General features: G+C 63.6%; 47 protein-coding genes and 2 tRNA genes (1 of these 49 running past the window's edge). 18 read left to right on the forward strand and 31 right to left on the reverse strand.

Going from position 1 to position 57,671, the window contains the following annotated elements; genetic code table 11:
• Both QUV11_RS09765 and QUV11_RS09770 read left to right on the forward strand, forming a co-directional pair.
• The coding region (locus QUV11_RS09765) for a hypothetical protein (protein ID WP_300882125.1) at positions 1-271 on the forward strand (271 nt) is incomplete at its 5' end.
• 318 nt (positions 272-589) lie between these two features.
• Complete coding sequence (locus tag QUV11_RS09770; protein WP_300882128.1) at positions 590-2,728, forward strand: hypothetical protein; 2,139 nt, start codon at positions 590-592, stop codon at positions 2,726-2,728.
• A 589-nt stretch (positions 2,729-3,317) separates the two neighbouring features.
• Here the strand turns inward: QUV11_RS09770 and QUV11_RS09775 are convergent.
• From QUV11_RS09775 to QUV11_RS09795, 5 genes are all read right to left on the reverse strand, one after another.
• Positions 3,318-3,393, reverse strand: a tRNA-Lys gene (locus QUV11_RS09775).
• A gap of 177 nt (positions 3,394-3,570) precedes the next feature.
• Entirely contained in the window at positions 3,571-5,493 is a 1,923-nt protein-coding gene (gene mrdA / locus QUV11_RS09780; RefSeq protein ID WP_300882130.1) for a penicillin-binding protein 2, read from the reverse strand.
• Positions 5,494-5,506: 13 nt separating this feature from the next.
• Positions 5,507-6,022: a rod shape-determining protein MreD gene (gene mreD / locus QUV11_RS09785; protein ID WP_300882132.1), complete on the reverse strand. Its 516-nt coding sequence runs from the start codon at positions 6,020-6,022 to the stop codon at positions 5,507-5,509.
• Positions 6,019-7,014, reverse strand: coding sequence for a rod shape-determining protein MreC (gene mreC / locus QUV11_RS09790; RefSeq protein WP_300882134.1), 996 nt, complete (start codon positions 7,012-7,014; stop codon positions 6,019-6,021). Before mreC ends, mreD begins: the two co-directional genes overlap by 4 nt.
• Positions 7,015-7,027: 13 nt before the next feature.
• Complete coding sequence (locus QUV11_RS09795) at positions 7,028-8,071, reverse strand: rod shape-determining protein (protein ID WP_289619131.1); 1,044 nt, start codon at positions 8,069-8,071, stop codon at positions 7,028-7,030.
• 164 nt (positions 8,072-8,235) lie between these two features.
• Here QUV11_RS09795 and mutL point away from each other — a divergent pair, with 164 nt between their 5' ends.
• The gene (mutL, locus tag QUV11_RS09800; protein ID WP_300882136.1) at positions 8,236-10,044 is read left to right on the forward strand and encodes a DNA mismatch repair endonuclease MutL; all 1,809 of its coding nucleotides are present in this window, start codon (positions 8,236-8,238) and stop codon (positions 10,042-10,044) included.
• A gap of 214 nt (positions 10,045-10,258) precedes the next feature.
• A complete protein-coding gene (locus QUV11_RS09805; RefSeq protein ID WP_300882138.1) occupies positions 10,259-10,771 on the forward strand; it encodes a hypothetical protein in 513 nt (170 codons plus the stop codon).
• Between the two features lie 12 nt (positions 10,772-10,783).
• Here QUV11_RS09805 and QUV11_RS09810 read toward each other — a convergent pair whose 3' ends face one another.
• The 10 genes from QUV11_RS09810 to QUV11_RS09855 all read right to left on the reverse strand — a co-directional run bounded on the left by QUV11_RS09810 (position 10,784) and on the right by QUV11_RS09855 (position 21,287).
• Entirely contained in the window at positions 10,784-11,248 is a 465-nt protein-coding gene (locus tag QUV11_RS09810; protein WP_300882139.1) for a MaoC family dehydratase, read from the reverse strand.
• Between the two features lie 41 nt (positions 11,249-11,289).
• On the reverse strand, positions 11,290-12,531 hold the full coding sequence (locus QUV11_RS09815; protein WP_300882141.1) for an ectonucleotide pyrophosphatase/phosphodiesterase: 1,242 nt from the start codon (positions 12,529-12,531) through the stop codon (positions 11,290-11,292).
• Complete coding sequence (locus QUV11_RS09820; RefSeq protein WP_300882143.1) at positions 12,528-14,084, reverse strand: alkaline phosphatase D family protein; 1,557 nt, start codon at positions 14,082-14,084, stop codon at positions 12,528-12,530. Before QUV11_RS09820 ends, QUV11_RS09815 begins: the two co-directional genes overlap by 4 nt.
• Before the next feature lie 101 nt (positions 14,085-14,185).
• Entirely contained in the window at positions 14,186-15,286 is a 1,101-nt protein-coding gene (gene ychF, locus QUV11_RS09825) for a redox-regulated ATPase YchF (protein WP_300882145.1), read from the reverse strand.
• Between the two features lie 3 nt (positions 15,287-15,289).
• Positions 15,290-15,727, reverse strand: coding sequence for a DUF1330 domain-containing protein (locus tag QUV11_RS09830; RefSeq protein WP_300882148.1), 438 nt, complete (start codon positions 15,725-15,727; stop codon positions 15,290-15,292).
• The gene (locus tag QUV11_RS09835) at positions 15,724-16,512 is read right to left on the reverse strand and encodes a hypothetical protein (protein ID WP_300882150.1); all 789 of its coding nucleotides are present in this window, start codon (positions 16,510-16,512) and stop codon (positions 15,724-15,726) included. The genes QUV11_RS09830 and QUV11_RS09835 overlap by 4 nt, the downstream gene beginning before the upstream one ends.
• A gap of 56 nt (positions 16,513-16,568) precedes the next feature.
• Positions 16,569-17,138 carry an aminoacyl-tRNA hydrolase gene (gene pth, locus QUV11_RS09840; protein WP_300882152.1) on the reverse strand — a complete coding sequence of 190 codons (570 nt, stop codon included), beginning with the start codon at positions 17,136-17,138 and terminating at the stop codon, positions 16,569-16,571.
• Positions 17,139-17,248: 110 nt separating this feature from the next.
• Positions 17,249-17,863, reverse strand: coding sequence for a 50S ribosomal protein L25/general stress protein Ctc (locus tag QUV11_RS09845; RefSeq protein WP_300882154.1), 615 nt, complete (start codon positions 17,861-17,863; stop codon positions 17,249-17,251).
• A gap of 140 nt (positions 17,864-18,003) precedes the next feature.
• On the reverse strand, positions 18,004-18,909 hold the full coding sequence (locus QUV11_RS09850) for a TraB/GumN family protein (protein ID WP_300882155.1): 906 nt from the start codon (positions 18,907-18,909) through the stop codon (positions 18,004-18,006).
• A 41-nt stretch (positions 18,910-18,950) separates the two neighbouring features.
• Positions 18,951-21,287, reverse strand: a complete 2,337-nt coding sequence (locus tag QUV11_RS09855; protein WP_300882157.1) for a patatin-like protein — start codon at positions 21,285-21,287, stop codon at positions 18,951-18,953.
• A 130-nt stretch (positions 21,288-21,417) separates the two neighbouring features.
• Here QUV11_RS09855 and radA point away from each other — a divergent pair, with 130 nt between their 5' ends.
• From radA to QUV11_RS09890, 7 genes are all read left to right on the forward strand, one after another.
• A complete protein-coding gene (radA, locus tag QUV11_RS09860; RefSeq protein ID WP_300882159.1) occupies positions 21,418-22,803 on the forward strand; it encodes a DNA repair protein RadA in 1,386 nt (461 codons plus the stop codon).
• A gap of 11 nt (positions 22,804-22,814) precedes the next feature.
• Positions 22,815-23,318 carry a CvpA family protein gene (locus QUV11_RS09865; RefSeq protein ID WP_300882161.1) on the forward strand — a complete coding sequence of 168 codons (504 nt, stop codon included), beginning with the start codon at positions 22,815-22,817 and terminating at the stop codon, positions 23,316-23,318.
• A gap of 33 nt (positions 23,319-23,351) precedes the next feature.
• Positions 23,352-23,792 (forward strand): iron-sulfur cluster assembly scaffold protein, encoded by a 441-nt coding sequence (locus QUV11_RS09870; RefSeq protein WP_300882163.1) that lies wholly within the window; start codon positions 23,352-23,354, stop codon positions 23,790-23,792.
• A gap of 5 nt (positions 23,793-23,797) precedes the next feature.
• Entirely contained in the window at positions 23,798-25,564 is a 1,767-nt protein-coding gene (locus QUV11_RS09875) for a monovalent cation:proton antiporter-2 (CPA2) family protein (RefSeq protein WP_300882165.1), read from the forward strand.
• Positions 25,565-25,657: 93 nt separating this feature from the next.
• On the forward strand, positions 25,658-25,936 hold the full coding sequence (locus QUV11_RS09880) for a hypothetical protein (protein WP_300882167.1): 279 nt from the start codon (positions 25,658-25,660) through the stop codon (positions 25,934-25,936).
• 158 nt (positions 25,937-26,094) lie between these two features.
• On the forward strand, positions 26,095-28,818 hold the full coding sequence (gene secA, locus QUV11_RS09885; RefSeq protein ID WP_300882169.1) for a preprotein translocase subunit SecA: 2,724 nt from the start codon (positions 26,095-26,097) through the stop codon (positions 28,816-28,818).
• A 252-nt stretch (positions 28,819-29,070) separates the two neighbouring features.
• Positions 29,071-30,948: a hypothetical protein gene (locus tag QUV11_RS09890; RefSeq protein ID WP_300882171.1), complete on the forward strand. Its 1,878-nt coding sequence runs from the start codon at positions 29,071-29,073 to the stop codon at positions 30,946-30,948.
• Positions 30,949-31,142: 194 nt separating this feature from the next.
• Here QUV11_RS09890 and QUV11_RS09895 read toward each other — a convergent pair.
• A tRNA-Asn gene (locus QUV11_RS09895) sits at positions 31,143-31,217 on the reverse strand.
• A 93-nt stretch (positions 31,218-31,310) separates the two neighbouring features.
• Positions 31,311-32,099, reverse strand: coding sequence for an NAD kinase (locus QUV11_RS09900; RefSeq protein WP_300882173.1), 789 nt, complete (start codon positions 32,097-32,099; stop codon positions 31,311-31,313).
• 231 nt (positions 32,100-32,330) lie between these two features.
• On the opposite strand from QUV11_RS09900, the gene QUV11_RS09905 reads away from it, so the two are divergent.
• Complete coding sequence (locus tag QUV11_RS09905) at positions 32,331-33,854, forward strand: GGDEF domain-containing phosphodiesterase (RefSeq protein ID WP_300882175.1); 1,524 nt, start codon at positions 32,331-32,333, stop codon at positions 33,852-33,854.
• 134 nt (positions 33,855-33,988) lie between these two features.
• Here the strand turns inward: QUV11_RS09905 and mfd are convergent, their stop codons facing one another.
• Positions 33,989-37,486, reverse strand: a complete 3,498-nt coding sequence (gene mfd, locus QUV11_RS09910; protein WP_300882177.1) for a transcription-repair coupling factor — start codon at positions 37,484-37,486, stop codon at positions 33,989-33,991.
• 26 nt (positions 37,487-37,512) lie between these two features.
• Positions 37,513-37,779 carry a succinate dehydrogenase assembly factor 2 gene (locus QUV11_RS09915; protein ID WP_300882179.1) on the reverse strand — a complete coding sequence of 89 codons (267 nt, stop codon included), beginning with the start codon at positions 37,777-37,779 and terminating at the stop codon, positions 37,513-37,515.
• A 98-nt stretch (positions 37,780-37,877) separates the two neighbouring features.
• Between QUV11_RS09915 and recG the strand changes: the two genes are divergently transcribed.
• A complete protein-coding gene (gene recG / locus QUV11_RS09920; protein WP_300882181.1) occupies positions 37,878-39,935 on the forward strand; it encodes an ATP-dependent DNA helicase RecG in 2,058 nt (685 codons plus the stop codon).
• 157 nt (positions 39,936-40,092) lie between these two features.
• On the opposite strand, the gene QUV11_RS09925 is transcribed toward recG, so the two are convergent.
• The 4 genes from QUV11_RS09925 to QUV11_RS09940 form a co-directional block, all read right to left on the reverse strand.
• Entirely contained in the window at positions 40,093-40,431 is a 339-nt protein-coding gene (locus QUV11_RS09925; protein ID WP_300882183.1) for a PilZ domain-containing protein, read from the reverse strand.
• A 107-nt stretch (positions 40,432-40,538) separates the two neighbouring features.
• The gene (tyrS, locus tag QUV11_RS09930; RefSeq protein ID WP_300882185.1) at positions 40,539-41,762 is read right to left on the reverse strand and encodes a tyrosine--tRNA ligase; all 1,224 of its coding nucleotides are present in this window, start codon (positions 41,760-41,762) and stop codon (positions 40,539-40,541) included.
• Between the two features lie 48 nt (positions 41,763-41,810).
• Positions 41,811-42,791, reverse strand: a complete 981-nt coding sequence (dmeF, locus tag QUV11_RS09935; RefSeq protein ID WP_300882187.1) for a CDF family Co(II)/Ni(II) efflux transporter DmeF — start codon at positions 42,789-42,791, stop codon at positions 41,811-41,813.
• Between the two features lie 106 nt (positions 42,792-42,897).
• Positions 42,898-43,803, reverse strand: a complete 906-nt coding sequence (locus tag QUV11_RS09940; protein WP_300882189.1) for a hypothetical protein — start codon at positions 43,801-43,803, stop codon at positions 42,898-42,900.
• Between the two features lie 73 nt (positions 43,804-43,876).
• Here QUV11_RS09940 and QUV11_RS09945 point away from each other — a divergent pair, with 73 nt between their 5' ends.
• Positions 43,877-45,034 carry an endonuclease/exonuclease/phosphatase family protein gene (locus QUV11_RS09945; protein ID WP_300882190.1) on the forward strand — a complete coding sequence of 386 codons (1,158 nt, stop codon included), beginning with the start codon at positions 43,877-43,879 and terminating at the stop codon, positions 45,032-45,034.
• Between the two features lie 3 nt (positions 45,035-45,037).
• On the opposite strand, the gene QUV11_RS09950 is transcribed toward QUV11_RS09945, so the two are convergent.
• The 4 genes from QUV11_RS09950 to QUV11_RS09965 all read right to left on the reverse strand — a co-directional run bounded on the left by QUV11_RS09950 (position 45,038) and on the right by QUV11_RS09965 (position 48,769).
• Positions 45,038-45,850 carry a DUF1295 domain-containing protein gene (locus QUV11_RS09950; protein ID WP_367279852.1) on the reverse strand — a complete coding sequence of 271 codons (813 nt, stop codon included), beginning with the start codon at positions 45,848-45,850 and terminating at the stop codon, positions 45,038-45,040.
• A complete protein-coding gene (locus QUV11_RS09955) occupies positions 45,847-46,485 on the reverse strand; it encodes a lysophospholipid acyltransferase family protein (RefSeq protein ID WP_300882192.1) in 639 nt (212 codons plus the stop codon). Before QUV11_RS09955 ends, QUV11_RS09950 begins: the two co-directional genes overlap by 4 nt.
• A 115-nt stretch (positions 46,486-46,600) precedes the next feature.
• A complete protein-coding gene (locus tag QUV11_RS09960; RefSeq protein ID WP_367279855.1) occupies positions 46,601-46,945 on the reverse strand; it encodes a DUF167 family protein in 345 nt (114 codons plus the stop codon).
• Between the two features lie 6 nt (positions 46,946-46,951).
• A complete protein-coding gene (locus QUV11_RS09965) occupies positions 46,952-48,769 on the reverse strand; it encodes a DUF885 family protein (RefSeq protein ID WP_300882194.1) in 1,818 nt (605 codons plus the stop codon).
• 285 nt (positions 48,770-49,054) lie between these two features.
• Between QUV11_RS09965 and QUV11_RS09970 the strand changes: the two genes are divergently transcribed.
• The gene (locus QUV11_RS09970) at positions 49,055-49,462 is read left to right on the forward strand and encodes a response regulator (protein ID WP_300882196.1); all 408 of its coding nucleotides are present in this window, start codon (positions 49,055-49,057) and stop codon (positions 49,460-49,462) included.
• Between the two features lie 38 nt (positions 49,463-49,500).
• On the opposite strand, the gene QUV11_RS09975 is transcribed toward QUV11_RS09970, so the two are convergent.
• Both QUV11_RS09975 and QUV11_RS09980 read right to left on the reverse strand, forming a co-directional pair.
• Positions 49,501-50,604: a sensor histidine kinase gene (locus QUV11_RS09975; RefSeq protein ID WP_367279853.1), complete on the reverse strand. Its 1,104-nt coding sequence runs from the start codon at positions 50,602-50,604 to the stop codon at positions 49,501-49,503.
• 52 nt (positions 50,605-50,656) lie between these two features.
• Complete coding sequence (locus QUV11_RS09980; protein WP_300882198.1) at positions 50,657-51,394, reverse strand: Crp/Fnr family transcriptional regulator; 738 nt, start codon at positions 51,392-51,394, stop codon at positions 50,657-50,659.
• Between the two features lie 352 nt (positions 51,395-51,746).
• Here QUV11_RS09980 and QUV11_RS09985 point away from each other — a divergent pair, with 352 nt between their 5' ends.
• Complete coding sequence (locus QUV11_RS09985) at positions 51,747-53,432, forward strand: class I adenylate-forming enzyme family protein (protein ID WP_300882300.1); 1,686 nt, start codon at positions 51,747-51,749, stop codon at positions 53,430-53,432.
• 83 nt (positions 53,433-53,515) lie between these two features.
• Here the strand turns inward: QUV11_RS09985 and QUV11_RS09990 are convergent, their stop codons facing one another.
• The gene (locus QUV11_RS09990) at positions 53,516-54,301 is read right to left on the reverse strand and encodes a SapC family protein (protein ID WP_300882201.1); all 786 of its coding nucleotides are present in this window, start codon (positions 54,299-54,301) and stop codon (positions 53,516-53,518) included.
• Positions 54,302-54,391: 90 nt separating this feature from the next.
• Positions 54,392-55,825, reverse strand: coding sequence for an FAD-binding oxidoreductase (locus QUV11_RS09995; RefSeq protein WP_300882203.1), 1,434 nt, complete (start codon positions 55,823-55,825; stop codon positions 54,392-54,394).
• A gap of 209 nt (positions 55,826-56,034) precedes the next feature.
• Here QUV11_RS09995 and QUV11_RS10000 point away from each other — a divergent pair, with 209 nt between their 5' ends.
• The gene (locus QUV11_RS10000) at positions 56,035-56,565 is read left to right on the forward strand and encodes a hypothetical protein (RefSeq protein ID WP_300882205.1); all 531 of its coding nucleotides are present in this window, start codon (positions 56,035-56,037) and stop codon (positions 56,563-56,565) included.
• 133 nt (positions 56,566-56,698) lie between these two features.
• On the forward strand, positions 56,699-57,671 hold the 5' portion of the coding sequence (locus tag QUV11_RS10005) for a DEAD/DEAH box helicase (RefSeq protein WP_300882207.1). It continues 509 nt past the right edge of the window; the window shows 973 of its 1,482 coding nt (coding positions 1-973); its start codon is at positions 56,699-56,701; its stop codon lies beyond the right edge, outside the window.

A 57,671-nucleotide genomic window follows, 5' to 3' on the forward strand; every position in this document is an offset into this window, starting at 1 on the left:
TAACGGCTCCATCTACTCAAGAGTTGGAGCCTCCGACAATCCCGGTGCGGTTCAGTTCCCTAGTGGAGGGGCAATCGCACATATCGGAGTTTGGATCACTCACATCCTTGGTCATAGCCTTCTTCATCTCTCAATCGAAGAACTCATTAAAATCGGGAGAAAGCCTATGAAAAAGATCACTGAATACATCAAAGCTGTCGGTCGTTACACCCATTCGAGACTGCACGGGCTTCTGCCCACTCTCATCGTAGCAGCGATTGTAACCATCTAAAGGCCCGCCCCACCGGCGGGCCTTTTGGTTTCTTCGGGCAGTTGGTCGATGCTGCCACCCTATCGGCCACCGATCCTTCGTTCACGCTCTGTGACGCGAGCAATCTGGGCTATGGGCAGGTATGAACATCGAAGTATATCAGCTGAGGGGAAGGGCGCCCTGTGCGGCGCGTATCGCAATCGAGCAGCGCCGACTCCGGCAGGCCATGACATGGGAGCAGCGCCGCGTTGTTCGCGAAGTCGAGCAGATGACGCGTGAACGGGGTAAACACGAAGTCGGCGGCCCGGCGACAGCCGAACCGGAAGGATAAGCGCTGGCATGGCTCCCCTGCATTCACTCCAAACGATCGTTGCAACCTTGCTAGCGAAACGGTCGCCGGCGGCGATGATCGCGGTGCTCAAACAGCTCGATCGGCCGCAGCCTTCGGCGACGCTGGATAGGGATGTCAAAGCGCTGGTCGACGCGCTGCCGGCACATCTGGAAGCTGACCGGAAGTCTGAGGCACTCGCCACTGCTCTGGCTGCGGTGTTTGCTGACGGCGACGTTGCGATTAGCAGGATGCGGCGTAAGGGAATGCTGCGCGCGTCGAAATATGACTATCGTGGCCAGCTGATCGCCAACATCGCCCGAGCGGCGCTCGACATGCGTCCGCTGGTGATGGCGCGCGACGAGCGTTTCGACTATCTCACGTCAATCCTCGCTTTGACCAAGCTCGCGCCGAGCGCGAAGTCTCTCTACGATCGCATCGTAAAAATCCTCGAGACCCGTGAAGATATTGCGCTCAAGACCGTCCTCGCTGTGGTGAACAGCCGGTTCTACAATCACAGTCTCTCGGATATGTCACTCAGCTCCCTGAAGATGGATCGGTACAGCATTGAGGACCTTTCCGACGCGGCGTCACTGATATTCATGATCTATGGTCGGATCTTTCCAATCCACGATCATTGCTGCAACCACATTGATGCCAAAGGCGTCACTGGCGCTACATCGAGCTACGAGCGGCTTTTCGTCGCGGCAGTCCGCCTGACGAAGTTCAAGGATGCAGAAGAGATGATCGACGGCCTCCCGTTCCAGGCCCGTGTCGACCGCGGTGTCGTACGTGTGGCCTCGGTCGACCCCGACATCGAAAAATCCATCCGGCTGGGCTATATTCAGGGCCAGAATCAAGTCGCGATCCGAGCGCGACACCTCAATGGGGCCAGTGCGGCGCTCTCGGTTCGCAACTTCATTGAAAAGGGTTTCGAGAGGGGTGCCTTCGATCGGCTTGTCGAGCTTGTTGATTTTCCAGTTAGGCGGTTCCGGCTGTTTCTACCGACTGCCCCACAGATTTTTCAGATCTTCCGGACAGACGAATTGTTCCGCGACGAGCTCGAGAGCCTTCTGGTGATCGATGCAGACGTCTATGGCGATCATGACCCAAATGAGCAGATCGCACCTCATGTCACCATGATGGATCTGCTCAAGGTGCAGCGTTATTTTAACTTCATCAGCTGCCTATATCAGCGAAAGTTGGAGGCCGTGTCGGAAGAGGCCGACCGTGCCTACCTGACGTTTACATCTACGATCCCAGTTGTGCCTCACGACCGGTTCTTCGAACAAATGCAACTCATCTTTGCCGACGAAGCCACGTCGCGCGCGATCATCGATTTGCTCGCCTTAAAATGGGAGGCACCCCATCTTGACCTCCAATATACGCCCTTGGTCGATCTCGGATCCTATTATGTGATCGCGCCGCACGTTCTGGCTGCCTCGAACTTGGCCCGCAATGTCACCGTGTCGAACAAGCTGCGCTCGTTCGCCCTGGCCTTGGGCGATCCCATGATGAAGGCAGTCATCGAGGCCTTCGCGTCCGCCGGCTTCAAGGTCCGCTCTGATTTCAAAATCCGAGCCGGTGGCAAGTCGGTCGAACTCGACATCGTCGCATGGCGCGATAACGCGCTATTCTTGTTCGAGTGCAAGAACGCATATCATCCTTGCTCCCCCCACGAGATGCGGAACAGTTTCGATGCGATCCGCGAAGGACGCGATCAACTCGATGTACGCGGTGAGCTATTCCGGCAAGCGCACCACCAGGCCGGTTTGTTCGCTAAACTCGGGTGGGATGTGCCGCCGACCGATCAAGTCCATACCGGCATCATCATCGCCAACCGGATCTTCCATGGCGCGCGGTTCAACGGCCATCCCGTTCGCCAGGCCCATGAGCTTATCAATGTCTTGCGGAACGGCACCATGGGCGGGGATGGACACGATCTTCGTTTTTGGGCGAATACTGAGTTCTCGACCGGCGATTTGACCACCTATCTTGGTGCGGACTCGGTAGCCGCCAAGCAGCTTGCTGCGCTTGAGCCTGTGCGGCTCGAGTTCGATCTTGGGGCTAAGCGACTGGTTTTTGACTCGTACGCGCTGGATCCGGAGCGGCTGATCGCGATCATGTCCGAAAGCTACGGTAAGGCATGATCTAGCGCGCGCGTCGACGCGGCGTATCCGTATCGCAAACGAGCGCGAGGCGCTCCGATTAAGGTGCCGGCTTGGGATCGCAATGCATCTGGGGGTGCGAGATTAGACTAGGCGAAAGTAACGACCGGGGATGTCGCATTGCGGTCATGATTGTCCTTGTTGTATGAAAACATGCGGGCTTACGGATGCAGCCGGCGGCCTATTAATGACCGTGGTGAGGGCCCGTTGCTGTCGGCATGCGGACGATTGTGCGAACGGTAGGTTTCAGCAGGACCTGCCTTCGAACGCTTGGCTATCGAGCGGCGCATGTCGCGTCGACAGCCGACATCGCACGTTCGGGTAACGCATGGTAGTGAACCCAAGTTCGTCGCCCGACACCCTTCATGGAATTGACCGCCAAATTGCCAAGATAGCCGGCGTGCTGATTCGAAGTCTCGTTGAGGCCCCGCAAGGTTGTTGTCGAGATTCAAACGGCCATCCGACCAAAGAATGCACTGACCCAATTGTTACCTAGGGCGTTACCTAGAGCTTGAGGTGGTCAAAGCAGCCAAAATCGACCGCTTTTAACTCTTTGTTATTATGAGGAAAATGGTGGACGCACTTGGGCTCGAACCAAGGACCCGCTGATTAAGAGTCAGCTGCTCTACCAACTGAGCTATGCGTCCACTCCGTGGCAGCGGGGTTTCGAATCAGCCGCCGCCGGGAAGAGCGCTGCCTATAAAAGATTGCGCGGGGATGAAAAGGGCTTTTGTGCCTCTAGGGGCAATTTTGTGCGGATTGGATGGCAAAAGCGCGTTGCCCATGCGGGCATGGCGCATCGCTTGGCCGTGGCTTGCGCGATTTCAGTCTGCCGCCTCGGAGGAGGGCGGCGTCTGGGCGGTGGGGTTTTCGCTCCGGGCTCGGAAAGCGGCGAATTCCGACGCCATCCGGTCCGAAATGTTGCCGCCCCATCCGGCCTCGAGCGCGAGCAGACTGTCCATCGCCTTTTGCGGATCGAACATATAGGTCATGAAATCCTTGGCGACCGGCGCTGCGGCACGCGATCCGCCAAGGCCATGCTCGATCACCACCGCGGTCGCATACAGCGGCTTGTCGACCGGAGCAAAGCCTATGAACAGACCATGGTCGCGGTACTTCCACGGCACGCCTGCGCCGCCTCTGGTGCCCGATCCCAGGCCACGCACCTGCGCAGTGCCGGTCTTGCCCGCCATGGCAATGCCTTCCAGCGGCAGCTTGCTGCGCGCTGCGGTCCCCTGGCTGACGACCTGCGCCATGCCGAGCTGGGCGATGGCGAGATGCTCTGGCGCATAGGGCAGGGTGGGGGCGACCTTGTCGTTCGGGATGAAATGCGGATAGAGCTTGCGGCCCGAGGCGATGCGCGCGGTCATGACCGCCAGTTGCAACGGATTGGCGATGACATAGCCCTGACCGATCACCGCGTTGAGCGAATCCGATGCGGTCCACGCCTGCTTGTACTTGCGCTGTTTCCATTCGCTGTCGGGGATGGTGCCGTAGCGCTGGTTGGCGCCGGCGAGGTCGAAATCCTCGCCCAGTCCCAGCTCGCGCGCCACCATGGCGATCTTGTCATATCCCAGCCGGTGCGCCTGCGCGTAGAAATAGGTGTTGCAGCTCTTCTCGATCGCGCGAGTCATGTTGACCGGCCCGTGCCGCCCCAGACACTGGTAGAAGCGGTTGCCGAGACGGTAACCGCCCGGGCAGTTCACCGTTTCTTCCGGGTCGACCCCGTGCTGCAGGCATGCAATCGCCGCCATCGGCTTGAGCGTCGATCCGGGGGGATACAGCCCGCGTGTCGCCTTGTTGAGCAGAGGGACGCGTTCGTCCTGCGACAGCATGGCATATTCCAGCCGGCCGATGCCGTCCGAAAAGCTGTTGGGATCGAAGCACGGCATCGAGGAAAAGGCGAGGATGCCACCGGTCTGGCAGTCGATCACCACCGCTGCGCCCGATTCCCGCCCCAGCCGCCGCGCGACATAGTCCTGCAGGCCGCCGTCTATGGTCAACTGCAGCGGCTTGCCGGGGACGTCCTCCTGCACGCCCAGTTCGCGCACGATCTTGCCCCGTGCGGTTACCTCGACCTTGCGTGCGCCTGGCTTGCCCTGCAGTTGCGGTTCGAAATATTTCTCAAGCCCGTCCTTGCCGATCTTGAACCCCGGGGTGATCAGCAATGGGTTCTTGTTCTGCTCATACTCCTCGGCATTGACGATGCCGACATAGCCCAGCAGATGGCCGACAGCGGCTCCGGTAGGATATTGCCGCGAGAAACCGCGCTGCGGCGCGACACCCGGCAGATCGGGCAGGCGCACCGACAGCGTGGCAAAATCCTCGTAGCTTAGTCCCGCGGCGACCGGTACCGGCTGCAGGCCGCGTGCATCCTTCATCGCGACGCGGAGGTCCTCGACCTTGTCGGGCTCCATCTTCAGAATATCGCGCAGCTGGCCGATGGTGGCTTCGACGTCCCGGACCCGCTGCGGGATGAGATCGACCCGGAAATCCGCCTTGTTGTTGGCGAGCGGCTTGCCGTTGCGGTCGATGATCCAGCCGCGCCGGGGCGGGATCAGCGTCAGGTTCACGCGGTTGCTCTCGGAGAGCATCTTGTAGCGCTCGTTCTCGACGACCGAGACATAGGCCATGCGCGACGCCAGGATCACGCCGATCAACCCTTGTGCTCCTCCGATCAGCGCGGTGCGGCGGCTGAACGTCATGTTCAGCGAACTGCGCGTGATCAGCTTGCCTGGTCGTTTCATGCCCGTCCCGCCATCACCGCTTGAGGCGGACGCGGTCGAGTCGCGCCACGAGGCGCAACACCAGCGGAAATGTGAAGATGGCCAGGATCATCTGGGGATACAGCACCGAAAGGCGGATGTCGTTGACGAGAAAATTGTTGATGGCAAGGCCTCCTGCCAGGGCGACAATAATCGAGACGGCGGCAATGAACCAGTCCTGCCAGTAATTCCGCCAGATATAGCGCTGGTCGATCAGATCGATGCCGATCAGGATGACCGACCACAACAGCACCGCGCTGCCCACGGGCTGGCCGCCGACAATGTCGTCAAACACGCCGAACGGCATGCCGGCCCATACCGGCCATAATCCGGGCCGCAGGATTTGCCAGGATATCAGGACCATCAGCCCGAAAGGCGGCAGCACCGGTGCGGATACCACCAGCGGCAGCAGGGGCGTCATCGACCCGAGCAGCACCGATGCAATCGGCACCACCGCCTTGCGGAAAGACGATGGCTCGCGGTTCAGCCGGGCGCGATAGGGGGCATTCATGGTCGCGGGGTATCCGCGGCCGTGCCGGGCGGTAGCGGCGCTTCGCTTGCCGGCGCGGGTGTCGCGGCCGGTTCGGCGCGGCGTGCTGGCGCAGTGCTGGCCGGCGCGACCGACACCGGCGGCAACGTGCCCGTGTCCGGATCGGCCAGCTCGGGCTCGTACATTTCCTGCACGATCACGAAATCGGTTCCGGCGGGGTTGGCGAGCAACTTGCCGATCGCGCCATCGCTGGTCAGCCGCTCGATGATCGCGACCGGAACATTGGGCGGATAGACGCCGCCATTGCCCGACGTGACCATGACATCGCCGACCTTGAAGGGGTTGATGCCGATATCGATCAGCTTGATGTCGACACGCCCATCACCGCGACCCTGCGAGAAGGCGACCACGCCGTCGCGCGCGCGTCGCACTGGAACGACGTTTTCGGCATCGCTCAGCAGCAGCACCCGCGCGGTGTTGGGTCCGGTTTCCAGCACTCTGCCGATCAGGCCGCGCTGCGCCCGAACCGGCTGGCTGCGCTGGACTCCCTGCCGCGACCCCACGTCGATGGTGGCATAGCGACGGCTGCTCGAGGCGCTGGAGTTGATCAGCCGCGCGGTCGCAACCGGCCTGCCTTCCTGCTTGATCAGGCCAAGCAGACGACGCAGCTCGCGATTTTCCTGCTTGAGCGCTCGCGCCTCGATAAGGCGGACACGGTTGCGCTCGACTTCCCGCTCCAGCCGGGCGTTCTTGGAGCCTGCCTCGAAATAGGCGGACACTTCACGCCAGCTGCTCTGCGTGCTGACGCGAACGCCGGTGAGCAGTCGCGCCGGGGGAGCGGCCACTTCGGCCGCGATGCTGCGCACAGCCGAAAAGGCTGCAGGATCGAAATAGGAGAGAGCTAGGAGAAGCAGCCCGGCGAACGCACCTGTAAAGGCCAGCAGATAGCCGGTGAAGATTTGCAGTTGCGCCTTGCGGGAGAACCCGGGGCGCCGTTTGCGGGGCGGCGCCATGCTGTGATTGCCCTTAGGCGGTCATCAGCACGCCCCGGAAGATCGGATCTTCCATGGCGCGGCCGGTGCCGATTGCGACGCAGGTCAGCGGATCCTCCGCGACCGAGACGGGCAAGCCCGTTTCCTCGCGAAGGTGCGCGTCGAGCCCCTGGATCAGCGCGCCGCCGCCGGTGAGCACGATGCCCTGGTCGACGATATCGGCGGCGAGCTCGGGCGCGGTGTTTTCCAGCGCGATGCGCACGCCCTCGACGATCGTGCTGATCGGCTCGGACAATGCTTCGGCGATCTGGCCCTGGTTGATCGAGATTTCCTTGGGGATGCCGTTAACGAGGTCACGGCCCTTGATCTGGATGGTGTGGCCGATGCCGTCTGCAGGGGCGACGGCGACGCCGAAGTCCTTCTTGATGCGCTCGGCCGTGGTTTCACCGATCAGCAGATTGTGGTGACGACGGACGTACGAGACGATCGCCTCGTCCATCTTGTCGCCGCCAGTGCGCACCGAGGTGGTGTAGGCCAGGCCACGCAGCGAGAGGACTGCCACTTCGGTGGTGCCGCCGCCGATATCGACGACCATCGATCCGATCGGCTCGGTCACCGGCATGTCGGCACCGATCGCCGCCGCCATCGGCTCGACGATCAGCAGCACCTGGCTCGCACCCGCATTCGATGCCGCATCGCGGATCGCGCGGCGCTCGACCGAGGTCGATCCCGAGGGCACGCAGATCACGATCTCGGGATAGCTGAACATGCTTCGCTTGCCGTGCACCTTCTGGATGAAATACTTGATCATGTGCTCGGCGACTTCGATGTCGGCGATCACGCCGTCACGCAAGGGGCGGATCGCTTCGATCGAATCCGGGGTCTTGCCCATCATCATCTTGGCATCGACGCCCACCGCCTTGACTCGCTTGATGCCGTTTATCGTCTCCAGCGCCACCACCGACGGCTCGTTCAAGACGATGCCCTGATCCTGCACATAAACGAGCGTGTTCGCGGTACCCAGATCGATCGCCATGTTGTGCGAGCCGAACCGGAAAAGTTTGGAGATGAACGACATGCAGACTTTCCAAATTTCAAGATGGTGAAAGTGGCGTTCCAGCCAGATATGCGCGTGATTTTCCCAGGGCGGAGGCTAATCCGAGAGGCCCGGCCAGACCAAGCATGGAAATGCGGGGAACTCGGGAGTCGCGTCCAAGCCGCGCTTGGGCTAGGACCGGGGTCATGTCAATACGAAGGCTTCCAAACGCACTGATAAACCGGATCGCTGCAGGCGAAGTGGTGGAAAGACCGGCCAGTGCGTTAAAAGAACTGGTCGAAAACGCGATCGATGCAGGCGCGGACCGGATCGCCATATCGCTGGAGGACGGCGGCCTGGGCGGGCTTGAGGTCATCGACAACGGCTGCGGGATGAGCGCCGACGATATCGCGCTCGCGCTCGAGCGGCACGCGACCTCGAAGCTGCCCGACGATGCGATCGAGCTGGTGTCGACGCTGGGGTTTCGTGGCGAGGCACTGCCCAGCATTGCCAGCGTGGCGCGGCTGTCGATCGCCAGCCGGACCGGAGATGGCGATGGCTGGCGGCGCGTGGTCGATCATGGCGACGTCGTCGAGGATGGTCCTGCCTCGCTGCCGCCGGGCACCCGTATCCGGATGGACAGGCTGTTTGGCAATGTCCCCGCACGGCGCAAGTTTTTGCGGTCTGCGCGCAGCGAATATGCCGCGTGCATCGATGTGGTGAAGCGTCTGGCGATGGCCCGGCCCGATATTGCGTTTTCGCTCGAATCGGATGGGCGGCGGGTGTTTTCGGTGCAGGCGGGGGAGGCGAGGTTGACTCGCATCGCCTCGCTCACCGCGCGCGGTCTTGCCGACAATGCGGTGCTGCTCGATTTCGAGCGCGAAGGCGTTCGGCTGACCGGGGTGGCGGGACTGCCGACCTACAACCGCGGCGTGGCCGATCACCAGTTCCTGTTCGTCAACTCTCGGCCTGTGCGCGACCGGCTGCTGGTCGGAGCGGTGCGCGCGGCCTATGCCGAGATGCTGGCGCGCGACCGGCACCCGGTGGTGGCGCTGTTCCTCGACGTGGTCCCGCAGGATGTCGACGTCAACGTGCATCCGGCGAAGACGGAAGTGCGCTTCCGCGACGCCGCGATGGTGCGCGGGATGATCGTCTCGGGGCTCAGGCGCGCGCTCGACGAGGGCGGTTTCCGCGCGGTGCAACGCCCCGCAGAAGGTGCGCTGTCGCGCTGGCAGAGCGAGGCTGCTCCGCCGCCGCCAGAGCGCGACATGTTCAGCGCGGCCCCGGCCATGGCGCTGGCGCCTGCGCAGGAGCCGGCATGGCTCGCAGCAGCGGAGATAGCGAGCGGCGTCGCCGAACGCAGCCAGCCCTATATCGCGGCCGCGCCGATGGGCCGCGCCGAGCCGTCCTACGCCCCGGTGCCGATGGCCGAGCGCTATCCTTTGGGCATCGCGCGCGGGCAAATCGCCAAGACCTATATCGTCGCCGAGGCCGAGGACGGGCTGGTAATCGTCGACCAGCATGCGGCGCACGAACGGCTGGTGCTCGAGCGGATGCGTAAGGCAGCGGACGGCGGGCGGGTTGCTGCACAGGCGCTTTTGATCCCCGAAGTGGTCGAGCTCGACGAGACCGCCTGCGACCGGATCGAGGAGCGTGCAGCCGAGCTTGCCGACTTCGGGCTCGAGGTCGAACGCTTCGGCCCGGCGGCGGTGCTGGTGCGCGCGGTCCCCGCGATGCTCGGCGGCGGCGATGTGCACGGGCTGGTCCAGGACATCGCGGATGAACTGGGCGCCTTCGACGCGGCCTTGTCGCTCAAGGAACGGCTTGATCTCGTCGCCTCGACCATGGCGTGCCACGGATCGGTGCGGGCAGGCCGCGTGCTCTCGGTCGCCGAGATGAACGCGCTGTTGCGCGAGATGGAAATCACCCCGCACTCGGGCCAGTGCAACCATGGCCGCCCGACCTGGGTCAAGCTCGCGCATGGCGATATCGAGCGGTTGTTCGGGCGGAAGTGAGTGGACGTCTTTCCCCTACCGCTTGCGGGAGGGGCAGGTTCAGCTTGCTGAACCGGGGTGGGCCGGGAGCACAATTGTCTGTGCAGGCCCACCCCGACTTCGGCTGCGCCTCAGTCACCCCTCCCGCAAGCGGTAGGGGAAAGGCAATCGCCTTTAACCCCGCCCATCATCCCGTTATACGCCAGCCATCATCCCCATTCCCGGAGCATTCCCCATGCGCGTCGCCTTTCTGTTCCCACTCGCCCTGCTCGCCGCGTGCGGTAGCCAGAAGCCTGCCGATGATACCCTGGGGACTCTCGATGGCGACGGTGCGGCCCAGCAGGGCACGGTTTCTGCCTCGGCGGGGGGCGCTACGCCTGCACCGGTTACTGGCGGGCAGGCGGTCGATGCCGAGGGGGCGAAGCTTGAGCCTCTGCTGTCGAGCGCCATAAGCGAGGCGGGGCTGGTGAGCGGATCGTGCCGGTTCAGCCCCAGCAAGGGCGCGCTGCCGGTGCTGGTGGCGAGCCTCGCAGGGGGCAAGGGGATCATCTCGGTCGGTGGCAGGCAGGTCGATGTCGCTGCAACCACCACGGTCGCGCCGAGCGGCGGCAGCTTTGCCGGCGACGGTGTCACGTTGACGGTGTCCGCCAGTGACACCCCGACGCTGGGCCGTGCAGCCACGATGCAGGTCACCGATGCCGATGGCCCGGCGTTCACCTATCGCGACGGGTTCTGGCTCTGCAACTGAGGCTTGGCGCGCTCAGTCCTCGATTGGCGCATCGGGGTTGCGCACCTTGATCAGGCCGTTGCTGCGCATGGTCATCACCGGCTCGTCATTCTGGTTGAAGATCGTGAGGTCGGACTTGAACAGCCCCATGTCCGGGCGGTTCTTGGACCGGCGCTTTTCGATGATCGTGGTCTCGACGCGCAGCGTATCGCCGGGAAAGACCGGCTTCACCCAGCGCAGATTGTCCATGCCCGGCGACCCCAGACCCGCCTGACGGCTGGTCTTCATGTTCTCCACCAGCATCGCCATGGTCATCGCGCAGGTGTGCCAGCCGCTCGCCGACAGCCGCCCGAAATGGGTCTTGGCTGCAGCTTCATCGCTCAGGTGAAACGCCTGCGGATCGTATTTGGAGGCGAACTCGATCACCTCCTCCCGGGTCACATCATAGCGGCCAAAGCGCGCGGTGGCGCCGATCTCAAGGTCTTCAAAGTAAATCATGAACATGAGTTTCGTTTGGCAACCTTCAAACTGCAAGCAAATTATCGCGCGACGATGCCGGCAAGGCTCGCGGCATTGCCATCCGAGGGCAACGGATCGAAGCCTGCGAGCCGGGCGACCAGCGGATAGACATCGACATTGTCGAACACCGGCAGGCCAGATGTCGGCTTGATCGACGGGCCGAACGCTAGGAACAGCGCCAGCATATCGGGATCGGCATTGTCATAGCCATGCGCACCGCCGGTCACCGGGTAGCGCGGCGGGCCCGAGAGGATCGTCCAGCCGGGCGCGGCGAGGCAGATGATCGCTGCGACTCGCGGGTTCTTGCCATAGTGCAGCCGCGCGGGCAGGTCTTCCTTGCGATAGCACTGCATATGGTCGTGCGGCTTAAGCAGCGCGTCGTGCACGCGGGTGTCGGTTCCGGTCACCGGTTCGATCGCGCCATAAGGGCCCATCTCGACCGCGATGTAGCTGGCCGAATCGATGAGGTCATCGAGCTGGATGACGCGGTCCTCGGCGGTCTGCGCCATGCCGTGATCGGCCGTGATGACGATGTTGGCCTCGCGCCCCATCGCCGCGAGCCCGGCGACGAGCTCGCCGACCCGGGCATCGACCTCGGAGATCGCGGCATCGAGTTCGGGGGTGCGGCCGGGTCCGAAACGGTGTCCGGCGGTGTCGACGGTATCGAAATACATCGTGATTAGCTGCGGGCGGATGTCGGCGGGGCGACGCATCCAGTCGAGCACGGTGTTGACGCGCTGCTCGTTGGAGATGTTTTGATCAAACCGCATCCAGTCGCGCGGGCGGGTGGTCGGGCCGGCGGCAGCATCGCCACTTGCGACCTCGCTTCCCGGCCAGAACATCGTTGCCGAGCGGACACCCGCCTTTTCTGCGGTGATCCACAACGGTTCCGCCTCGATCCACCAGAACGGATCGAGCGCCTGCTTGGCGTCGCCCATGCTGAAGATCTGTCCCGGACGGCGCGGGTCGATCATCGAATTGCCGACGATGCCGCTGCGATCGGGGCGCTTGCCGGTGACGATGGTGTAGTGGTTGGGGAAGGTCTTGGTCGGGAAGCTCGGGCGCATCGCCGCGGCGACCCCCTTGGCCTTCAGGGCGTTGAGATTGGGGGTGAGACCACGATCGAGATAATCGGGGCGCATTCCGTCGATCGAGATCAGGATCGTCGACGGGCGCTCGGCCTGCTGCGCACTGGCGGGCAGCGCGATGGCGAGGACTGCGGCCCAGCACAGGACGACGAAGGCGCGCAAGGAGGTGCTCATACCGACAATCCTGTCATTTTCGCTCCGGGGATGCCATGCGCGACCTCTGCGGTGGCGCGGCGCTTCATCGTGTTGCTGCGGGTCGAGACCTGATCGACCACCTGGAAGTGGCTGAGCCACGCATCGGGGGTGACCTCGCACACCACATAGCCGCGCTGGTCGTTGAGGAACTTGAGCTCGGGATTGTTCTTCATCATCTGCTCGCTGCCATAGCGCAGGTCCGATCCGTCACCGCCGCTGCTGATCGAGGTCGATACGATCTCGGTGCCCACCACCTTGTCGCGGTGGACCAGATCGCCGACGAAGTTCTGATGCTCGTCGCCGGTGAGCACGATGACATTGCCCAACCCCGCCATCCGGCCGAGCATCCGCTGGCGCGGGACCTCGTAGGCGGCCCAGCTGTCCATGTTGGCGATGCGGGTATCCTCGTTGGCGGCGCGGCGCCGGTCGAGGCTCATCATCATGATCTGCTGGCCCAGGCAATTCCAGCGTGCCTGATTGCTCGACAGGTTCTTGGCGAGCCAGGCCTCCTGCTCGGCGCCCAGGACCTGCGCGGTCTTGTCGTGGACGCCTTCGCACAACGGCTTGAAGCCATCGTCGCAGGCCTGGTCACTGCGATACGAGCGGGTATCGAGCAGCTGGATTTCGGCGAGGTTGCCGAAGCGCGCGGTGCGATGGAAGGTGCCAGTGCCGAAGCGCGGCATGTTGGCCCTGCGCACCGGCATATGCTCGTACCACGCCTGGAGCGCGGCGGCGCGGCGCAGTTCGAACATCTCGGCGGGCGAGCCGCTGCCGCTGATCCCGGCGACCCAGTTGTTGTCAATCTCGTGGTCGTCGAAGGTGGGGTAGAAGCTGTGCGCGGCGTGCGCGCGCTGCAGATCGGTGTCGGTCTTGTACTGCGCATAACGCTGGCGATAATCGGCCAGGTCATACAGCAACTGCCCGGCATGCTGGCGTACCGGCACCTGCAGCCTGCCGGTGAAATACGATGCGCTGCTCGGGCTGCCGCGCCATTCGTAGATATAGTCGCCATAATGGAAGACGAAGTCGAGCTCCTCGCGCGCCAGATGGTTGTATGCGCCGAAAAAGCCGTCCTCGTAATTCTGGCAGCCGACAACGCCGAACTTGAGCTTATCCATCGCGGCCCCGGCGGCGGGCAGGGTGCGTGCTCGGCCCGAGAAGCTGCGCTCTCCGCCCGCGGTGAAGCGGTACCAATAGGGGCGATTGGCTTGCAATCCGGCGACCTCGACATGCACCGAATGCGCGACCTCGGGCCGCGCCACGGTCGTGCCCTTGGCGACGATGGTAGCAAAGCGGTCGTCGCTCGCGACCTCCCATTCGACATCCATCGGGGTCATCGCCATTCCGCCGTGCAATTCGAGCGGATCGGGCGCCAGCCGCGTCCAGATCACGAAGCCATCCTGAGAAGGGTCGCCCGAGGCGATTCCCAGTGCGAACGGAAAGGTGCGAAAGACGCTTTGCGCGCGCAGGATACCGGGCGCGCCGATCACGACGAGCGGAGCGGCGGCGATGAACAGGCGGCGGGAGAGCATCGGGCGATGTCCTTCATGGCAAGGGGCAACGGTTGATCACCCCGTAGGCGTCAAGTCTGGCAGTTCGATGACAGCCTGCCAATCAGCGGCAGGCCGACCGATCAGACATTGAACTTGAAGTGCAGCACGTCGCCATCCTGGACGACATATTCCTTGCCTTCCTGCCGCAATTTGCCCGCATCGCGCGCGCCGGATTCGCCGTTGAGCGCGATATAATCGTCAAACGCGATGGTTTCGGCGCGGATGAAACCGCGTTCGAAATCGCTGTGGATCTCGCCTGCGGCTTGCGGACCCTTTGACCCGACCTCGACCGTCCACGCGCGCGCTTCCTTGGGGCCGACGGTGAAGAAGGTGATCAGGTGGAGCAGGTCGTAGCCTGCCCGAATCACGCGGGCGAGCCCGGTTTCCTCGAGTCCGAGATCGGCGAGGAACTCCATCCGGCCGTCCATGTCCATCGTGATCAGTTCGGCCTCGATCGCTGCTGACACCACGACGGCTTCGGCGCCTTCGGCCTTGGCCTTTTCAAAGACGCGCGCGCTGAAGTCGTTGCCGTGCGCCGCGCTGCCTTCATCGACATTGCAGACATAGAGCACCGGCTTGGACGTCAGCAATTGCGCCTGCGCGAGCACGCGGGCTTCTTCCTCGTCGGCGGGCTCGGTCAGCCGGGCCGGCTTGCCTTCGCGCAGCAGCTCCAGCGCCTTGCCGAGCACCGATGCGCCGATCTTCGATTCCTTGTCACCCTGCTGGCCGCGCTTGACCAGGCCGGGGACACGCTTTTCGAGGCTCTCGAGGTCGGAGAGCAGCAGCTCGGTCTCGACCGTCTCGGCGTCCGAGATCGGATCGACCTTGTTCTCGACATGCTGGATGTCGTCATCCTCGAAGCAGCGCAGCACATGGACGATGGCGTCAACCTCGCGGATGTTGCCGAGGAACTGGTTGCCCAGGCCCTCGCCCTTGGAGGCGCCGCGCACCAGCCCGGCGATATCGACGAACGCGAGCTGGGTCGGGATGATCTTCTGGCTGCCGGCGATGGCCGCAAGCTTGTCGAGCCGGGGATCGGGGACAGCGACGTTGCCGACATTGGGCTCGATCGTGCAGAACGGATAGTTCGCCGCCTGTGCCGCCTGCGTCTCGGTGAGCGCGTTGAACAATGTGGACTTGCCGACGTTCGGCAGCCCGACAATACCGCATTTGAAACCCATTGATCAGTCCTTGCCGAATGTAAGTGCCGTGGTGGGCAGCAATCTCGAATCTTCGAGCGCTGCCGTCCGGTGGCCAATCCCGGCCAGATAGGCGGCATCGCTGTTCCACGCAATAAAGGCTTCCACGCTGGCCTGGCGGATCAGCATGACCGCATCCCAGCGTTCACTCGCTGGCCCGATCAGCCACGCTCCACCATCGCCGAGATACTCGACCGAGCCGCCGCTGGCGTGCAGGAAGGGCAGGGTGTGTTTGACATAGCGCAGGAAGGCTTCTCGACCGCTGATCGGCTGGTCCGGCGCAAGGTCAGGCGTGGCGGAATAGTTCGCCTCCGGGCGAAAGCGCAGGAGGTTGAGCATCACCACCGGGCCGGTGATCCCGCGCATCATGAAATCGCGTCCGGCAGTCTGAGTCACATCAAGATAGGTGGGAGCATCGCTCATCGCGTTTCACTTCCATTTAAAGTTGCCGCCAGCAGGGCCGCGCCGAGCCAAAGTCCCAGCACAAAGCTCATCCCTGCACCGACCAGGGGAACAGGGAACCAGCCGAACATGGGGGCGACGATGATCGCGGCCATATAGATCGCGAGCGACATGGCTGCTGCACCGCCGGGGCGGGAGCGGCGGACAAGCACCGGAAGCCCTATCAAGGCCGTGAGGGCCACAGCGGAAAGAGCGACATGGATCGAGCCTGCCAGCCCGATGATCTGCTCGACCTCCGCCACCGGCAGCAACGGATCGGGTTGCATCAGCGACAGTCCGGCGAGCCCCCCGATGCTGCCAATGGCGGCCCAGCCGGACGGCGTGCGGGCGGGCAGGAGCCACGCGAGGCACGCCAGCGCCAGCGCAATCGCCTGCGAGGCGTCGGGCTGCAGCGCCAGGATTGCGATGAGCACGGTCGCGAGGATCGGCGGCGCGCGGTGCGCCGAGCCGAGTTTCGCCAGTGCGACAACGACTGCGGGCAGGACAAGCGCGGCGATATTGACCTGCACAGGGCCGATGGCGATCCAGCGATGCACATCCATCTGCCCCGGCGCTGCCAGCGTGGCGGCGAGCAGCAGGACGCCGGCACAGGCGATGGCGAACCAGATACGGGGTCGGGGCGTGGTACGAACGATGGCAATCGCCGCAACACCACCCACCAGCCAAGCCGCAATATTGGGGATCCAGCGCACCGCGGGGATGCCTGTCAGCACCATCGTCAGCACGCCGGTAGCGACGGCGGCCAAGGAGAGTGCGGCAAAGGCCGCCAGCAACCGACGATCAGCGCGCGCGAAAAATGCCATCAGGATTGCAGCCGCAGCGCCACGTCGTTCATGAAGCGCGCGTCATCGTCCTTGGCGAGCCAAGCCGCTTCGGCGGCGATCGCGCCCAGCATGTCGCTAAGGTCGTCGAATTCGGTCTTGTGATAGTTGCCCAGCACATGCCCGGTGACCCGGTCCTTGTTGCCCGGATGGCCGATGCCGATGCGCACGCGGCGGAAGTCGGGGCCGATATGCTGGTCGGTCGAACGCAGGCCGTTGTGCCCGGCAGTGCCGCCGCCGCGTTTGACCTTGACCTTGAACGGCGCGAGATCGAGCTCGTCGTGGAAGACGGTGACGGCGTCAGGCTCCAGCTTGAAGAAGCGCATCGCTTCTCCAACCGCCTGGCCGGATTTGTTCATGAAGGTTGCGGGTTTGAGCAGCAGCAGCTTTTCGCCGCCCAGCCTGCCTTCCATCGCCCAGCCCTGGAAGCGGCGCTTGGGCGGCTCGAAGGCGTGCACATCGGCAATGGTGTCGAGCGCCATGAAACCGACATTGTGCCGGTTCATCGCATATTCCGCGCCGGGATTGCCAAGGCCGACCCAGATTTGCATGGGATTCTCCCTTCCCCTTCAGGGGAGGGGCCGGGGGTGGGGAAAAAATTTCCCACCGGTCCTGCCCCACCCCAACCCCTCCCCTGAAGGGGAGGGGCTCTTCGGGAAGATTACGCTTCTTCTGCCTCATCGGCAGCTTCGCCGTCGCTCGACTTGAGCGCCGAGGGAGCAACGATGGTGGCGATGGTGAAATCGCGATCGGTGATCGCCGATTCGCTGCCCTTGGGCAGGGTTACCGCAGAGATGTGGATGGAGTCGCCGATATCGGTTCCGGTCACATCGACTTCGATCTGGTCAGGGATCTTGGTCGCGTCGCAAACCAGTTCGAGCTCGTGACGCACGACGTTGAGCACGCCGCCACGCTTGAGGCCGGGCGATGCTTCTTCGTTGACGAACACGACAGGGACCGAGACCTCGACGGTCGAGCCCTTGGCGATACGCAGGAAGTCGACGTGAAGCGGACGATCCGACACAGGGTGGAAGGCCACGTCCTTGGGAAGCGTGATGACCTTCTTGCCATCAACTTCGACTTCGACGATCGAATTCATGAAGTGGCCCGAGCCGAGCAGCTTGCTCAGTTCGCGTTCCGCGATGTGGATCGCTTCGGGGTCTTTCTTGTCGCCGTAGATTACGGCGGGTACACGGCCTTCGCGGCGGAGTGCACGGGAGGCTCCCTTGCCTGCCCGATCACGCAGCTGGGCCGACAGGGTAAGCGAATCGCTCATAAACTGTCTCCAGAGTTTTTGGTGGTCGTACAATCCCCGCGCCACGCCTCCAGGGATGACCATGGTGTCGGGGAAGGCGGGCTTATACGGGCAGAAGGCCGCAAAAGCAAGCGTTGTGGCCGTCGGCGCGGACTGGGTCTCTATTGCAGACGGGTAACGGTGTAACCGCGTGTCTCGAGCAGCGACTGGACGCTGTCAGGGCCTGCCAGATGCGCTGCGCCCACCGCGACGAAGGGCCGCGCGCCCAATTGCAGCATGTCGGTGATCTGGTCTGCCCAATCGCGGTTGCGGCGGACGAGGATTTGTTCGCGGATTTGCGGACGCTGGAGCAATCCACGATTGGCAGCCTCCTCCAGTTGGCCGACATCTCCGGTTAGCCAACCGGTGACCATGTCGCGATAGGCAGACGGCGCATTGTCGGCATCGGCGATGACGCTTGCCAGCATCGCGCGCTGATCATCCTCGGGCAGATCGTCGAAATAGGTGAACTGGCGTGCGGGCGTCTCCAGCCCGATCACGGCCTTGTCGCGCTGGCGATAGCGCTTGGCCAGGACGCGTTCGACTCCCGCCTCGCGGACCATGTCCAGATCCGCGGTGGCAGCGCCTGCCAATGTGATCGCAGCCGCCCAGCTTTCCAGCGTCTCGAACCGCGACGGGTTCAACCGTCCCTTGGCGCGGAGCTTTTCACCCGCGTCGCGCAATTCGGGCGGCAGACGGTCAGCGAGCGACGGCTGGTCCGGGCTGTTGCCGAGCTGCTGGAAAATCCGTGTGATCTCCGCCGAATCTTCCAGCCCGACGACCTCGAGCACCAGGCGGTCGCTCTTCTCCATCGCCTTTTTCATCTCGGGGGTGATCCACTTGATGTTCGCGGGCAGGGCGTGGATGCCGCCGAACAGCCAGGCTTCTCCCTGCGGTCCCCGCACATGCCACAAAGCCGGCGTGCCCTGCGTGGGGCCATCCCAGGCTGCCATCGAGGGGAAACTGCCGCAGGCCTGGACGAGCAGCAACAGAGGCAGGATCAGCCAGCGGGCGAAGGTCAGGGTCATGCGCCTTAGTTAGGGACGGGGACGGACAAAGGGAACAGGCGTCATTTGCCGAACGCTGCTTCGATCTCGCGCCGGATGCCGGACACAAGGCCTGGATCGGTGGTCAGCACTTTGTCCTCTTCATCGCAGATAGCAAGAAACGCGCGGCGCTTGAAATCGGCCAGCACGCCATCGGGAAGCGTGTTTCCAGTGGGAAGCGCCGAAGCGATGATGTCGATCAGACGCTCGGCGCCGTGGAGGCGGCCCCACAGATAGTCGTTCTCGCGATAGGCGCGGCTGAAGAACGCCCCAAAGCTGTTGAACTGGATGCCCTTGAGCGTCGCATCGGCGCTGCCGCTGCGGATAGATTGCGCATCATCGGGCGATATCCGGTCGACCTTGATCGGATCGTACTCATTCTGCCCTTCGCCCTGCAGCAGTGGCAGCGTGGCGATGTCGTAAAACGGAAAGCCCAGATAGGCGAGCAGCATCGAGCGGCGGCTGGCCTTGGGCAGCATCGCGAGCGCGCTGGCGAGCTGTTCATCGACGATGGCGTCGGCCGAGCGCAGATCGCGCCGCGCGGCAAGCTCGGTGATGGCCATGGCGGGGTTGTCGATGGCCGATGCGGCGATGTCGGCGAAGCCCTGGCCCAGCATGTCGGCGGTCTCGCGCTCCAGATAATGCGACAGGCAGGTATACAGCGTGTCATGCATGGCGACGACCACCTCGGGCGGGGTACGGCCCGATTGGGCAATGTCCTCGCCCAGCCTGCGCGCCAGAAACCGCAGCCGGCGAATCCTGAAGCCAAGGTCCTGGGTGCGGAAGAAGGTGATCGCTTCATCGCTTGCGCCGCCGCCCTTGCCCGACAGCCGGTCGAGCCCGGTGCGCTGCAGCTCCGCCATGATCGCTTCGCGCAGGCGTTCGGCATAGAGCGCCCTGGGCCCCTGATGCGCCCGGCGCAGCGTGTCGACGATGTCCTCGACAATCGATGCCATCTTGAGCTGGCCGTAGGACGCATAGGCAAAGCCCGCCATATGCGCGGCGCGATCCTGCGCCTTGTTGCGCCAATTGGTCAGCCGACGGGGTGTCGGGCTGTCGAGGAACAGCGTGTAGCCGAACAGCTTGCTGACCGTCTCCTCGACCTCGCCGCGCAGCGAATCGGTGATGGCGCGCATCTGGCGCACGCGGCTGGTGCGGCGCTCGATGCCTTCCAGATTGTCGCGGATCGGCTGCTCGCGCGGAATGTCGGAGATCGCGCCGAAGATGGTCGAGAAAAAGCCGGGGAGCCGGTGTCCCATCGCATCGCGCTGATGCGCCTGGTCCAGGCCGCGCGCGACATCGGGCTTGGGGTCGATGTAGACGAACCGGCGGTCGACCTCGCGGTGCGCAGGCCGGTTCTTCAGCGCGTCGATCGCCTGTGCAAAGGGGGCATTGGCGAGCACCGATCCATCGATCAGCACCGCGCTTTCGGCGTGACCATCGTGAAAATGCTGCGGGAATATCCGCCGCAAAAAGCCATCGCGGCCTGGCCAGAGTTTTGCGCGCCGCTCCAGCATCCGGTCCAGCTCGGCGACGTTGAAGGGTGGGAATGCGCCCGGAAAGCTGGCCGTCGCCCGCGCGGCAAAGACCAGCTCTGCAGGATCGGCCAGCGCATCGTGGCGCCCGCGCATATAGCGAAAACCGATCGACAGCCGGTGTTCGGTCTCCACCACCTCTGCCGGGCTGTTGAGCCGAAGCCGTTCGAGATGCCCCTTGAAGTCGGTCACGGTCACAAACAGGTCAAGCGGCTGGCCGATGGGCACCAGCCGCGGGCCTGCAGGCGTGGCCGCCATGGCTTCCAGTGCATCATAGAGCAGCCCGGAAAAGCCCGTGCCGCTGAACGGCGGCGCGAACCAGCGCGCGCGGACCAGTCGCGACAGCTTGGTGCGCACCTCGCTGCGCGCCTCGGGCGCGACGCTGCGGTCGAGCGCGCCGCCGGGCCGACGCAACAGCAGCCACACCAGAGGCTGCGCCCAGAACTTGGTGAAGCGCGACCATGGCCGGGCGTCGGGATCGAGCAATTGGTCGATATCGGCGCATTCCAGCCATAGCCGGGTGAGCGGTTCGAGCGATTGGCCACTGGACAGGGCCTGCGCCAGGAACACGCCGTTGATCCCCCCCGCGCTGGCCCCGGCGATGATGTCGGGCAGCAGCCGCAGCTTGACCTGCGCATGCGATGCCATCGTCTCGAACAGGTCGCGGTAGACGCCCTGGCTGCCGCTGGCGGGCGGATCACAGGCGTGGAAATTGCGGCTGGCCCTCGTCGCCCGCCAGATTTCCTTGGTGATGCCGTGCATGTAGACCGCAAGGCTGATGCCGCCATAGCAGATCAGGGCAATGCGGAGCTCCTTCTGGCGCATAAGCGGGGCGCGGACCTTATCATTTGCTGTGCGGTCTGCGGATATCCGCAGACGTTCCATCTATGCGACGTGGCGCGGGAAGCGCAAAGCGGGAATTGCGTTCCAGTTTTGTTCGAGCTATGCCGCGCTCATGGCCAAACCCCGCAAAACCTATGTCTGCCAGGCCTGTGGCAGCGTCGCCACCCGCTGGCAGGGCCAGTGCGCCGACTGCGGCGAATGGAACACATTGGTCGAACAGGCGGCGCCGACGGCTTTTTCCGCGCGGCACGATCTGCAAACCGGCGGGCACCGCATCGTGCTGTCGAAACTGGACAGCGCCGTGGCTTTGCCGCCGCGCATTCCAACCGGGATCGCCGAATTCGACCGGGCGCTCGGCGGCGGGCTGGTGGCGGGGTCTGCCGTGCTGATGGGGGGTGACCCTGGGATCGGCAAATCCACGCTGCTGCTGCAGGCCTCGGCCAACATGGCCAAGTCCGGCAATTCGATCGTCTATATCAGCGGCGAGGAGGCCGCCGACCAGGTGCGGTTGCGGGCGAAGCGGCTTGGGCTTGCCGACGCGCCGATCGACCTCGCCTCGGCAACATCGGTGCGCGATATCCTCACCACGCTGCGCGCCATGGCGCCGCCGGTGATGCTGGTGATCGATTCGATCCAGACGATGCACAGTGACCTGATCGAGGGCGCGCCGGGCACGGTCAGCCAGGTGCGCGCGTCGGCGCAGGAACTGATCCGCTTCGCCAAGGAAACCGGGTGCGCGGTCATCCTGGTCGGGCACGTCACCAAGGATGGCAGCATCGCAGGGCCCCGCGTGCTTGAGCATATGGTCGATACCGTGATGAGCTTCGAGGGTGAACGCAGCCACCAGTACCGCATCCTGCGGTCGATCAAGAACCGCTTCGGCGCCACTGACGAAATCGGCGTGTTCGCCATGGAGGAGGAGGGATTGTCCGAAGTCGGCAATCCGTCGAGCCTGTTCCTCAGCGATCGCGATGCGCAGATGCCCGGGACATCGGTGTTCCCAGCGCTGGAGGGCACCCGTCCGGTGCTGGTCGAGATCCAGGCGCTGACGGTGCGGCTGTCGAGCGGCGCGACGCCGCGTCGCGCGGTGGTCGGGTGGGATTCGGGACGTCTCGCGATGGTACTGGCGGTACTCGAGGCGCGCTGCGGGCTGAGCTTCTCGACCGCTGAGGTTTATCTCAATATTGCAGGCGGCTATCGGCTGTCGGACCCTGCCGCCGATCTGGCCGTCGCCGCAGCGCTGATCTCCGCACTGTCGGAACGCCCGATCGGTGCCGGAACGATCGTGTTCGGCGAGCTGTCGCTGTCGGGCGAACTGCGCCCGGTGGCGCACGCCGGGCTGCGGCTGCGCGAGGCGGCCAAGCTCGGTTTCGAAAAGGCGCTGGTGCCAGCAAGCGTCACGGCCAAGGGCAAGGGGGCAGGGGATACCAGCGGGATGCGGCTGACGTCTTATGCCCGGCTGGCAAATCTCGTTGACCAACTGCTTGGCCGTAACTAGCGGTCGAGGCCATGACCGCATTCGATATCATCGTGCTGACGCTGCTCGCGGGCGGCGCGATTCTGGGTTTCAAGAACGGCTTTGTCCACGCGGCGGTCACGCTGATCGCGTGGGTCGCAGGCATATTTGCGCTGCGGCTTTTCCATGCACCGGTCACCATGCTGCTCAAGGAACCCGTTGGCAACGACAGCGGCGCGGCTGCGCTGGCGTTGGTAGGATTGTATCTGGGGGTCTATCTGCTGGGCAAGATCATCGCCAACGCGCTGCGCGCGCGGACCCGCAAATCGGTGCTCGGGCCGATCGACCGCGTCCTCGGCTTCGGCTTCGGCGCGATCAAGGGATTGATCGCCGCTACGCTTGCCTATCTGCTGATCACGATGGTCCACGACATCATCTGGCCGGGCGAGGGCCAGCCCGAATGGATTACGCAAAGCCGCACCTTCCCATTGCTCAACGCGAGCGGCACAGCGCTGGTGGATCTGTACGATTACCAGCAGGCATTCGGCGATGAATGACGTTCGCAAGCCCGATGCATTGAGAGCCCGTCCATGAACGCCCCCGGCAAGCCGCTCTATACGCAAGATATCCTGTCGCTGGCGGTGTCGCTGATCGATTGGCCGATGACGTCGGATATGCCGCATCAGGCAGAGTTGCGATCGCAAAGCTGCGGGTCGGTGGTGCGCGTAGGGCTGGATTTGACCGGTGAAGGTCATGTGGCGCGTTTCGGGGTCGATGCTCGCGCCTGCGCGCTGGGGCAGGCCTCGGCAGCCGTGCTGGCTGCTCACGTTGCCGGACAAGACCAGCCAGCCCTGGTCGCGGCGCGCGACGCACTGATGGCGTTCTTTTCCGGGACACGCGCTGATCCGGGGGACTGGCCGGGCGTCGAGCATCTGGCCAGCGCCTTGCCTTATCCGGCGCGGCATGGTTCCATCCTTCTGCCATGGCGCGCGGCGGCCGTGGCGCTTGAGCCTTTATCCGCAACGGACTGAACCTCATGGACCATGGCGGCGATATCTTCCTGTCCGGCACCGTGCTGCTCGCAGCCGCGCTGGCCTTCGTGCTGCTGTTCCGCAAGCTCGGGCTGGGCGCGGTGCTGGGCTATCTGGTGGGCGGCATCGTCATCGGCCCGCAGGTGCTGCAACTGGTGGCAGACCCCGAGCTGATCGTCGGCTTCGCGGAAATCGGCATCGTGCTGCTGCTGTTTCTGGTCGGACTGGAACTTGCCCCCTCGCGGCTGTGGCAGCTCAAGCGCGACATCTTCGGCCTGGGGTTGGCGCAGGTCGCCCTGTGCGGCCTGGTGCTGGCATTGTTCATCTATGTCGTAACCGGCTCGACCTGGGGCGCAGCGCTGGGGCTCGGCCTTCCGCTCGGGCTGTCCTCGACCGCGCAGGTGCTTCCATTGCTCCAATCCGAAGGGCGGTTGAACACCCCCACCGGTGAACGCGCATTTTCGGTGCTGCTGTTCCAGGACCTGTCGATCGTGCCGTTGCTGACGATCATCGCCGCGCTGTCGCGGGCACCGCAGACCGGGCCGCAGACCCCGGGCTGGCTGCTCGCGTTGTATGCTCTGGCGGCGATCGGCGGGCTGGTGGTTGCCGGGCGCTATGGTCTTGCACCGCTGCTCAAGCTCATCGGCAAGGTCGCAGAACGCGAGCTGTTCATCGTAGCGGGGCTGTTCGCGGTGTTCGGTAGCGCGGCGCTGATGCATTCGATCGGGCTTTCGGCGGCGCTGGGGGCATTTGTCGCGGGCGTGATGCTCGCCGATTCACCGTTCCGGCACGAGCTGGAGGCCGACATCGATCCGTTCCGCTCGATTCTGCTGGGCCTGTTCTTCCTTGGGGTCGGGATGATGCTCGACCTCAACGTGATCATGGCCAATCCGGTGTTCATCATCGCGATGGCGCTGGCGCTGGTCGGCATCAAGATCGCGATCATTTTCGGGCTCGCCAAGGCGTTCGGGACGGAGACCCGCGCGGCGTTCGTGCTCGGGCTGCTGCTCAGCCAGGGCGGGGAGTTCGCCTTCGTGCTGTTCGCCGAAGCCCAGGCGGCGCTGCTGATTGCTCCGGAAGCCGCCAGCCGGTTTGGCGCGATCGTCACGCTGTCGATGGCGACCACGCCCTTCCTGATGCTGCTCAGTCGCCTTTTTGGCGGGGTGCGCGGAACTGGCACCGATGACATGGTTGATCCGGAGCAGGCGCGCCAGTCGAACGCGATCGTGGTGGGGCATGGCCGTTTCGGTCAGGCCGTGGCGCAGATCTTTGCTGGCGCCAATATTTCGGTGACGCTGATCGATATCAATCCCGACCAGATCCGGCTCAGCGGCGAATTCGGACGCAAGGTCTTTTATGGCGACGGCACGCGCATCGATCTGCTGCGCCGCGCTGGCGCCGAACAGGCGGGCTCGCTGCTGTTCTGCATGGACGACAAGGAGTTCGGTCCAGACCAGCTCGGGCCGATCGCGCATGCCTTTCCCGACGCGCAGATCTTCGTGCGCGCTTGCGACCGTCGCCAGTTGCTCGCGCTCAAGCACGCGCCGATCGCCGCGGCGCAGCGCGAGCTTTTCGAATCCTCGGTCAAGCTCGCGCACACCGCGCTGCTGCGCACCGGGATCGATCCGATCATGGCCGACCGCGTCGTCGAGGAATTCCGCCGACGCGATTGCGAGCGGCTTGAGCTCCAGATGGAGCAGGGCAGCATGCACGCGGGCAAGCACCTGAGCTTTGGAGCGTTCGATTCCGAAGCCTTTGATCCGAAAGTGTGATCTCGGCCAGGCGCGGTCGCTGACTCGCAAAACATTGGACGAATGCGCGGCCAATGCCTATGTAACAGGCTGATCAGGGATAATCATCGCGCCGTGAAGTTGCTTCTAGCCTTGCTTGCCATTCTCACCGGATTTTCGGTGGCAGATGGCGTGCGCGTTGCCGAACCGGCAATTGCCGAGGGCGAAGGCGGCGCGCGCAGTGGTTGGAGTGCGGATGATTCCCGTCCCAATATCGCCATTGCTGCGGTGTTTGCGGTCGCGGCGGTTCTGCCGCTGGTGCTGGCCAGTGTGCCAGCCATGCGTTGGATGCCCAAGCCTGCGCGCCGCCAGGTTGCGTCAACGGTCCACCGCTCGGACAGGCTGCTCCAGTAAGCCTGTCGGATTGATGGCGACCTGGCTCGGCCGCCCGCTGTGCGTGTCCCCCGGTTACACTGCATTCTTCTTCCAGCCTTTCCCAAGGCTTTGCCGCACCGCCATCCTTTGCGCGCGTCGGCGTCTCCATACCCTCCGTTTTCTAAGGAATTACCGCCATGCTCGGCGCCATTGCCAAATCGCTTTTTGGGTCGGCCAACGACCGTTACGTCAAGGGCCTGCTCAAGGTCGTCGACAAGATCAACGCCTTCGAGCCGCAGATTTCCGCGCTGTCGGACGATGACCTGCGCGGCCAGACACAGAAGTTTCGGGACCGGGTGGCGGCGGGCGAGAAGCTCGACGACATTCTCCCCGAAGCCTTCGCCACCGTGCGCGAAGCCTCGGTCCGTACTCTCGGCATGCGGCATTTCGACACGCAGATGGTCGGCGGCATCGTTCTGCACAAAGGCGAGATCGCCGAGATGCGCACCGGCGAGGGCAAGACCCTGGTCGCCACGCTGGCCTGCTATCTGAACGCGATCGAAGGCAAGGGCGTCCACGTGGTCACGGTCAACGACTATCTCGCCGCGCGCGATGCCGAATGGATGGGCCAGGTCTATCGCTTCCTGGGGCTCACCACCGGTGTGATCGTTCCCAATCTGGGCGAAACCGCTCGGCGGGATGCCTATGCCGCCGATATCACTTATGCCACCAACAACGAGCTCGGCTTCGACTATCTGCGCGACAACATGAAGCACGAGCGCAACCAGATGGTGCAGCGCCCGTACAACTTCGCGGTGGTCGACGAAGTCGATTCGATCCTGATCGACGAAGCGCGCACGCCGCTGATCATATCGGGGCCGACCGACGACAAGTCGGAGATGTACATCGCGGTCGATGCCATCGTGCTCAAGCTCGACGATAACGATTACGAAAAAGACGAAAAAGCGCGGTCGGTCATCCTCACCGAGGACGGTACCGAAAAGGCCGAACGCTTGCTCGAGGAGGCAGGCCTGCTCGAGGGCAGCAACCTTTACGATGTCGAGAACACCCAGATCGTCCATCACCTCGACCAGGCGCTCAAGGCCAATGTGATGTTCAAGCGCGACATCGACTATATCGTCAAGGACGACCAGATCGTCATCATCGACGAGTTCACCGGGCGCATGATGGATGGCCGCCGCTGGTCGAACGGCCTGCACCAGGCGGTCGAGGCCAAGGAACGCGTCCAGATCAAGCCCGAGAACCAGACTCTCGCCTCGATCACTTTCCAGAACTATTTCCGCATGTACCCCAAATTGTCGGGCATGACCGGCACCGCGGCGACCGAGGCGGCCGAGTTCTTCGACATCTACAAGATGAATGTCGTCACCATCCCGACCAACAATCCGATCCGCCGGATCGATGAGGAAGACGAGTTCTACAAGAACACCGCGGACAAGTTCCAGGCGATCGCCAAGGGCATCCGCGAGAAGAACCTCATCGGCCAGCCGGTCTTGGTCGGCACCGTGTCGATCGAGAAATCCGAGTTGCTGTCGGAATATCTCAACAACGAAGGCGTACCGCACAGCGTGCTCAACGCCCGCTTCCACGAGCAGGAAGCGCGCATCGTGGCGCAGGCCGGACGCATGGGCGCCGTGACCATTGCCACCAACATGGCCGGCCGCGGTACCGACATCCAGCTGGGCGGCAATATCGAATACCGCATCGATGACGAGCTGCGCGACATGCCCGACGGGCCCGATCGCGATGCTGCCATCGAGCGGATCAAGGCTGAGGTCGCGGCGGAAAAGGCCAAGGTGCTCGAAGCCGGCGGCCTGTTCGTGCTCGGCACCGAGCGGCACGAAAGCCGCCGCATCGACAACCAGCTGCGGGGTCGCTCGGGCCGACAGGGCGACCCTGGCCTGTCGCGCTTCTACCTGTGCCTCGAGGACGATTTGCTGCGCATCTTCGGCCCCGACACGCTGTTTTCGCGGATGATGAAGAACAACCTGGCCGATGGCGAGGCGATCGGTTCCAAATGGCTGTCCAAGGCGATCGAGACCGCACAGAAGAAGGTCGAAGCGCGCAACTATGATATCCGCAAGCAGGTCGTCGAATATGATGACGTGATGAACGATCAGCGCAAGGTGATCTACGAACAGCGCGCCGAGATCATGGACGCCGAGGCGGTTGACGACGTCGTGCTCGACATGCGCAACGACACGGTCAATTCCATCGTCGGTGAAGCCTGCCCTCCGGGCACCTATCCGGAACAGTGGAACGTCGAAGGCCTCAAGGCACGCGTGTCCGAAGTGCTGGGGCTCGAGCCGGATATCGATGCCTGGCTGCAGGAGGATGTGATCGAGCCCGATATGATCGAGCAGCGCATCCGGGAAATGGCCGAAGCCAAGGTCGAAGACAAGGCCGGGCAGGTCGAGACCGGAATGTGGCGCTCGATCGAGAAGTCCGTGCTGCTGCAGAGCCTCGACCATCACTGGAAGGAGCATCTGGCGACGCTCGATGCGCTGCGTCAGGTCGTGTTCCTGCGCGCTTATGCACAGAAGACGCCGATCAACGAATACAAGCGCGAGGCCTTCGGGCTGTTCGAGCGCATGCTCGAGGTCATCCGTGAGGACGTGACCGGGACGATCATGGGCCTGGAGATCCGCGAGCCCGAGGTGCCGGCATTGCCCGAGCTGCCCGACTTCCTGACCACGCACTTCGATCCGTTCACCGGCGAGGACAACAGCGCCGATATCGACGGTGGCACTCGCGGTACGGTCGCAGCGACCCTGCCGCCGCGCCAGTCGCCGATGCCGGAGGCCTCCGAAGAGCTGTTCACCGGTGAAATCAGCCGCAACGCGCCGTGCCCTTGCGGATCGGGCCGCAAGTACAAGCACTGCCACGGCAAGGCTGCCTGATCACAGGCGATTTTAGCGTATGCCGGTCATTAGGCCCGTCGTCAGCCCGACAATGGCCACCTCTCGATTGATCGCGAGGTGGCCGGCGTGGCTGGGCTGCCGCGCAGCCAGGAGACGACGGGTTCAGTTGAGGATGGCCGTGCGCACAAGATCGGCCCGGCCCGCACTGACGCCCTGCAAGTGAAGCTGGATCGGGTGACTTGCTTCAAGGGGTCTATCGCGGGTGCCCCTTTTTGCTCTACCTAGCCAAGAATGCAGGAACAGGTTTGGCTTGATGAAGCGCCGGGCGCTGACGACACCGCAAAAGGCAAAGCTGCGCTCGCCTATCTTGCAACCGTAGGCGGCGTTTTGAGGCTCCCGGGCCGTGAGATCTCGATCACCGAGACATGGTTCGTGCCGAGCGGTGTCACGGTCAAGGGGAAAGGCCGGCCCACGCATGTCCGGTTTTCCGGGACCCGTCCTCTCGACATTGCAGGCACGTCTCACCTCAGTCCGCGCCAAGGCAATTTCCGGACGTCTGCCTTGGCGCTGGTGGGTCAGTACCCCGACGACATTTCCAGCACCCACTACAGTTCGGACCATACCGGCGATTACCCGGTCATTGAACCGCGCGCGTTCGCCGCTGACAGCATCCTCAAGGCCGGTTCGACCAGCTTTGATGTCGCCCGCGCTGACGATCTGGCAGATGTCTCGGTTGGCGACTATCTGCGTCTCGAACGTGGATTCATGGGCTGGCACACAGCCCTGCACGAGATTGTTTGCGTGCGGGAAATCGAGGGCGCCACCGTGACCGTGGCCTGGCCCTTGCAGTACGAATATCGCAATGCCGCAAATGACCCGTTCAATCTCTTCATGAAGCCGATCGCCTATAACGGTGGTCGTGCTGCGCCCGGCGTGGATCAGTCGGCTTTCGAGGGCTGGCGGCAGTGTGGCTGGCGCCGGATCAACCCCGTGATCAACGCCCGGCTCGAAAACATGCGCATTTCGAACGAGGTGGTGCACGCGGGCTATGCCAACCTGGCGGTAATGATCTGTCGCGGTTTCAATTGCACGTTCGACAACATCGAGTTGAACGGTGGCGGCCTGTTTAACCTGCTGAGCGAAGGGACGCGCGGCACACTCGTCGCGGAACGGTCCAGCCCCGCCGTGCCTCAGACGGATGTGCTGCCGGGCAACGGCTCCAATCGGACGCATATCCGAGCCGATATGAAGACCGGGTCATTTGCGATCGAAGAAGGGTGCCTGAAAGGCACGTTCGAGGGCCGGTCGAGCACCAATATTCAACTCCAGCATTTCTGCCGCGACAACGTTGTGGATATGGTGGCAGTTAGCGAGTCGCTCTATGGCATCATCGTCGACAAGAGCGCTCCGGCGCTGATCAAGGGTCGGTACACCAGCTCTCAGCCAGCGCTTTGGGTCGTAACGCGCGACCTGTTCCATCATTACCCGCAAGCCACACTCGCCATGTACGACAGCCTGGTGGGGGATTACTTCAATGGAATGCTCATCGAAGCTCGATGCGACTTGGCTCAGAGCACGGCGAACAATAGCCTCGACGTCTATCTCGGCCAGCCAATCCGTGGCGAGATCGCCTTGGGCGGCAAGTTTGGGGGTGTTTACAGCATCCCGGATGGCAAAGCCGGCGTCATAGTCGGCAATGCCACACGTCTTACGGACCGGACCGACCAGACCGCCCCCTTGGTGTCCGGGCGCCCCGCCGGGAAGTTTCCGTTCGACCGTGATGTTACCTACGCCGACGGGACCAGTGGCAAGGTGTGGCGACGGATGAACATCAACCGCAAGACGATCGATCGGGTGGCGAACGCCTCCGATTTCACGGTCAATTCGAGCACCACGCAGGGTGGTGTGAAGGCTGAGGACGTCGCCATGATCCTCGTCCAGAACACAGCGACGATCGACGTCAACACGCAGCATTATGTCGAGGGCCTGCCGGAATTTACCCCCGTGGCCTACACCGCAGGCAACGCGCGCCGTTGGCATATCAGTGACGTCGCTAGGGTGAACAGCGGCACAGGCGAAGTCAGCCTGGCAACGCCAGTGCCCGACAACTGGCGGGCTGTGTCAGGCAATGCGGCGGTGAGCTGCGTGTTTTTTGGGCGCTGGGGCTAATCGCCATCGTGTCGATCAGGATAGCGTCGACATTGGCGACGCCGATCGACGGGCTACCGTGATTGGGTTGCGAATATGGCGCCCGGCGCAGCGAATTGGTCGCGGCGGTGGCCAATAGCCAGCGCGCTCTCCGCAAATACGCCAATATTTTGCTAGGGTTGTGCGACCCAACGCGACCTGTTGTACCAGGTAGGTGGCTCCCCGAGTAGGATTCGAACCTACGGCCAAGTGATTAACAGTCACCTACTCTACCGCTGAGCTATCGGGGAATGCCCTTTATCCTCTTGTTGAACCTGCGTTCTCCAAGAGAAGCGCGCCTATAGCACCGGGTTTTTTGGTTTGGCAAGCGTCTCGATGCGCCTTCACACGATAAATTGTTCGGCAGATATCCGGTCATCGAGGCTGTGGCCCGGATCGAACATCAACGACAGCCTGCGGTTGGGGTCGATGGCGATCTGGATATCGCGGATATCGCGGACTTCGCGCTGGTCGGCGACCGCGCTGACCGGGCGTTTGGCAGGCTCCAGGATGCGCAGCGAGATATTGGACGAATCGGGCAGCAGCGCGCCTTTCCAGCGGCGTGGGCGGAACGGGCTGATCGGGGTAAGCGCCAGCATGCCGCACCCCAGCGGCAGGATCGGGCCATTGGCGGACAGATTGTAGGCGGTCGATCCCGCGGGTGTCGCCACCAGCACGCCGTCGCAGACAAGTTCGCCGATTCGCACGGCATTGTTGACGCTGACTTCGATCTTGGCGGTCTGGCGGGTCTCGCGCAGCAGCGAAACTTCGTTGATCGCAGGATAGGTCACCCGTTCGCCCGACATCGTGGTGGCTGTCATCGATAGCGGCAGCACCTCATAGGACTGCGCCTGCTCGAGCCGCCGCACGATGCTGTCGCCGCTGTGCCAGAGGTTCATCAGAAACCCGACCGTGCCCAGGTTGAGGCCATAGACCGGAATGATCCGTCCGCGCTCCAGCATCTGGTGCAATGTCTGCAGCATGAACCCGTCGCCACCCATCACCACGACGATATCGGCGTCTTCAAGCGGTACCCAGTCATGGGCAGCCTGGACCTCGCGCGCGGCCTTGCGGGCCCGCTCGGTGGGCGAGACGGCCAGCGCGATTTTGCGATCGTGAACCGAGGTCGGCATGCTTTGCGCCTTTGAGCCAGAGTGCACCGGGTCTTAACTGATCCCTGCTAATGCGCCAATCATTCTTGACGCCGTCCAGCGCGCCCCACAAAGGCTCAACCGGACGACCGCGGACCGGGCCATTTTTCTGTTTTTAGGGAGCGCATCCTGATCAGCATCGCCGAACAGCGGCATCGCCCGAGTTGGCGCAGGATCGGATCGGGTGTCTCCGATCCGGCGCTGACGGCCGCGTTGGCCGCAGCCGGTTTTACCGCCTCCACCACCGCCGATTCCGACCTGGCCGTGATCGATATCCGCGGGCAGGGGATGGACGCCGCAGCCGATGCTGGCGCCGCGCCAGCCGGCGTTGTCTTGTTGCTGTGCGATCGCGATCAGGCCGGGTCTCTGGCCGAACAGGTGCCGGCGGCTACCCACAGCCTGGTTGCCCCGTTCGATGATGCGGCGCTTATGCTGCAACTGACGCTGATCCGGGCGCAGCTTGGCGGGAGCGGGCGCGTCCCGCACGATCTGCACGTCCAGCTGGCCGCGATGCTCCATGCCGGCGGAGGCAGGCTGCACGCCATGCTGATCGGGCTGCGGCGGATGTCGGCGATCAATGCCACCTATGGCGCGCCGGTTGGCGATGCGGCACTCGAAGCGATCGGGCAGCGGCTGGTGCGGCACAGCGCGCGGCTGTCCGTCGGCAACGCCTTGACCGTTCGGCTGTCGGGTGGCGATTACCTTCTGGCGCACACCATGCCCGAAGAGCGGGTTGGCTGGCAGGTGACGGCAGAGCGCCTGTTGCGGGTGATTTCCGAACCGCTGGATGCACAGGGCCATCGCTTGCGCCTGACCGCGCGGGCGGCGCTCGCCATTGCCCGGCCCGACGAAAGCCCGATGTCGTTGCTCGACAGATTGTCGGCAGGGCTGGCGACTGCGCGCGAAAGCGCGGCCGAACCGGTGCGTTGGGCCGACCGGCAATCGGACAATGCCCCACAAAGCGGTTACCGTCTGGAGCAGGACATCGTGCGCGCCATCGAGCGCGACGAGATCACGGTGCTGTTTCAGCCGCAGTTTGCTGTCGACAGCGGCCGCATCAGCGGCGCCGAGGCGCTGGCCCGTTGGCAGCATCCGCAATTTGGTGAAATCGGTGCCGGGGCCTTGTTTGCGATTGCCGACAAAGCGGACTTCACGCGGTCTTTGTCGCGCCATATCCGGCGGCGCGCCATGGAACAGGCCGCTGCCTGGACGGGCCGGTTGGCCAGACTGCGGCTGTCTCTCAATGTCACTGCAGAAGACCTTGGCGAGAAAGGCTTTGCCCGGCGTGAACTGGCCATGATCGCGGCTTCGGGGTTTGTGCCGCAGCGGCTGACGCTCGAAATGACCGAATCGGCCCTGATTCCAGACCTCAAACGCGCCGCGTCCCGCTTCGCCAGCCTGCGCGAGGCGGGGGTCTGCATTGCTGTCGACGATTTCGGCACCGGGTATTCCAGCCTGTTGTACCTCAAACGGCTTCCGCTCGATTACCTCAAACTCGACCATGCGATGACTCGCGATATCGGCGGGGCCGAGGCTGACCGCATCATTGTTCGCTCGATCATCGCGATGGCAAAAGCGCTTGATCTCAAGGTGATAGCCGAAGGGGTAGAGAACGAGGCCCAACTCGCCGCCTTGCGCGAGGAAGGCTGCGATTACTTCCAGGGCTTCCTGCGCGGCAAGGCGATGGAGGCGGATGTGTTCGCTCAGTTTGCGAAGGACGCTCTGGCCCAACATTGAACCTGCCCGGTCGTCATTCCCGCGAACGCGGGAATCCCGCTGGTGCGATAGGCTAGAAGAATTAGCGGGACCCCCGCGTGCGCGGGGGTGACGAGTGAGGAGACTCCCGCGATTCCGGCGGCGACCGGTCGAACCTACCCCGCCTTCGTCTTCTTCTTCAATATCCCCGCCAAACCCTTGGAAAGCTGGATCAACCCGTTGATCCGGGACGCAGGGTCGCTCCACACGCGCTGGATCATCAGTTTCTGGTCGGGCCGCAATTTGGCGATGCCCTTCAGGCGTTCGACATAAGCGAGCAGGCCGGGCACATCGGGGAAGCTGTCGTTGTGGAAGCTGACCAGCGCGCCGCGCGCGCCGACGTCGATCTTGGAGACGCAGGCGGTGATGCAGTTCTGCTTGATCTCGATCAGCTTGATCAGATTGGTGGTCGGCTCGGGCAGAGGTCCGAAGCGGTCGATCATCTCGGCGGCGAACGCCTCGATCTCGGGTCCGCTGCTGAGGTCGTTCATCCGCCGGTACAGCGCCATGCGCACGGCCAGATCGGGCACATAGTCCTCTGGGATGAGGATAGGCGCGTCGACGGTGATCTGCGGCGAGAATTTCTGACGCGGCAGATCGAGTGCGAAGCCGCCCGCCTTGGCCTCGAGGATCGCCTCTTCGAGCATCGACTGATACAGCTCGAACCCGACCTCGCGGATATGGCCCGACTGCTCGTCGCCGACCAGATTGCCCGCGCCGCGGATATCGAGGTCATGGCTGGCGAGCTGGAAACCCGCGCCAAGGGTGTCGAGATCGCCCAGCACCTTGAGCCGCTTTTCGGCTGTCTCGGTGAGCACGCGGTTTTCCGGTGTCGTCAGATAGGCGTAGGCCCGCGTCTTCGACCGACCGACGCGGCCGCGCAGCTGATAGAGCTGCGCCAGCCCGAAGGTGTCTGCACGGTGGATGATCAGCGTGTTGGCGCTCGGGATATCGAGCCCGGATTCGACGATGGTGGTCGACAGCAGCACGTCATACTTGCGGTCGTAGAACGCGCTCATCCGCTCCTCGACTTCGGAGGGTGCCATCTGGCCGTGCGCCATGATGTGCCGGATTTCGGGGACCTGTTCGCGGATGAACTCGCCCAGTTTGTCGAGGTCGCTGATTCGCGGCGCGACGAAATAGGACTGGCCGCCGCGATAATGTTCGCGCAGCAGCGCCTCGCGGATCACCACCGGGTCCCAGGGCATCACATATGTCCGCACCGCGAGCCGGTCGACCGGCGGGGTCTGGATCACCGAGAGTTCGCGTAGCCCGCTCATCGCCATCTGCAGCGTGCGCGGGATCGGGGTGGCGGTCAGCGTCAGCACATGGACGTTGGCCTTGAGCGACTTGAGCCGTTCCTTGTGGACCACGCCGAAACGCTGTTCTTCATCGATGATCACCAGCCCCAACCGCTTGAACTCGACCGATTTCGCGAGCAGCGCGTGGGTGCCGATGACGATGTCGGTGGTGCCGGCGGCCAGCCCTTCGCGCGTCGCCTTGGCTTCGCCCGCGGTCACCAGCCGTGAAAGGCGGCCGATGATCAGCGGGAAGTTCTGAAAGCGCTCGACGAAGTTGGTGTAATGCTGGCGCGCGAGCAGAGTGGTCGGCGCGATGATCGCGACCTGCATCCCGGCCATCGCCGCTGCAAAGGCCGCGCGCATCGCGACCTCGGTCTTGCCGAAGCCGACATCGCCGCACACCAGCCGGTCCATCGGTTTGCCCGACGCCAGATCCTCGAGCACTTCGGCGATCACGCGTTCCTGGTCCTCGGTTTCCTCGTACGGGAAACGGTCGACGAAGCTGGCATAGGTGCCCGGATCGATCTCGGCGACATCGGCAACGCGCAGCGCGCGCTCGGCGGCTGTCTTCATCAACTCGCCGGCGATCGCCTGGATGCGCTCCTTGAGCTTGGCGCGCCTGCGCTGCCACGCCTCGCCGCCCAGCCGGTCGAGCGGCACGCCGTCGCTTTCCGAGCCGTAGCGGGTGAGGACATCGATGTTCTCGACGGGCACGAACAGCTTGTCGCCGCCCGCATAGGTAAGCCACACGCAATCGTGCGGGCTTTTGCCGACGGGGATCGAGACCAGCCCTTCATAGCGCCCGATGCCGTGGTCGATATGCACGACCAGATCGCCCTGCGACAGCGATTGCAGCTCGGCGAGGAAAGCGTCGGCGGACTTGCGCTTCTTGCGCCGCCGCACCAGCCGGTCGCCCAGCAGGTCCTGTTCGGAGAGCAGCTCGTAGCGGTCGGTAGCAAAGCCATGATCCTGCGGCAGCACGACCATCGCCGCCATTCCGGTCGCCGCCTGGCCCAGCGCCTCCTGCCAGCTCCCAGCCAGCGCCATCCGCGCGAGGCCGTGGTCCTTGAGCAGGCCGAGCAGACGGCTGCGCGAGCCTTCCGAGTAGCTCGCGATGACCGCGCCCTTGGCCGCTGCGCGCAGCGATTCGATATGGGTGACGGCGGCGGTATAGACGTTGTCGCCGCGCGCGCGCTCGGCACCGAAATCGCGCGCGGCGCGATAGCCCAGGCCCAGCACATTTGCCGATTCGGGCTCGTCATGGCTGCTGACCAGATGCACTGGCGCCTCGGCTGTCAGTGCGCGCCATTCCTTCGGCACCAGATACAGCGCCGAGGGCTTGAGCGGGCGATAGCTGCCCGTCTTGTCCTCGTTGCCGCGCGTCCGGTTGGCATGGTAATCGGTGATGCTCTCGAACCGCTGGTCGGCGGCGGCATCCGCGCCCGCATCGCGCAGGATAAGATCGGCGTCGTCGAGATGATCGAACAGCGTGGTCAGCCGCTCCTCGATCATCGGCAGCCAGTGTTCCATCCCCGCCAGCCGCCTGCCGTCGCTGATCGCCTGATACAGCGGGTCGCCGGTCGCACCTGCGCCGAAAGCTTCGCGGTAGGCGCTGCGGAAGCGTTTTATGCTGTCGGCATCGAGCAGCACTTCGGAGGCCGGAAGCAAAATGTGGCGGCTGACCCGGTCGGTCGAGCGCTGGGTGCCGGGATCGAAGGCGCGCATCGAATCCAGCTCGTCGCCGAAGAAGTCGAGCCTGAGGCCACTGTCCATCCCGGCGGGGAATATATCGATGAGGTTGCCGCGCACTGCGAATTCCCCGGAGTCCGCAACGGTATCTGTCCGCGCATAGCCCTGGCGGATCAGCTTGGCGATCAGCGCCTCGCGCTCCACCACCATGCCGGGCTTGAGCTCGGCGCCCACCTGCCGGATGCGGAACGGGGTGAGCGTGCGCTGGGTGACCGCATTGGCGGTGGTGACCAGCAACTGCGGCCCGCCGGCGGGCTGCTGCAGCGTCCACAGAGCCTTCAGCCGTCGCGCGGTGATCGCCAGCGAGGGCGAGGCACGGTCATAGGGCAAACAGTCCCAGGCGGGAAACTCGATCGCCTCGATGTCTGGCGCATAAAACGGCGCGGTCTCCGCCACCGCGTGCATCAGCGCATCGTCGGGCGCGATATAGATCACGCGCCCGCCGGACTTGCGACCCGCCGCAGCGCGCGCCAGATCCGCGAGCAGCAGCGGCAGCGCGCCGGTCGCCACGCCAGCGAGCGTCAACGGGCCCGTGGCCTGCAAAATCCTGCTGATGCTATCCATAAAAGGTGGGTGTCCGTCGTCCGGGATCAGCGGGGAATGTCGATGAAGTCGAGCTGGCGCATCGCGTCCATTTGCGGCCCTTCGTATGCCGCGGGGACCGGCAGGGTTCCGATCGCCCAAGCCATGATATCTACGTCCTGTTCCTCGATCAGCGCCTCGAACCAGGTCAGTTCGTCATCGGACCAGCCGTTGCCGTAGCGGTCGAAGAATCCGCCGATCATGAAATCGGCCTCGCGGGTGCCCCGGTGCCAGGCGCGGAAGGCCAGGCGGCGCAATCGGGTTTCGCGGTCCATGCGAGAAGTTCCTTTGCTTGCGGGGCGGGCCGCGCCTGCCTAAGACGGCAGGACTTCAGCCAGCGGAACGATTTGGTTCCGCGTTTTTTGCGATAGCCATGCGCCCCGATATACTCAACCCCGCATTCGCTGAGATCGAGACCCTCAAGGGCGTCGGCGTGAGCCTGCAAAAGCCGTTCGCGCGGCTGGGAATATCGCGGGTCAAGGACATGGCCTATCATCTGCCCACCGGCTTCATCCGCAGGCGTTCCGTCGAGACCGCAGACGATGCTGCCACCGGCGAGCAGATCATCATTGCGCTCACCGCCACGGGCTATCGCAGCAGCCCCGGGCGCGGGCCGACCCGGGTGATCGCCGAGGACAAGATCGGCAATCACATCAGCCTGGTCTATTTCGGCGGCAATCCGGGCTGGGCGCGCAAGCTCTGGCCGCTGGGCGAAACCAAGCTCGCGGCGGGCAAGCTCGAGATCTGGGGCGAGGCGTGGCAGATCGTCCACCCCGATCACGTGGTTGCGCCCGAGGAAGCCGACCAGATCGGTGAGGCCGAGCCGGTCTATCCGCTCGCCGAGGGGCTGGGGCAGAAACGTGTCGCAGCGCTCGCCGCGCAGGCGCTGGCGCTGATGCCGCCCTTGCCCGAGTGGATTGAGCCGACACTGAAGGCGCGCGAGGGCTGGCCCGACTGGCACGACGCGTTGGCGAGCGCGCATCAGGGGATGGACGAGCTGCCCCGCGAGCGGCTGGCCTATGACGAGATTTTCGCCAACCAGCTCGCCTTTGCGCTGATCCGGCAGAGCAACCGCAAGCGCAAGGGAATCGCTCTGCAGGGCGATGGCCATCTGCGTGATGCGTTGCGGCTGCCGTTCGCGCTGACCGGTGCGCAAGTGCGCACGATCGGCGAGATCACAGGCGACATGGCGCAAGCGGTGCCGATGCTGCGGCTGTTGCAGGGCGATGTCGGCGCGGGCAAGACGCTGGTCGCGGTGATGGCGATGCTCAACGCGGTCGAGTGCGGCGGGCAGGCGGCCTTGCTCGCACCGACCGAGATTTTGGCGCGGCAGCATTTCGAGACCATCTCGCGGATGCTTTCGGGACTGCCGGTTGCCATCGCGGTGTTGACCGGACGCGACAAGGGCCGCGCGCGCGAGGCGACGATGATGGGGCTGGCCGATGGATCGATCCAGATCATCATCGGCACGCATGCTTTGTTCCAGGATGCGGTGCAGTATCGCAACCTCGCGCTCGCGGTGATCGACGAGCAGCACAAATTCGGCGTGTCGCAGCGGCTGATGCTGCAGGAAAAGGGCAGGGCGACCCCGCATCTGCTGGCGATGACCGCAACCCCGATCCCGCGCACGCTGACGCTCAGCCATTATGGCGAGATGGATGTGTCGCGGCTCGACGAACTGCCGCCGGGGCGCCAGCCGATCGAGACGCGGGTGATCGCCGACGAACGGCTTTCCGAGATCGTCGATGGCCTAGGACGGCATATCGAACGCGGAGGGCAGGCGTACTGGGTGTGTCCGCTGGTGATGGACAGCGAGACCAGCGACCTTGCCGCCGCCGAGACCCGCGCAGCGCAATTGAGCGAACGCTTTCCCGGCAAGGTCTCGCTGGTTCACGGCCAGATGCCCGCCGAACGCAAGGACGCGATGATGGCGGACTTTGCCAGCGGCAGGACTTCGCTGTTGGTGGCGACGACGGTGATCGAGGTTGGGGTCGATGTTCCCAACGCGACGCTGATGATCATCGAGGCGGCCGAGCGGTTTGGCCTCGCCCAGTTGCACCAGCTGCGCGGACGGGTGGGACGCGGCGACCAGAAATCGGTGTGCGTGCTGCTGCGCGGGTCAGCGCTCAGCGAGACCGCGCGCGCGCGACTGGCGCTGATGCGGTCGAGCCAGGACGGGTTCCATATCGCCGAGGAAGATCTGCGGCTGCGCGGGGGCGGCGAGTTGCTCGGCACGCGGCAGTCGGGCGACGGCGCGTTCCGGATCGCGACGCCCGAACAGGTCCAGCGGCTGATCCCGACCGCAACCGACGATGCGCGGCTGCTGATGGACCGCGATGGCGGTCTCGACAGCGAACGCGGCCAGGCCGCGCGGGTGGCGCTGTATCTGTTCGAGCGGGATTATGGCGCGAAGCTGCTGAGGGGTGGGTAGATGCCGAAAATCCTCCCCGGCACGGGGAGGGGGACCACGAAGTGGTGGAGGGGAAGCGTCAGGGTGAGTCCCTCGAAGGAAAGCACAACCACGCTTCCCCTCCGTCTCGCCTGCGGCGAACCACCTCCCCTAAAGGGTGAGGATCAAGGCTAAAACCTCAATGCCGCCCGTTGGGCCCGGTGCTGGCGCCCAGAACGTCGATCATCTCGTTGAACTCGTTGAGCCGGATGACGCGCTCAAGCTGAAAGCCGCTTCGGCCGCCGAGCGACCAGATCAGGTGCGCTTCGATGCGACCAATCACCGGCAGGCGCACGGTGATGCGTTCGCCTTTGGCGAGTGGCATCTCGCCCTCTGTCATGAAACCGTTGGCCGAAATATTGACGATATGCGTCTTGATATCGCCCAGATGGCGATGCTCGGCAATGGTCGCATGATTCACCGCATGGCGTGCGGCCTGCCGCTTTTCTACCACTGCGAGTTTTGCTCCTCTGGACATCATGGACCACCCGTTTGCGACACAATTGACTGACGCGCACCATCGGTCAAAAGTGCGAACAAAGTGTAAATTCTGACGGGACGTATACGCGCTTCGGATTATTACGCTCAATCCTCCGCGAGCACCAGCCCGTGTTTTTTCTGGCCCAGGCTCACCGTGTCGCCCGGCTTCACCATATGATCGAACGCCTGCACCTTCTCGCCGTTGACGCGCACCGCGCCTTCCTCGATCTTGCGCTTGGCTTCCTTGTTGGACGCGGTGAAGCCCAAGGCGGTGTTGGCCTGAACGATCGACATGCCGCCCGCCGGCACTTTGACGCTAGGCAGATCACCGCCGGCATGGCCCTGCTCGAAGGTCGCGCGCGCGGTTTCGGCGGCTGAGCGCGCCGCCTCTTCGCCCCGGCACAGCGTTGTAGCGGCGTCGGCGAGGATTTTTTTTGCGTCGTTGATCTCGGCGCCCTCGAGCTTTTCGAGCCGTGCGATCTCGTCGAGCGGAAGATCGGTGAACAGCCGCATGAAGCGCCCGACATCGGCATCCTGCGTGTTGCGCCAGAACTGCCAGTAATCATAGGCGGGCAGGCTGTCCTCGTTGAGCCAGACCGCGCCTTTCTCGGTCTTGCCCATCTTGCCGCCATCGGCGAGCGTGATCAAAGGCGTCGTGACGCCATAGACCTCGGTGCCATCGACCCGGCGCGCCAGCTCGATCCCGTTGACGATGTTGCCCCACTGGTCCGATCCGCCCATCTGCAGGCGGCAGCCGACGCGGCGCGACAGCTCGAGGAAGTCATAGGCCTGGAGGATCATGTAGTTGAACTCGAGAAAGCTCAGCGACTGTTCGCGGTCGAGCCGCAGCTTGACCGAGTCGAAGCTGAGCATCCGGTTGATCGAGAAATGCTGGCCGATATCGCGCAGGAAGGGCACGTATTCGAGCCTGTCGAGCCACTCGGCATTGTCGACCATGATCGCGTCGGTCGGACCGTCGCCGAAGCTGAGAAACCGTTCGAACACGCGCTTGATCGAGGCAACGTTGGACGCAATCGTCTCGGGGGTCAGCAGGCGCCGCGCCTCGTCCTTGAAGCTGGGATCGCCGATCTTGCCGGTGCCGCCACCCATCACGACGATCGGCTTGTGGCCGCTCTGCTGCAGGCGGCGCAGCAGCATGATCTGCACCAGCGAACCGACATGCAGCGACGGCGCGGTGGGATCGAACCCGATATAGCCCGGCACGATCTGCTTGGCCGCAAGCGCATCGAGCGCTGCAGCATCGGTCAGCTGATGGATATAGCCGCGCGCATCGAGCAGCGCCAAGAGATCGGAGGTGTACTGGCTCATGATGGCCGCGCGCTTAGCATTGATGGCGGCGTGCGGGAAGATCGCTTGTCACGTGAGCGACGGTTCGCAGCGCCGATCGTCGCATGGGATGATCTCGAACGTGCAGTGCGACAGGTTGCCGATGCCGCCCAGCAGCCGGCGATAATGTTCCGGCGGCCGCGGATGGTGCGTGGCGAGCGACACGATCAGCGCCAGATGCCCGGTGCCGACCTGCCAGAGGTGCAGATCGACCACGCGGTTGTCGGCATCGCTCTCGATCCGCTGGCGGATGGTTCTGGCGGTTGCCGGGTCCGCCTCCATGTCGAGCAGGACGCGGGCGCACTCGCGCAGCAACCCGCGCGCCCACCACAGGATGACCGCTGCGCCGACGATGCCCATCAATGGATCGAGCCAGTTCAGCCCGAGCCAGAGGCCGCCGAGCAGCGCGACCAGCGCGAGCAGCGAGGTCAGCGCATCGGTGAGCACATGCACATACGCGGCGCGCAGATTGTGATCGTGGTGGTGATGGCCGTGGTGCTGGTGTTGATTGTGCGCATGGTCGTGCGCATGATGCTGGTCGTGCCCGTGCCCATGACCGCTCAGCATGACCGCGCTGGCGATGTTCACCGCAAGCCCGATCAGCGTGACGATGATCGCCGTCGAATAATCGATCGCGACCGGATCGGCGAGGCGGCCGATTGACTCCCAGATCATGAGCAAAGCGATCACGCCCAGCAGCAGCGCGCTGCTGAAACCGGTCAGCGACCCCACCTTGCCGGTGCCCATCGAGAACCTGCGGTCGTGCGCATGGGTGCGAGCAAAGCGGTACGCAAAGGCGGCCAACCCCAAGGCTGCGACATGGCTTCCCATGTGCCAGCCATCGGCGAGCAGCGCCATCGATCCCGTCCAAAGGCCGCCGACGATCTCGGCGACCATGGTCACCGCGGTCAGCGCGACCACCCACAGGGTGCGACGTTCGCTCTGCGCCTCGCCATCGGCGGCGAAGCGGTGGTCATGGGTCAGCTTTTCGAGCGCGGCATCGTGGTGCATGGGCGTTCCGGATGACAGGGGGGCGTCGGGGTGTTCTCCGATCGCAAGACCCGATTCTGTCATTGCGGGACCGCCAGCGCAATCCCCCTTGAGGGCGGCGCGGCGCTCAGCCTTCTGCCAGCGCCTTGAGCAGCGCGCGCTCGAGCGGGTCGAGCCCGCCGTCGCTGCTGACCATCGCTTGCAGCCATGCCTGCTCGGTGGCCGTCAGACCTTCCTCGGGGGCTGGTTCAGGATCGATGGTTGCGGGCACGGCGGCCTTGTCGCGCAGCGACCCTGCCATGCGCCCGAAGAAGCTGCCGATACCCGACGAGGTGTCGGCCATGAAAGCGTGCAGCCTCTGCGCGTCCTGGCGGGTGAGCGCACGGAAGCGCTGGTTGGTCATCAGATGCAGGCTGATAGCCTGGACGAACAGGGTCTGCCACTCGGGGGCATTCGCACCGGCCAGTGTCGCATCCTTGATCTCGAACAGCAATTCCGCCTCGGCGCGGCTGATGTGGGCGGGCGCATCGCCGCCGGCTGCATAGAGCACGCGGCGCAGCAACCGCACTTCGGATGTGCCGATGGTGCCAGGCTGGAGGCCAGCGCCGCTCCGGGTCGGGCCCTCGCCAAGCAGCACCGCATCGCGGATCTGCTGCAGGGCATAGGCTTTCAGGCTGTCGGGAACGTTTTCGGCGCGCTCGATCACCTTGATCAGCAGCTCCAGTTCGGCCAGCGTATCGACCCTGCCGTCGTGGTCGACGGCGCGCATCAGCCATGCGGCGTTGTCGTCGCTGACATATCCACGCGGTTCTGCCTGCTCGACCACATAAGCGGTGATCGCTTCGACGAAGAAGTCCACCCATTCCGCGCTGGGGGCGCTGCAGCTCTGGTTGAGCTCGAACAGGATATCCGCCTCGTGCGCGCTGATCTTGCCATCGGGCCACACGGCGCGGCGCAGGGCCAGCGTTTCGTCCGGTCCCAGAGCGCGCGTCTGGGCGATCATCGCAGTCACATCATCAAGAGGTTTGGTCATGGGAATTGCGCCGCCTGCCACTATTGTTGCCGCTGACCATAGCCGGCAACGCTTAACGATGGGTTAGGGCTGAATGGTTGCTTCGGTGAGACAGCTTTTCTATCACCGGCAGATGGCAAAGCCTTTCAAAAGAACGGATATTGCAGCGATCTGCGGGCGGGCCGGGCTCGCCGCAATCGTCTTGGCAACAACCGGGTGCACCAGCAGCCGTATGCTGGATCGTCACGCCGACTGCGTTGCCCCTACGGCTTTGCCCACCGTGAGGCCGATGCCTCAGGACGAAAAGGCGGTGCGGCTGAGCGTGCTGATCTACAACGTCGAAGGGCTGCCATGGCCGGCGCGCAAGAACCGGGAGCCATCGCTTCGTCGAATCGGCGAGACGCTACAGACGATGCGGGCGAAAGGCACGGGGCCGGATGTCGTGATGCTGCAAGAGGCGTTTACCCCGGCTGCGCGCCATATCCTTGTCCAGGCTGGCTATGCCAATATCGTTTCGGGACCGGGACGACGCACGCGGCGCAGCATCGCCGCGGCCGACATCGACACCTCGTTCAAGAAGGCGCGGAAACGCAAAAAGGGCGAGCGCTTCGGTCGGCTGCTCAACAGCGGGCTGTACATCGCTTCCGATCTGCCGCTGACGGTGCTGGCGGCGGAGCCGTTTTCGCGCCGGGCCTGCGCGGGATTTGACTGTCTGGCCAACAAGGGCGCGCTTGTCGCCGAGGTTCATGTCGGCGGCATGCCGCAGCCCCTCGTGCTGTTGACAACGCATCTCAACTCCCAGCGCGCGGCCCGAGTTTCCTTGGGGCGCGCCCGCGAGGCGCATGGCTATCAGATCGACGAAAACGCCCTTTTGCTGGATGAGGTGCGCGAGCCGTCCTCGCCACTGATCCTGGGAGGCGATTTCAACATGCGCGGCGACATCAGCCGCTTTGAGGCATTTGCAAACGCCCAGCCGTATCGGATCGTCCATGAATTCTGTATCAGCCAGCCTGACGTCTGCGCCGCGAAACTGTCGTTCGACGGCGACGAGCCGTGGCTCGATACCCAGGATCTGCAAGCGTATGACCATGGCCGTGCCATCGCCATGGTTCCGGTTGAAATCGCTGCCATGTTCGACGGGCTGAGAGGCGAGCGTTTGTCCGATCACGACGGGCTGCTGGTCACCTACGAAATGCGTTGGCCATCCGCTCTTGGCAATTCCACGCCTCCTGTCCCGGTCTGCAGCATCTGACCATCAGCCTTGCCTGGGTGGCAGCGGAAAGAAGGACGAGGTGCGCGCGATATAGTCCGCATAATCGGGGCGCGTCTTTTTGAGGCCGCGCTCCAGCATGGCTGCGCCGCTCCATTTGACGAGGGTGAAATTGAGGAACACAGGGCCAATCAGGCTTGCAACGCCGATGTCCCAGCCAGTGGAGAGCGCGATCAGCCAGATGCCCCACCAGGTGCAGGCATCGCCGAAATAATTCGGGTGGCGGGTGTACCGCCACAGTCCGGTGTTCAGCACCTTGCCGTGGTTGGCGGTATCGGCGCGAAATCGTTCGAGCTGCCAGTCGCCGATCGTTTCGAAAGCAATGCCGACCAGTGCGACGATCGATCCCAAAATCGCCAGCGCGTTTGCGTCGCCGCCGCGCCATATGCCGAGTTGAGCAGGCAGGCATACCATGAACAGCAACGGGCCCTGGAGCAGGAAGACCTGCAGCAGGGCCGTCTTGGCAAAGCTCCAGCCCTTGTTGTCCTGCGCCGATGCGATGACCCTGGCATAGCGCGGGTCCACACCATTGCGGCGCCAGCGGATGAACAGGTGAATACCGAGGCGCAGGCCCCAGGCCATGGTGAGCGCAAGGAGCAGCAGGGACGCAGGCGAGGCGGCGTTGGTCAGCCAGAAGGTTACCGCTGCCAGCAGAACCATCCCCAGTGGCCAGACGGCGTCGATGAAGGAGACATCCCTGATCGCGACAGCCACGCCCCACAGCACGATCATCACGCCGACGATCAGCACCAGATTGTGCAGCAGCAGCGCAAGCGCCTCGGTCACCGGCAATGTCACAGATGGCTATCCTTGATAATGTCGATCCCTGCGCGATCGGGATGGCGCGGGGTCACGCTTTTGTAGAATTCCATGATTTGTTTCATATCTTCGGCGTAATCGCCGGTCGGCATGATCGCTGGACCAAGACCGCCAACCTTGCGGCCATAGTCCATCAGGCCGCACACCAGCGGCACGTGCGCAGCCAGCGCGATCTGATAAAAGCCTGTGCGCCACTGGCGGACGCTGCCGCGGGTGCCTTCGGGTGCGATGGTGAGGACGAATTCGTCGCGCAGGGCGAACTCCTCGACCATCTGCTGCACCTGGCCACGATTGAAGCTGCGCTCGACCGGGACGCCGCCCATGTCGCGCATGAAGCGCCCCAATGGCCAGCGAAACAGCGACGTCTTGGCCATGAAGTGCGCCTTCACCCCCAGATCGGTGGTGAGGCCCAGAAAGTACAGGAAATCCCAATTGCTGGTATGCGGCGCCGCGATGATGACGAAGCGGCGCGGCTCGGGGACCACGCCTTCGGCACGCCAACCATGGCTGCGATAGAGCAGAAGAAGCAGTCGGCGGACCAGCCGGGACAGCAAGGATGGCGGACGGTCGTTCGTGCGAGGCGGCCACGCCCCGGTGTGCAACTCGATATCCATGTACCGCCCCCCTGTCCCGGCCTCTCTGCCAGATACGGGAGGCAGAGTGCATAAGATGCAGCCCACAGGCAAATGATATCGATGGGTGTCGAAGCGCTAAGCTGCGTGCGGGAATTCAGCCGGTCAACAGCGCGCTCAGACGCTCACCGAGGGCGCGTGCGTCGCCTGCCACATGCACCTGCTTGTTGCGGGCGGTTTCGCCCGATTGAACGGCGACGTCACGCTTGCGCACCGCGAGCGCGGCCGCCAGCAGATCGATAAGGGCTGCGTTGGCCGCGCCTTCGGCGGGCGGTGCTGCGATACGGACAAGCAGCACCGCACGGCCATCGGCATCCTGCCCGGCTCCAGCGATCCGACTTCGGGCAGCCCGTGGGGTCGCCCGGACGGCGATGACAACCCCGCCCGGCGCATCGCGCCAGGGCGGGGCAGGGGTTGCGGGTCCAAAAGCGTGATCAGCCAGCGCGGTTCATCCCTTGGTCGCGATGATCCAGCGGTTGATCTTGTCCTCGAGCACGCTCATCGGCAGCGCCCCGGTGTTGAGCACCTGGTCGTGAAATTCGCGCGGGTCGAATTTGCTGCCGAGTTCGGTCTCAGCCTTGGCCTTGAGCCGCTGGATCGTCAGCGCGCCGATCTTGTAGGCGAGCGCCTGGCTGGGAATGGCGATATAACGTTCGACCTCGGCGGTGGCGTCGGTCTCACCCATCGATGAGTTGTCGAGCATATATTTGATCGCCTGCTCACGGGTCCAGCCCTTGGAGTGGATTCCGGTATCGACCACCAGCCGCATCGCGCGGAGCATTTCGTCATCCAGATGACCGAAGCGCTGATAGGGATCGGTATAGAGTCCCATCGGATAGCCCAGTTTTTCCGAATACAACGCCCAGCCCTCGACATAGGCGGTGTTGCCGCCGAACCGCATAAATGCGGGCAATGCCTCGTTTTCCTGCGCCAGGCTGATCTGGAAATGGTGCCCTGGTGCACCCTCGTGCAGATACAGCGTGGTGATTCCCGGGGTAGTGCGGCTGGGCAGGTCATAGGCGTTGAAATAGAAGATGCCGGGACGCGATCCATCGGGGTTGCCCGACTGATAGCTGCCGCCCGCCTCGAACTTCTCGCGGAATTCTTCATAGGGCCGGATCTCGAGCGGAGTGATCGGCAGCACCTTGAACTGGGTCGCAATCTGCGCATCGACCTTTTTGCCGATGTCGTAATAGCTCTGGGTCAGGCCCTCGCGGCTTTCCGGCTTGAACTTCGGGTCGGTGCGAATGTGATCGAAGAATTCGCCAAGCGTGCCGTTGAAGGCAACCTCGGCCTTGATCGATTCCATCTCGGTGAGGATGCGCTTGACTTCGCTCAGTCCCAGATCGTGCACTTCGTTGGCGGTCAGCGGCAGGGTGGTGGTCTGCTCGATCATATAGGCGTACAGTTTTTCGCCGCCCTTCATGTACTTCAGTCCGACGCCTTCACGCGCATCTGCCAGATAGTCATCGGCCAGATAATCGCGCAGCCGCTGATAGGCCGGGAAGATCTCTTCGGTAATGACCCTGCGATATTCCGCCGTGAATCGCGCCTTGTCGGCCTCACTGAAGTCCGCCGGAAACGTCTTGATCGGACCGTAATAGGGCGAGTCTTCCGGCGCCTGCTTGAGCTGGGTTTCCAGCTGCTCGATCACGTTGCGGATGGTCAGTTTCGTCTCGAATACACCCGAAGCCTGTCCCTCCTTGAAACGGCCGATCGACCGGTCGAGCAGGAGGACGAATTCCTTGTGGCGCTTGAGGTTGTTCTCATAGTCCACCACCGTCTTGAAGGGCGCGGTCCCGGTTCCCGAAGCGAAATTGGGGTAGAAGGTGTGGAAGCCGAAAAAATGGTTGAGCGGCCGAACGGCGGTCAGGGGGAGATACTCGGGCGACAGGCCCTTGAGTGTGTCCTTCTGGTTGCGCGTAAAAATGTCATACGCAATCTGGTTGGTCGGCGTCAGCTTTGCGCGATCGATGTTTGCCAGTGCGGCCAGATTGGCTTCGGCAGCCTTGCGTTCACCATCGTAATACGCGTCCGAAACATAATCGCCGAGCTGATCGGCATAGCGCAGATCGCCGCGAAAAAGACCGCCGATGGGATTGCGCTTGAGCTGGGCTTCGTCGTCCGCCGCGAACAGGGCGGTCAGCCGAGCATCTTCCGACTGGGGTGCAGCCTGAACCGAAGGCTGGCTCAGCGCGGGGGAAAGCGCCATCGGCGCGAGCGCAGCACTGGCGAGAAGCAGAATTGTCTGGCGGAACGACGGCATTGGTGTGGAACCTTTCAGGTCACATGGAGGAGCACGCCTGAAACATCGGGCAGGCTGCAGATGGTGTGCGCTATCACGTGGTTAATCGCACAGCAATCTGGCCGTTAATGCACTGGTCGATATCTGGGGTGCGTTTGCAGAAATCCGGTGATGCAAACGGGATGAATCGAGCGTTTCGATTAACATGCATCAACTAATCGATGAAACTTTATGGCGCACCACGGGTTTGATATTGCAAGCACCGTCCATAGGGGACAGTGACAGGAACCTTGAAGAACCATTGTTATGACCGCCCGTATCCTCATCATTGAAGACGAATTTCTCGTCGCGCTCGACATGCAGGTCGGGCTGGAAGATGCGGGGCATGAAGTGGTGGGCGTCGGCGATGACTGGTCATCTGCGATGCGCCTGGCTCAGCTTCTTCCTGACGTCGCGCTGGTCGATATCAATCTTTGCGATGGGGCAACCGGACCGGCCATCGGGTCCTGGCTCGGCCAGGAGATCGGCTGCACCGTCATCTTCGTGACCGCCAACCCGCGTCAGATCGACATTCCCATTCCTGGTGCCCTGGGCGTCATGATCAAGCCAGTCGACAGCCGTCAGGTCGTAGAAGCAGTCGACTTCGCGGTCGCTGCCCGCAGCGGTGGCCAGACCCCGACCCCGCCGCCGGGATTGATGCTGCTGGCATCCTGAATGTCAGGCTCGGTGCTGCGATAGCTGCCGCGTCGAGGTCAGACAGGCGCACCATCGACGCGGCGTAACCGACCCGCCGACATCTGCATATCGACGCGCAGGCCTTCGCTCAACCAGTGCCTTTCAATGCCACCGGCCAGCTGCTGCGAAATCGCGAGCTGGACAAGCCGAGTGCCGAAGCCGGTTTCCGCAGGCTCTCCGGCAATTTCAGGCCCATCCCGTTCGGTCCAGCTCACCTGCACAACGTCATCATTCTGCGCGATGCTGATGTCGACCCTGCCATGCTCGGACGACAGCGCGCCGTATTTTGCTGAGTTTGTCGCCAGCTCGTGGAACACCAAGGCGATCGGGGTGGCACTGCGGTCATCAATGGCGGGGTCATCGCCCGTGAGCACCAGTCGGCCTTCCCCCAAGGCGGGGTAGGCCACCAGGATCTCGGTGAGCAGGCCCTGCAATGTCGCTGCTATGGATACTGGCCGCGACAGCTCGCTATGCGGTCTGGCAAACTCGTGCGCGCGGCCCAGTGCGGCAATCCGGTCCTGAAGCTCTGCAGCGAGCGGTTTCAGCTCCGGGTTCTGACGCGCGGACATTCCGATCAAGCCGTTGATCACCGCAAAGATGTTTTTGATCCGATGGCTGAGTTCGCGGCTGAGAACCTCGTTCTCTTCGGCGATCATCTTGGAGTCGTGGATGTCGGTGCAGGTTCCGATCCAGCGGACGATGTCGCCCTTCTCGTTGCGCAGCGGGAGCGCGCGTCCCAGTGTCCAGCGGTATTCGCCGCTGTGGTGGCGCAGGCGATAGGTAATCTCATAAGGCTCGCCGGTTTCGAGCGAACGGCGCCACACGTCCCAGGCGTGCGGCTGGTCGTTGGGATGAAAGACGTCGTTCCATCCCTCTCCGTCAGTCGATCCAGCCGGAACACCGGTAAATTCATACCACCGGGCGTTGTAATAATCGTGAAACCCGTCGGGCAGCGTCGACCAGACCATTTGCGGCATCGCATCGGTGAGAATCCGGAACGCGGTGTTCATCCGCAATAAGGCATCACGGGCGGCCAGCAGCGATCCCTCGGAACCATTGCCGAGGGCAGCGGACCCGCCGCTGATACCGAATGCGCGCGCCAGAAAATCTAGATTAGACATGGAGACACTTTCTAGCGGAGCTAGCCGCCGGAGAACACGGGGGGTAAGCCCATTACGTTTTGGCAGGCGGGAACCAGGTGGAATCGAGCGAACTGAACCGGTCGACGAACCGCGCCAGATCGACCAACCCCTGCTCGTCCAGCAAAGTGACCGTACTGCGGTTGCGCGTGATCAGCTTTTCCTCGGTCATCTGACGGATCAGCCGGTTCACATGGACCTGAGTCAAACCCACCGCATCGCCCAGATCGCTCTGGGTGAGCGGGATTCGCACGACCGGATTATGTTCGCCGGTGATCGCGCGCATCCGAGCGGCGATCGAGAGAAACAAATTGGCGAGCCTCGCCTTGCCCTCGCTGCGGCCCATCGCCCGAAGGCGATCGGAAAGGTCTATGCCTTCCATCTGGCTGATCGAAAAGAACAAGGCCGCAAGGCGCGGATGGGTCAGAAATGTCTCGCCCAGCGCCGAGCGGGGAAACCGGCAAACGATCATATCGGTGGCCGCAACGATGCTTGCGGGGGCGTCGCGAAAGGCGATACCGGAGGCGCCGATCAGATCGCCGGAAAAATGGAAGCGCAGGATCTGCCGCTTGCCCTCGGTTACTCGTGTTTCCGACAGAGCCCAGCCCTGATGCACGATCAGCAGCTCGGAGACGTCCTCACCCTCCGTCCAAAGCGTGGTGCCAGCAGGATAACTTTTAGGCTCGCGTTCAAGCTCCGCGATCGCCTCCCGTTCGGACTTCGTGAGATCGAGATAGCGGTTCAAACGGACGACGAAACAGCTGTCGGTCAAAGATTGGTCTCCTGCGGTACAGACACTGTGGCAACACCCCGCAGCGTCTCCAGATGCATTTCCAAACACATGCCCGGCATCGCCATGATAGGTGTTTGAGATTAATTATCCAGAAATTTCAACAAATTAACCTATGTTATAAACTCTTTTCACCAGCTAAGAGAACCAACGCGCAATGCCGCAAAGCGATCCTGCAATTCATTCGTTGCGTCGCGCACCCAATTGCATAGTGTTGCTGCAACACACAAAAATGCTGTGAGAGGATCGCTTGGACATGACGATAACGGAAGCCTCGGTCGCGCCTGAGGCCCATGCCTTCGACGCCTGGGCCCCACCTGTTGGTTGGCCTGTGATGTCACTCGAACAGATCGAGGCGGCGCTCTGCGCTCCCGGTCAGCCCTTCGAGATTGAAACGGTCGACGTGGGCGGTATCCCTACCCGTTGCTGGAAGAATGCACCGCCCAGCCTGGCAGCCTTGGCGCACGCGGCCCGGACACATGGCGACAAGACCTTCATTGTCTATGAGGACGAGCGGGTCAGTTACGAAGGCTGGTTTCGCGCGACAGCGATCTTGGCTCAGGCGTTGCAGACAGCCGGGATCGGCAAGGGTGATCGCGTGGCGCTCGCGATGCGCAATCTTCCCGAATGGCCCGTGGCGTTTTTCGCTATCGTCAGCCTGGGTGCGATTGCGGTTCCGCTCAACGCGTGGTGGACCGGCGGCGAGCTGGCTTATGGCATCGCGGATTCCGGCGCGAAGCTGCTGATCGCCGATGCCGAGCGGGTCGATCGCCTCGCACCGCACCTTTCCGATCTGGCTACGCTCGAAAGCATCCTGGTGAGCCGCAGCGCGGGGGACATTCCGCCGCACGCCACGCGGCTGGAGGACGTGATCGGGTTGCCGGGTGGCTATGGTGCGCTCGAGCCAGTGGCACTCCCCGATGTTGGCATCGCACCCGATGATGCCGCCACCATTTTTTATACCAGCGGGACCACCGGCAACCCCAAGGGCGCGCTTGGCAGCCACCGCAATATGACCACCAACATCCTCACCACCGCGTATGCCGGTGTTCGCGCTGTGCTCAGGCGGGGCGAGACACCGCCTGCACCCGAGGCTGCGGTGATGCTGACGGTGATTCCGCTGTTTCATGTCACCGCCTGCAGCGCAGGGATGACGGGGATCATGTTCGGCGGATCGACAATGGTGTTCATGCACAAATGGGATACCCAAAAGGCGCTGCAGATCATCGAGCGCGAACGCGTGACCGCGACCGGCGGCGTGCCGACGATTGCCTGGCAATTGATCGAGCACCCCGACCGTGAGAAATATGATTTGAGCTCGCTGAAGTCGATTTCTTATGGTGGCGCACCGTCCGCGCCCGAGTTGGTGCGCAAAATCCGCGAAGTATTCGGCGCGCTGCCGGGCAACGGCTGGGGGATGACCGAGACCATGGCGACCGTCACCAGCCATAGCGCCGAAGATTATCTCAACCGGCCCGACAGCTGCGGGCCCGCGGTGCCGGTGAGCGACCTGAAGATCATGGACGCCGACGGTCAGACCGAACTACCTCCGGGCGAGGTCGGCGAGCTTTGGGCTCGGGGGCCGCAGATCGTCAAAGGCTATTGGAACAAGCCCGCCGAAACCGCCGCAACCTTCGTCGATGGGTGGGTGCGCACGGGCGATCTGGCGCGTCTCGATGAGGAGGGGTTCTGCTACATCGTCGACCGCGCCAAGGACATGATCATCCGTGGCGGCGAGAACATCTACTCATCCGAAGTGGAAAATGTGTTGTACGATCATCCGGCCGTCACGGACGCCGCGCTGATCGGCCTGCCGCATCGCACGCTGGGCGAAGAGCCTGCAGCCGTGGTGCATCTGGCGCCCGGTTCCAGCGCGACCGAAGCGGAATTGCAATCCTGGGTCCGCGAGCGGCTGGCCGCGTTCAAGGTTCCCGTGCGGATCGTGTTTTGCGAGGACACGCTGCCGCGCAACGCAAACGGCAAGATCCTGAAGAAGGATCTTGCCGTGCTGTTTGGCTGACCTGGCTCCATGGCCGGGCCCTAGCCAGGAGGCCACTGCGCGTGCCGGCGTTGCCGGATCGTGCAGCGGCCCGGCCGGAATAATCACTTCGTCGTGGTGGCCTCGGCAGGAAGGTTCGGAACCTTGCCGTCGGCAGCCTGCTGCGCGAACAGCTCGCGCATGACCTGCAGCGAGAAGAGGTGCGCGTGGATGAGCGGCAGAGCGCCGTTCTGGCTGAGCTTGCGCAGTTCATCGCCGCGCATTTCGCGCAGCTTTTCCTCGTTCACCATCTGGAAGCCCTGATAGACGAAGGGCTGTGCCAGCAACTGATGCTCGATCTTGAGCTCACCATCCATCAGCAGGTCGTGCTTCTTGAGCTCTTCCATGAAGAACGCGGTGCCCTGAACGGCGCGCTCGAAATCCTCGCAGAATTTCAGGATGTTCTTGGTGTTCTCGGAGGGCTGGTCGCCATCGAACAGCGCATCGCCTTCCTCGAACTCGCCCAAAGCTTCGCAGGTCGGATCGAAGCAAAGCGAAAGTTCATCCGCATCGGGACGCAGCCGCGCGAGCATGAACGGGTAGCGGCGGACATAGGCCGGAACATAAGCGGGCTGACGATACTTGCCATCGTCGTCGAGGAAGACGTTAACGCCCTCGTTCATGCCCATCAGCGCCAGCGGCACCGGGTCGGCGCCGGCCGAGAAGATGATCGGATAGTGACGCTGAGCCGCAGGAAATTCTTCCACGGTCAGCGGAATGGCGTGCTGGTTCTTGAGGAAGTGCGCGCCTTCGATCGCCCGCGAACGAAACTTGGCGTGGTCATTGGAATTGAGCGGCACCAGATCGTTGAAAAGGACCGGCAGACGGTTGGCTTGCGGCGCACTGGCCATGAACTATTCTCCGCTGAAACTGTTGCTGGGATTATTGTCGGGAAAACGCGCCTTAAGTTGCCCGAAAGCCCGGCGCAAGAGGGACCGCAATCACGCAACGATCAACTTGCCGGGATTCATGATGCCGTGCGGGTCGAGCGCGCGCTTGATCGCCTTCATGGCTCCGAGCCGTGCAGGGTCGCCCAGCCGTTCGAGCTCGTCGCGCTTCATCTGGCCGATGCCATGCTCGGCCGAGATCGATCCGCCTGCCGCTACCACCAGATCATGGACGAAGGCACTGATTTCCTTGCCGGGATCGTGCGGCCATTGCCTGGGGTCGGATCCCGCCGGGGCTGCGACATGGAAATGCACATTGCCATCCCCCATATGGCCGAATGCGGCCACTTCGGTTCCGGGGAACCGCGCTTCCACTGCCACGCCCGCGTCGACGATGAACTGCGCCATCGCGGCGACCGGCACGCTGATGTCGTGTTGCATCGCCGGACCTTCGGCTCGTTCGGCCTCGGAAATGGAATCCCGCAGCTTCCAGAACGCTTCCGCCTGCGATTCGCTGGCCGAAATCGCTGCATCCAGCACCAGTCCGCGCGCAAATGCCTCCTCGAGCAAGGTCTCGGCAAAGGTTTCAGGGGCAGGCGCATCCGGACGGTCCCGGGCGAATTCGATCAACACGTGCCAGGGATAGGCCGATGCGAGAGGCGCGCGGGTTCCCGGAATATGGCGAAGCACGTTATTGAGGCAGCGTTGCGGCACGATTTCGAAGCCTTCCATCTCGCGGCCTGCGCGGTCTTCCAGCATCAGCAGCAGCTCGCGAGCGGCGAGCGGCGACCGCACGCCTGCCCACACCACCGCCCGGTCTATCAGCGCGGGCACCAGTTTGAGCGTCGCTGCCGTGACAATCCCCAAGGTGCCTTCGGCGCCGATCAGGAGGTGCTTGAGGTCGTAGCCGCGATTGTCCTTTTTCAGCGTCACCAGCCCCTCGAACAGTGCACCGTCGGGCAGGACAGCCTCGATCCCTTCAACCAGCGCGCGCATCGTACCGTGCCGCAGCACCTGGGTGCCGCCGGCGTTGGTCGAGACCAGCCCGCCGACCGTCGCCGATCCCTTGCCGCCCAGCGTCAGCGGAAAGCGCAGGCCTTTCGCGGCAACCGCTTCGTGCAGCGTTTGCAGCACGACGCCAGCCTCTGCGATCACGGTGCGCGCTTGCGGGTCGATCGAGCGGATCGCGTTCATTCTGCGCGTGCTGAGCAACAGGGCCGCGCCTTGGGCATCGGGCGTAGCGCCACCGACCATGCCGCTGTTGCCCCCTTGGGGCACGACAGCCGTTCTGGTCCGCGCCGCCAGATTGATAACCTCGCTCAGTTCCAGTGCGCTCGCTGGCGCTACCATAGCCACCGCAGCGCCATGGTAACGTCCGCGCCAGTCGCTCAACCAGGGCGCAAGGTCGTCAGGATTGGTGGTTACCCCTTTGTCCCCGACGATCGCGCGAAGGGCGGCAACGAAGGGCGAAAATTCCGGATTGGTCATGGCCGGACTGTTACACCTGCTTGCCTGACCGGACAACGGCCATGACCTGACACCAGAACCGTTGCACAGATGCCACACGTCGGGGCAAACGTCTGCCCGCCGGGCCGCGATCGGCAATGTTAATGCACCGTTCAATCGCAGGGCTTAACCCGGACCCGGGGTGGCTGCACGGGCAGTCCAAAGGGTCTGGAGGATAGCCGCGCGCGGCCATGACATATGTCGACGTCCTGTTAGCACTTGTGATGCTGGGGTCGCTGCCCGCGATGGATGATCGCGTCTCCGCGACCCCGCCGGACGTTGTCGGCCTGCAACACGTGACTGCCGCTACCGATGCCGTGCCGCAAGCCGTCGCGCAGGTGCGGATCGAGCAGCGGTTGATCATTCGTGTGCCGCGGCAGTCGCTCTCGCGATCCTCGCTGCTCCCGTTGCCCGCGCCGCGCCAGGCTCCGCCACCGGAACCTCCGCGCTTTGAACGGCGCAAGATCGGCAAGTGCCTCGCGATGCGCGATGTCACCGGTGTGCGCGTCGTCAACAACGACATGCTGGTGCTGTTCATGCGCGATCAGCGGATGATCGAAGCGCAGCTTGAGCGGACCTGCAGTGCGCGCGAATTCTATCAGGGTTTCTATATGGAACGCAGCGGCGACGGGCGGTTGTGCGTGGACCGCGACCTGCTGCAGGCGCGCTCGGGCAGCAAATGCGAGGTCGAACGGCTGCGCCAGCTTGTTCCGGAGGATTGAGCGCGCGTCTTCACGTCAACGCACAATGGTTGACTTTTGGCCGATGTTTGCCCACAGCACCCGCGTGGCCAATGGCCCTGCATCGATAGCGTGACGAACTGTGTCTGCGCTGCTGCCTTAATCTGGATACTCTATGATATTTGCCGATCTCGGCCTTTCCGAAGAATTGATCCAGGCGGTCACTGATTCCGGCTACACGACCCCGACCGCGATCCAGGCGCAGGCCATTCCATCGGTGCTGATGGGCAAGGATATCATCGGCATCGCCCAGACCGGCACCGGCAAGACTGCTGCCTTCGTTCTGCCGATGATCGATGTGTTGGGCGAAGGCCGCAGCCGCGCGCGGATGCCGCGCTCGCTGATCCTCGAGCCGACCCGCGAGCTCGCCGCGCAGGTCGCGGAAAACTTTGACAAATACGGCAAATATCACAAGCTTTCGATGGCGTTGCTGATCGGCGGCGTCTCGATGGGCGACCAGATCAAGGCGCTCGAAAAGGGCGTCGACGTGCTGATCGCGACCCCGGGCCGCCTGATGGATCTGTACGATCGCGGCAACATCCTGCTGACCGGCTGCGGCTTGCTCGTCATCGACGAGGCCGACCGGATGCTCGATATGGGTTTCATCCCCGACATCGAGACGATCTGCACCCGGCTTCCCGCCACGCGTCAGACGCTGCTGTTCTCCGCAACGATGCCGCCGCCGATCAAGAAACTGTCGGACCGGTTCCTGACCAGCCCCAAGTACATCGAGGTCGCCCGCCCCGCGAGCGCCAATGCCTCGATCGAGCAGGGCAAGGTCCGCGTCCAGTCACGCCGCAAGCGCGATACGCTGTTTGCGATGCTCGATGCCGGCGTCCACACCGCGATCATCTTCTGCAACCGCAAGACCACGGTGCGCGACCTCAACAAGGCGCTGCGCCAAGGCGGCTTCGATTCGGGCGAGATCCATGGCGACATGGAACAGCGCGACCGCATCGCCGAGCTCGACAAGTTCAAGGACGGCACGATCAACATCCTGGTCGCATCCGACGTCGCTGCGCGCGGGCTGGACATCAAGGGCGTGAGCCATGTGTTCAACTATGACGCGCCGTGGCATCCGGACGATT

Origin of the sequence: Blastomonas sp. (assembly GCF_030373265.1) — a bacterium.
GTDB lineage: Bacteria > Pseudomonadota > Alphaproteobacteria > Sphingomonadales > Sphingomonadaceae > Blastomonas.

What these genes read in the sequence shown, in the direction of transcription:
- QUV11_RS09770 (WP_300882128.1), top strand. Translation starts at nt 590, where the DNA reads ATGGCTCCCCTGCATTCACTCCAAACGATCGTTGCAACCTTGCTAGCG.
- mrdA (WP_300882130.1), bottom strand. Translation starts at nt 5,493, where the DNA reads ATGAAACGACCAGGCAAGCTGATCACGCGCAGTTCGCTGAACATGACG.
- mreD (WP_300882132.1), bottom strand. Translation starts at nt 6,022, where the DNA reads ATGAATGCCCCCTATCGCGCCCGGCTGAACCGCGAGCCATCGTCTTTC.
- mreC (WP_300882134.1), bottom strand. Translation starts at nt 7,014, where the DNA reads ATGGCGCCGCCCCGCAAACGGCGCCCCGGGTTCTCCCGCAAGGCGCAA.
- QUV11_RS09795 (WP_289619131.1), bottom strand. Translation starts at nt 8,071, where the DNA reads ATGTCGTTCATCTCCAAACTTTTCCGGTTCGGCTCGCACAACATGGCG.
- mutL (WP_300882136.1), top strand. Translation starts at nt 8,236, where the DNA reads ATGTCAATACGAAGGCTTCCAAACGCACTGATAAACCGGATCGCTGCA.
- QUV11_RS09805 (WP_300882138.1), top strand. Translation starts at nt 10,259, where the DNA reads ATGCGCGTCGCCTTTCTGTTCCCACTCGCCCTGCTCGCCGCGTGCGGT.
- QUV11_RS09810 (WP_300882139.1), bottom strand. Translation starts at nt 11,248, where the DNA reads ATGATTTACTTTGAAGACCTTGAGATCGGCGCCACCGCGCGCTTTGGC.
- QUV11_RS09815 (WP_300882141.1), bottom strand. Translation starts at nt 12,531, where the DNA reads ATGAGCACCTCCTTGCGCGCCTTCGTCGTCCTGTGCTGGGCCGCAGTC.
- QUV11_RS09820 (WP_300882143.1), bottom strand. Translation starts at nt 14,084, where the DNA reads ATGCTCTCCCGCCGCCTGTTCATCGCCGCCGCTCCGCTCGTCGTGATC.
- ychF (WP_300882145.1), bottom strand. Translation starts at nt 15,286, where the DNA reads ATGGGTTTCAAATGCGGTATTGTCGGGCTGCCGAACGTCGGCAAGTCC.
- QUV11_RS09830 (WP_300882148.1), bottom strand. Translation starts at nt 15,727, where the DNA reads ATGAGCGATGCTCCCACCTATCTTGATGTGACTCAGACTGCCGGACGC.
- pth (WP_300882152.1), bottom strand. Translation starts at nt 17,138, where the DNA reads ATGCAAATCTGGGTCGGCCTTGGCAATCCCGGCGCGGAATATGCGATG.
- QUV11_RS09845 (WP_300882154.1), bottom strand. Translation starts at nt 17,863, where the DNA reads ATGAGCGATTCGCTTACCCTGTCGGCCCAGCTGCGTGATCGGGCAGGC.
- QUV11_RS09850 (WP_300882155.1), bottom strand. Translation starts at nt 18,909, where the DNA reads ATGACCCTGACCTTCGCCCGCTGGCTGATCCTGCCTCTGTTGCTGCTC.
- QUV11_RS09855 (WP_300882157.1), bottom strand. Translation starts at nt 21,287, where the DNA reads ATGCGCCAGAAGGAGCTCCGCATTGCCCTGATCTGCTATGGCGGCATC.
- radA (WP_300882159.1), top strand. Translation starts at nt 21,418, where the DNA reads ATGGCCAAACCCCGCAAAACCTATGTCTGCCAGGCCTGTGGCAGCGTC.
- QUV11_RS09865 (WP_300882161.1), top strand. Translation starts at nt 22,815, where the DNA reads ATGACCGCATTCGATATCATCGTGCTGACGCTGCTCGCGGGCGGCGCG.
- QUV11_RS09870 (WP_300882163.1), top strand. Translation starts at nt 23,352, where the DNA reads ATGAACGCCCCCGGCAAGCCGCTCTATACGCAAGATATCCTGTCGCTG.
- QUV11_RS09875 (WP_300882165.1), top strand. Translation starts at nt 23,798, where the DNA reads ATGGACCATGGCGGCGATATCTTCCTGTCCGGCACCGTGCTGCTCGCA.
- secA (WP_300882169.1), top strand. Translation starts at nt 26,095, where the DNA reads ATGCTCGGCGCCATTGCCAAATCGCTTTTTGGGTCGGCCAACGACCGT.
- QUV11_RS09890 (WP_300882171.1), top strand. Translation starts at nt 29,071, where the DNA reads ATGCAGGAACAGGTTTGGCTTGATGAAGCGCCGGGCGCTGACGACACC.
- QUV11_RS09900 (WP_300882173.1), bottom strand. Translation starts at nt 32,099, where the DNA reads ATGCCGACCTCGGTTCACGATCGCAAAATCGCGCTGGCCGTCTCGCCC.
- mfd (WP_300882177.1), bottom strand. Translation starts at nt 37,486, where the DNA reads ATGGATAGCATCAGCAGGATTTTGCAGGCCACGGGCCCGTTGACGCTC.
- QUV11_RS09915 (WP_300882179.1), bottom strand. Translation starts at nt 37,779, where the DNA reads ATGGACCGCGAAACCCGATTGCGCCGCCTGGCCTTCCGCGCCTGGCAC.
- recG (WP_300882181.1), top strand. Translation starts at nt 37,878, where the DNA reads ATGCGCCCCGATATACTCAACCCCGCATTCGCTGAGATCGAGACCCTC.
- QUV11_RS09925 (WP_300882183.1), bottom strand. Translation starts at nt 40,431, where the DNA reads ATGTCCAGAGGAGCAAAACTCGCAGTGGTAGAAAAGCGGCAGGCCGCA.
- tyrS (WP_300882185.1), bottom strand. Translation starts at nt 41,762, where the DNA reads ATGAGCCAGTACACCTCCGATCTCTTGGCGCTGCTCGATGCGCGCGGC.
- dmeF (WP_300882187.1), bottom strand. Translation starts at nt 42,791, where the DNA reads ATGCACCACGATGCCGCGCTCGAAAAGCTGACCCATGACCACCGCTTC.
- QUV11_RS09940 (WP_300882189.1), bottom strand. Translation starts at nt 43,803, where the DNA reads ATGACCAAACCTCTTGATGATGTGACTGCGATGATCGCCCAGACGCGC.
- QUV11_RS09945 (WP_300882190.1), top strand. Translation starts at nt 43,877, where the DNA reads ATGGTTGCTTCGGTGAGACAGCTTTTCTATCACCGGCAGATGGCAAAG.
- QUV11_RS09955 (WP_300882192.1), bottom strand. Translation starts at nt 46,485, where the DNA reads ATGGATATCGAGTTGCACACCGGGGCGTGGCCGCCTCGCACGAACGAC.
- QUV11_RS09965 (WP_300882194.1), bottom strand. Translation starts at nt 48,769, where the DNA reads ATGCCGTCGTTCCGCCAGACAATTCTGCTTCTCGCCAGTGCTGCGCTC.
- QUV11_RS09970 (WP_300882196.1), top strand. Translation starts at nt 49,055, where the DNA reads ATGACCGCCCGTATCCTCATCATTGAAGACGAATTTCTCGTCGCGCTC.
- QUV11_RS09975 (WP_367279853.1), bottom strand. Translation starts at nt 50,604, where the DNA reads ATGTCTAATCTAGATTTTCTGGCGCGCGCATTCGGTATCAGCGGCGGG.
- QUV11_RS09985 (WP_300882300.1), top strand. Translation starts at nt 51,747, where the DNA reads ATGTCACTCGAACAGATCGAGGCGGCGCTCTGCGCTCCCGGTCAGCCC.
- QUV11_RS09990 (WP_300882201.1), bottom strand. Translation starts at nt 54,301, where the DNA reads ATGGCCAGTGCGCCGCAAGCCAACCGTCTGCCGGTCCTTTTCAACGAT.
- QUV11_RS09995 (WP_300882203.1), bottom strand. Translation starts at nt 55,825, where the DNA reads ATGACCAATCCGGAATTTTCGCCCTTCGTTGCCGCCCTTCGCGCGATC.
- QUV11_RS10000 (WP_300882205.1), top strand. Translation starts at nt 56,035, where the DNA reads ATGACATATGTCGACGTCCTGTTAGCACTTGTGATGCTGGGGTCGCTG.